Origin of the sequence: Marinactinospora rubrisoli, assembly GCF_042664915.1 — a bacterium.
Lineage (GTDB): Bacteria > Actinomycetota > Actinomycetes > Streptosporangiales > Streptosporangiaceae > Marinitenerispora > Marinitenerispora rubrisoli.
This window is the reverse complement of the sequence record NZ_JBHTBH010000005.1, coordinates 339428-396345: the sequence shown is the minus strand read 5'-3', so window position 1 is coordinate 396345 and position 56918 is coordinate 339428. Positions and strand designations below refer to the sequence as shown.

Here is a 56918-nt window from a genome sequence, read left to right as displayed (position 1 = left end):
GACCGCCCCGGAACGCGCCCGCATCCGCCGGGCCCGGCTGGCGGCGGGACGGGAGGGCAGGGGGCGGACCCCCGGCCGCTGAGCCCGGACCAACGCCCCCGGCTCGCCGGAGCCGCGCCCGGTCCGGGCCTCCCGGACCGGGAAACGGCTCGCGCGGCGCCCGCGCCGCAAGTACCGTGGCGCCATGACGCTCAGCTACGACCGGTACCGCGCCGAGATCGCCGCGCAGACCGGCCTGCTCCGCGAACACGTGGCGGAGGCCGACCTCGCGACGCGGGTGCCGTCCTGCCCGGGCTGGAACCTCGCCGAACTCCTCGGCCACGTCGGCGGCGCGCACCGATGGGCGGAGACGGCCGTACGGACGCGGAGCACCGAACCGGTCCCCGATGACCTGGTCAACGACGTCGCCGGATACGCCGGCACCGACCGCGCCACCCTCGACGCCTGGCTCACCGAAGGCGCCGCCCGGCTCACCGAGGCGCTGCGCGCCACTCCCCCGGACACCCCGGTGTGGACCCCCACCGAGAACCGGACGCCGATGTTCTGGGCGCGCCGCATGACCCACGAGACGCTCATGCACCGGGCCGACGCCGCACTGGCCCTCGGCCTCCCCTTCACCGTCGCCGGGGAGGTCGCCCTCGACGCGCTCGACGAGTGGACGGAGTACGGCACCTACCCCGAGGCCGTCGGCCCGGGCGACGGCACCCCGTCCCTGCTCGGCCCCGGCCGCACTCTGACCCTGCGGGCCACCAACACCGACGCCCACTGGTTCATCGACCTCACCGGCCCGGCCGCCACCCGGCACCGCACCACCACACCACCCCCGGCGGCGGCCACGGCCCGTGGCACGCTGACCGACCTGCTCTTCCTGGTCTACGACCGCCCCCTGCCGGAGGGCCGCGTCGAACGCACCGGCGATTCGGCGCTGCTGGAGGAGTGGCTGACCCGGGCACGGTTCTGGCTCGGCTAGCCGGGTGAGCGGCGGCGCGGACCCGCGTGGCCGCAACCGGTCCGCGGTTCCGCCCCGGTCCGCCATCGGCACGGCGGCCCGATGGCCGGGCCGCCGGTGACCTTCGAGCCCGGGCCGTCAACCGATTGCCAACCGGATCACACCCGCTCGGCCGACGGCTCCCCCAGCGCCTCCCTGTGCCACCATGGGAGGGCACCCGACCCGACGAGGAGGACTGTGTCCCCCGAGGAGCAGGACGGCCCGGCGCGACGCTCGAACGGCAACCGGAAGCCACACGCCACCATCTACGACATCGCCCGGCATCTCGGCGTCAGCCCGTCGACGGTGTCGCGCGCGCTCAATAAGCCGGGGCGGATCAACGCCCGGACCGAGCGGCGGATCCGGGAGGCCGCGGCCGAGCTGAATTACCGGCTCAACCCCATGGCGCGGGCGCTGCCGACCGGGCGGACCGGGACGATGGGGCTGATCCTCTCCGACATCACCAACCCGGTGTACTTCACGCTCGTGCGGGGCGCGGAGCGGGTCACGGCGGCGGAGGGGTACACGCTGGTCCTCGCCGAGTCGCAGGAGTCCGGGGAGCTGGAGGCGCGGACGGCGGAGCGGCTGCTGGCATCCGTCGACGGGCTCGTTCTCGTCTCCTCGCGGCTGGAGGACGGGCACATCGAGACGCTGGCCGGGCAGAAGCCGCTCGTCACCGTCAACCGGCGGGTGGCGGGGGTGCCCGGGGTCGTTCCGGACGTCACGCCCGGCATCCTCGACGCCCTCGACCATCTGGCGGCGCTCGGGCACCGTTCGCTCGCGTTCCTGTCGGGGCCGCGCGGGTCGTGGATGAACCGGCTCCGGTGGGACACGCTGCTCGACGAGGCGCCGAAGCGCGGGATGACGATCGTGGAGATCGGCCCCGGCGCCCCGACCCTCGACGGTGGGCGCGCGGCCGTCCGCCGCGTCCGGGCGTCCGGCGTCACCGCCGTGATCGCCTACAACGACCTGATGGCCATCGGCCTGCTCGACGCCTGCCGGAGCGCCGGCCTGGACGTCCCCGCGGGCCTGAGCATCGTCGGGTTCGATGACATCTTCGGGTCCGACTTCACCTCGCCGCCGATGACGACGATCCGCACGCCTCTCGACCTCGCCGGCGAGGAGGCGGTGCGCCGGCTGATCGCCGCCGTCGATGGGGCGGCGGAGCCGGAGCGCCCACGGGTCGGCACCGAGTTCGTCCTGCGGGCGTCGACGGCCGCCCCCGCGCGCTGACCTCCGCCGCCTCTCCGCCGCCCCTCGGACGGCCGGTCAGAGCGTTTCGCCGGCGTCGGCGAGCAGGGTGCTCCCCGTCATGAACGCCGACAGGTCGCTGGCGCAGAACAGCACCACCCGGGCGATGTCGTCGGGAACCCCCATCCGGCCGATGCGGCTGTTCGTCATGACCGGCATCGTGTCGCCCGCCTCCGCCGTGGTGTCCCCAGCGGCGGCCGCCGCCAGCCGGTTGCCCTCCGTAGGGACGTAGGTCGGGGCGACGCCCAGTACGCGGATGCCCCGCGGGGCGAGTTCCAGGGCCAGCTGCCGGGTCAGGCCACGGACGGCGTGCTTGGAGGCGACATAGGCGGCGAGTCCCGGCCCGCTCGCCCGGAATCCGGCGGTGGAGGCGACGTTCACGATCACGCCGCCGTGGCCGGCGTCCGTCATCCGGCGGGCGGCCTCGCGGGACCCGGCGAGGGCGCCGCGGGCGTTGACGGCGAGCACGCGGTCCCACAGTTCGTCGGTCACTTCGAGGAGGGGCGCCGCCGGGAAGATGCCCGCGTTGTTCACCCACACGTCGACGCCGCCCAGGCTTTCCGCCGCCAGGCCGGCCGCCGCCGTCACGGTCGCGGTGTCCGTCACGTCCATGAACGTCCCGAGGGCCTGGACGGGGTGGCGCGCGCCGAGATCCTTCGCCGCGGCGACGGCCAGCGCCTCGTCGACGTCGCCGATCAGCACGTTCGCGCCCGCCTCCGCGAGGCGCAGCGCGATGGCCTTGCCGAGGCCGCGTCCGCCGCCCGTGACGACGGCGGTCCGCCCGGCGAGTGAGATGAGCTCGCCGAGAGAACGGCCGGAGACGTCGGGAATGGGCATGGTCTTCTCCTTATTCGGATGGGGGGTGGTGCGGGTCAGAACGCGGCCGTCGCGCCGGTGCCGCCGGTAGGCGGGGCGGTGAGCGGGCGGCGGCCGGACAGCGGCCCGGCGCCGCCGCGCAGGACCGTGCCGTCCGGGAACCGGATCTCCGCCGTCGAGCACGCCGGCACGTCGACGGAGATCGCCAGTTCGCCGTCCGCCACGCGCCAGTCGACCGCGATGGTGCCCTGGGGGCCGTCGAACGTGCCCCGCGCCCAGGTGATCGACGGGGTCAGGACGGGGGCGACGACGAACGACTCCCAGGCCACCGACCCCGGCGACTGCCGGAGCCCGAGGGTGTGCGTGTGCAGGAAGCGGACGACCGCCCCCTTGCTGTAATGGTTGAGGGAGGCGGTGGCGGTGCCGTCGGCGTCGACGCCGTCCCAGTCCTCCCAGATCGTCGTCGCGCCCCGGTCGAGCATGCCGAGCCAGGACGGCGACGTCCGCTGGAACAGCAGCGCGTAGGCGACGTCGGCGTGCCCGGTGTCGGCGAGCACGGGCAGCAGGTCCGCGGTGGAGAGGAACCCGGTCCCCAGGTGCCCGCCGGCCTCCTCGATGAGCGCGACCAGGTGGCCGGCCGCACGGGCCCGGAGCCGATCGGGCACCAGGCCGAACGCGAGGGCGCGCACGTAACCGGCCTGGGTGCCGGCGCTGACGCGGCCGTCGGCGTCGAGGAACTCGCGCCGCCACGCGGCCCGCACCCGCTCGGCGAGCGCGGCGTAGCGCTCGGCGTCGGCGGCCCGGCCGAGGACGCGGGCGATCGCGGCGAGGGTGTGCGCCGAACGGAACAGGTAGGCGGTGCCGACCTCGCCCTTGTCGGCCGTGTACCAGGCCATCGGGTCATTCTGCACCGGGTCGATGAGCGTCCCGTCGGCCGCGCGCTTCTTGGGCTCCAGCCACTCGCCCCAGTGGAAGGACCCGTCCCAGATGTACTCCTCGTGCGGCAGCGGCTCCGCCGAGCGCTCGATCCGCGAGGGGTGGCGGGCGGTGCGGGCCGTCGTGAGCGCGAACTCCACCCACCGGGTCATGGCGTCCCAGTTCTCGGCGAGGACCGCGCGGTCGCCGTACGTCCGGTACATCTCCCACGGCACCAGCACGATGGCGTCGCCCCAGCCGGCGGAGCCGGTGATGCCGTTCGACATCGGGTCGTCGTGCGCCTTCAGCCGGTTGTGGTCGGGTGAGACGTTGGCGATCCGGCCGTCGGCGAGCTGGTCGTCGCGCACCGACCGCAGCCACTTCCGGCTGAAGCCGGCCACGTCGTACAGCCGGGCGGCGGTGGGGGCGAAGACCTGGTAGTCGCCGGTCCAGCCGAGCCGTTCGCGGGTCGGGCAGTCGGTGGGGACGTCGACCGCGTTGCCGCGGAAGCTCCAGACCGCCGCGTCATGCAGCCGGTCGAGGTCGGGGTCGGAGCACGTGAAGGTCCCGGTCCGGCGCAGGTCGGTGTGCACCACCCGCATGACGATGCCGGACGGGTCGAGCGGCACGTCGCCGCGGGTGAGCCGGGCGTACCGGAACCCGTGCACGGTGTGCCGCGGCTCGAAGACCTGCCCGGGCTCCCCGGAGGAGATCACCTCGTCGCGCTGGACGAACCGGACCGACGGCCCGTCCGGTCCGCTCCAGCTGTCCAGGTGCGCGGTCGTCAGGTCGCCCCCGGAGTCGAGATGCTCGCCGTGGTCGATCACGGTACGGGTGCCGGCCGGGCCCAGGTCGCGCAGTGCGATCCACCCGGAGGCGTTCTGCCCGAAGTCGACGATGTGCGCGCCGTTCGCCAGCCGGGTCACCGAGATGGGCGCGCGCTGCTCGACCCGCCGGACCGGCGGCGCCGGCGACCAGGTGATCGGCGGTGCCGTGACGGCGTCGAGGCGGACCGGATGTTCGGCCGCGCCTGCGGCGGTGAGGTCGGTGGTCTGGCCGTCCATCAGGTCCGCCCGGGTGATCGAGCCGACGCGGGAGGTCCAGCCGGGCCCGGTGCGCACCACGGCCGTGCTCCCGTCGGTGTAGCGGATGTGCAGTTCGAGCCGGGCGGCGGTCGTCGTCCCCCACTTCGCCGGCTTCCGCCAGGCGCCCGAGCGGCCCCGGTACCATCCGTCCGAGAGCAGGATCTCCACCCGGTTGCCGCCCGGCCGCAGCGCCGCCGTGACATCGGCGGCCTGCGCGTACAGGGTGTCGGAGTACGAGGTGGAACCGGGCGCGAGCTCCGCCGTCCCGGCCCGCTCACCGTTCACGAACGCCTCGTACCCGCCCAGTGCCGTGGAGTACAGCCGCGCCGCCGCCACCTCCGTGCCGACCTCGAAGCGCCCGGCGAGCAGGTAGGCGGGACGGCTTCCCGGCTCCGGGACCTCCTCCTCCCACGGCGAGATCCACGCCGCCGACCAGTCCTCGGCCAGCAGCCCCGCCTCGAAGGCGTGCCACGGCGACCAGCCGGACGTTCCGTCCGCGCCGTGCACCCGGACCCGCCAGTCCACCGCCTCCCCGCTGCGCAGCGGCCGCCACGGCCAGTCCACGAACAGGTGCCGCGCCGACGAAGCGGTCACCGGTGGCCGGCCGGCGCCGTCGATCCGCGCCTGGAGCTCGTATCCCGCCTGGTCGCTCCAGCCGCGCGGCGGTTTCCAGGACAGCAGCAGTCGCGGTCCGCAGACCGGGAACCGGTCGCCGCCGCTGTCGATGCTCAGGTCGTAGGGTGCACACTCCACTGTGACTCCTTCGCGCCGTCTTCTGGTCCGGCCCCGCCCGGGGTCAGCGGACCGACCTGACCCGGGTGAAGACCAGCAGCCCGCCGATGAGGGCGAGCACCGCACCCGTCAGGTAAAGGATCGTGTAGTTCTGCTCGCCGCCGCTGGAGCCGATCCCGATGATGAACGGCGCGACGAGCGGCGCCAGGGCGCTCGGGATCTTCTGGGAGAACTGGACGACCGCCATGTAGCGTCCCGCCTCCGCGCGGTCGGGCAGCACGGCGATGACGATGGCCTGGTCGACCGCGCCGAACGCGGCGATCGCGAGCTGCATCAGCAGAGAGCCGACGACCAGGGTCACGAAGTCGTAGGCGAACGCCTCGATCACCGCGCCCGCCACGAAGAGCAGCGCTCCGATGAGGACGAACAGCCGGCGGCGGCGCAGCCGGTCGGAGAGGAACCCACCGACGATCGCCCCGAGCGTGGCGGCGACCAGGCCGAGGATGCCGATGCTCGCCACCGTCGCCGCCACCTCGCGGACCGGCAGGTCGAGGCGCTGAGCGTAGAAGAACGTGCTGAACGTCGTGTTGAAGTACAGGCCGGTGAAGAAGATGAGCCGACCGAGCCAGTTCCAGGCGAAGTCGGGGTGCCGGCGCGGACTGAACGCGTAGCTGGCGAGGATGGCCCGGACCGAGACGCGCGTGCCGACGGCCAGGTTCCGCGAGTCCGGCTCCTTGCCGACCACCAGGAAGACGGCGAGGAGCAGCACTCCGAGGACGCCGGGGAGCAGGAAGACGAGCGTGGTGCTCTCCGAGACGCCCGAGACGATCAGGACGCCGATGATCGGCGCGGCCTGGCCGGTGAAGCCGGTCAGGCCCGAGATCCGGCCGCGCTGCTCCTCCGGGATCCGGTCCGCCTGCATGGTGAGGATGGCCTGCGACGCGGCGGCCCATCCGAGCATCGCGAGGACCCAGCCCGCTCCGACGAGCAGCAGGTTCGGGGCGACGGCGATCCCGCCCAGCGCGGCGAGGCCGAGGAGGCCCCCGGCGATCAGGAAGGGCCGGCGGCGGCCGAGGCGGGTGCGGGTCCGGTCGCTCCAGACTCCGATCAGGGGACTCAGCGCGATGAAGATGAACTGGGCGGTGCCGGTGACGTACCCCAGTACCTCCTCGCGCCCCGGCGCGAGTTCGTCGATGCGCACCGCGAGCGAGTACGAGATCGGCACGACGTAGGCCATGGCGACGCCGAAGTTCGCGGCCATCATCGAGACGATGTAGCCCGCGCTCGCCTTCTCCAGCGGGGGCGCGGCGGCGTCCGGAACGGGTGTCGGGGCGGCGGGCGAGGTGGTGGTGTCGGTGGGCTCGGCGTCCTGCGTCATGGAAGGACCTCCTGCATAAGTCGCGAGGTCGGTGCACGGCCGCGCGTCACCGTTCGTGGGGAGCCCCGCCGGGCGCTCCCCGTGCGGGGGCGCGTGGCGGGTGGTGCCGGACGCGTGGGTGCTGGGGCGCCGCGCAGAGCGCGGCGGCGGGTGCGGGCGGCGGGCCGGGGCCGGGCCGCCCGGCGGTGGGGTCGGCGGGTTCGGTGGGGGTCGGGCGGCCGGTGACGCCGGCAACGGTTCCGGCGGTGCTCAGCGCGGTTCGCCGCCGGTGGGCTTGTGGTGGCCGATGCGCCGCCAGCGCTCGCGCAGCGCGCGGGCGGCCGCCTTGGGGCGCCGGTCGCGGGTGAAGACGCCCTTGCGGTTGCCGTCCACCCGGTGGATGCCGTTGGACGTCTGGAAGTCGGCGAAATTCCAGACCTGCTCGCCGACGACTTCCGGGACGCGGTCGAAGACGCGGTGGTACATGTCGAGGAAGGACCGCTGGAACTCCTCGGTCCATGGCGAGTCCCAGACCGAGTGCAGGCCCGGCAGCGTGTCGGCGCCGTACTCGGACATGATGATCGGCTTGCCGAACTTCGCGGCCCAGCCGCGCAGGTCGGCTTCGAGCCGGGCCTCGGCGGCCGGGAGGTCGCCGGTGTCGAGGTACCAGCCGTAGTAGCGGTTGAGGCAGATCACGTCGAGCAGGTCGGCGATCCGGTCGTTCTCGCAGGTGGCGAAGATGACGCTCGCGATCGTCACGGGGCGGGTGGGGTCGAGCTCGCGGGTGAGCGCGATGAGCGGCTCGAAGTACTCGCGTGCGCCCTCCTCGGTCGAGGACGGCTCGTTGGCGACGCACCACATCACGACGCTGGGGTGGTTCTTGTCGCGGGCGATCAGCTCGCGCAGGTGCCGCGCGTGCGCCGTCTGTGTCTCGTCGTTGAAGGTCTCGGGGGAGAACGTCGGTGTGGGAGCCTGCCCGGTGAGGCCGCCCGCGACGGCGAGGTTGAGCCCGACCGCCGCGGTCTCGTCGATGACGACGATTCCGTGCCGGTCCGCGAACTCCAGTACCTCCTCGGCGTAGGGGTAGTGCGAGGTGCGGAAGGAGTTGGCACCGACCCAGTCGAGCAACTGGAAGTCGTGCACGAGGTAGGCGTCGTCGTGCCCCTTGCCGCGCACCGGCGTGTCCTCGTGCTTGCCGAAGCCGGTGAAGTAGAACGGCTCGCCGTTGATCAGGAACTCGGCTCCGCGCACCTCGACGGTCCGGATCCCGAACGGCTGCGGGTAGCTGTCGGTGACGGTGTCGCCGTCGCGGATCTCGGCGACGAGGTCGTACAGGTAGGCCGCCCCGGGCCGCCAGAGCACCGCGTTCTCGATGCGCAGGGAACCGGCCGCGCCCTCGCCCCTGGCCACCTCGCCGCCGGTGGCGTCGAGCACGCGGACGGCGACTTCGGCGTCGCCGCTGGCCGTCACCGTGTAGTCCACGACGCCGGTGGTGCCGTCGATGGTCGTGACGACGGTGACGTCCTCGACGCGCAGCGCCGGTGCGCTGTACAGCCACACGGAGCGCGCGAGGCCGGCGTAGTTGTAGAAGTCGTGGAGGTAGGTCTGGCTGCGGCGGCCGTCCCGGGTCACAGTGATCGTCCCGGGGGGCAGCGTGACGTTGGTCAGCCGGTTGTCCACTCCGACGGTCAGCCGGAACGGTGCTCCGGGCGCGACGAGGTCGGTGATGTCGGCCTCGAACGGCGTGTAGCCGCCGGTGTGCTCGGCGACGAGCCGGTCGCCGACGTACACCCGGCCGGCGTGCGTGGCCGCGTCGAAGCGGACGAAGACGCGCTCCCCCGCCCAGCCGCGGGGGACCCACACGTCGCGCTGGTACCAGGCCCAGCCGACGTGGTCGCGGATCGACGGGTCGGTGAACAGGTCGTTGTAGCTGGCGGGGACGGCCGCCTCAAGGGCGCCGGGGAGCGGGCCGCTCCACGGAGCCGCCGTCTCGGGTCCCTCCACGGCGAACCGCCAGATTCCGTCGAGGTTCACGATCTCGCGGGTGGCGGTGGGGCGGGGTTTCAGCATGGGTGTCTCTCCAGGGGTCTGTGCGGGGGCGGCCCGCGCGGGCGGGTCCGGTCATGAGCGGGCGGCAAGCGGTTGCCGCCGCACGTGCCGGGCGTGCTCCCGTCAGAGGCCGCCGCGGCGGGCGACGTCGCCCAGCCACGTGAGGCTCGGCTTGGGGTGCCGCTGGAACGTCTCGCGGTCCACGGCGACGAGCCCGTAGGTCGGCGCCCAGTGGCCCCATTCGTAGTTGTCGAGCGCGCTCCAGTGCAGGTAGCCGCGCACGTCGATCCCCTCGTCCATGGCGGCGAACAGGTGCCGGAGTGCCTCAGAGGTGTAGGCGATCCGCCGCGCGTCGTCGCGGGTGGGGATGCCGTTCTCGGTGACGAGGATGGGGAGGCCACCGGTGGCCTGCCAGGTGTGCCGGACGGCGATGCCAAGGGCGTCCGGCCGGTAGGCGGCGCCGACGATGGTGTTGTCCGGGTGCGGCGGGTACGGTTCGATGCCCTCGCTCGTCACCCACTGGCTGGAGTAGGACTGCACGCCGACGAAGTCGTCGCCGCGCGATCCCTCCAGGTAGAGGTCCTCCCAGATGTACTCCAGCTCGCGCAGCTTCTCCTCGCCGCCGGGTCGCGCGACGAACGCCCGGCTGGCGACAGTCCAGCCCACCGCCGCGTCCGTTCGTTCGCGGACGATGTCGCGCACCGCGTGGTGCGCCTCGACCAGGCGGGCGCCGACTTCGGTGTCGGGCGGGGGCAGCGGCGGCCGCGGGCCGCCGTCCACGGTCGGGCTCTGCCAGCCCCCGGCCTGTCCCGACCGCATGGCCTGTTCCAGGGAGATCATCATGGCGAGCATGTTGGGTTCGTTCATGGTGGCCACCCACGGCACGCCGTCGAGGATGCTCGTCACGGCGGTCACGTAGCCGCGGAAGCGCTCGATCGCCCGCTCGCCCAGCCATCCCCCCTCCTCCATGAACCAGCGGGGCGTGGTGAAGTGGTGCAGCGTGATCACGGGGGTGAGCCCGAGTTCGAGCGCGGTGTCGATCATGCGGCGGTAGTGGGCGAGTTCGGCCTTGGAGATGAGCCCGGGGACCGGCTCGACGCGGGCCCACTCGACGCCGAAGCGGTAGGCGGTGAGCCCGGCGTCGGCCAGCAGCCGCATGTCCTCGGGGTAGCGGTGGTAGCTGTCGATGGCGTCGCCGCTGCGTTCCATGCCGGGCACCATGCCCTCGCGGACCCACCAGTCGCTGTTGACGTTGTTGCCCTCCACCTGGTGCGGCGCCGTGGCGGCTCCCCACAGGAAACCGGGGGGAAGTGCGGTCATCGGTGTGTTCCTTTCTCGGCGCTGTCCGGGTTCGGCGCGTGGTTGCGGACGGGGGTCGCGGGCAGCGTGCGCAGCGCCTCCGCCACCTGCCGCCGGAACCGTTCGTCGGCGGCGAGGTCCGGGCTGAGCGCGGCGAGCAGCGCGGTGTGCGGCGAGGGCGCCGTGCGGGCCCGCGCGACTTCGGGGGGTTCCTGGGAGCCGGAGCCCTGTCCCGCCGTCACCGTGGCGATCCAGGCGGCCACCGGCAGGGCGCAACCGGCGGCGGAGCGGCCCCGGGCGAGTTCGCGCTCGGCGACCGGAACGACGCGCAGCCGGAGTTTGGTCAGCTCGTCGGCGGCGATCTGGGCGAGCGGGTGCTCGATACGGCGGTTTCCGAATCTGGCGAGCAGGGCCCGCCGGTAGCCGGGGATGCCGAGTCCGGCGGGAAGGTGGCGCTCGGCGTCGTCCCACAGCCGCTCGACCCCCGCCCGGCAGACCGGGTCGGCGATCGCCTCCGCGACGGTGCGGTGCCCGCGGAGCCGGCCGAGCGAGGCGAGCAGCGTGTGCGCCGCGTTGAGCGTCCAGAGCTTGCGCGCCTCGTACGGCGCGATGTCGCCGACGAACCGGGCGCCGCGCGTCTCCCAGGCGGGGCGGCCGGCCGGGAAGTCGCCGCAGAGGACCCAGTCGGCGAACGGTTCGGTGATGACCGGTGCCGCGTCGTCCCACCCGGTGGCCTCGGCGATCTCACGGACGTCCTGCTCCCCGATCCGGGGCGTGATCCGGTCGACCGAGGTGGAGACGAACGCGACGTCGCGCTCGACCCAGGCGGCGAGCGCCGGTGCGACCTCCGCGGCGAGCCCGGTGAGGGCGCGGCGCAGGAAGGCCCCGTTGGCGGGGATGTTGTCGCACGGCACGATCGCCACGGGCGGGGCCCCGGCCTGGCGGCGGGCCGCCAGGCCGGGCAGGAGGCGGCCGAGCGCGCTCACCGGCCGGGCCACGGCGAGTCCGGGGCCGGCCGCCGCGGCGCGCAGGCGGTCGATGTCGGCGCGGACGACCGGGTCGGCGAGGTCGGGGCCGCCGTCGGGCCGCACCCGGTAGCCGCTCTCGGTGATCGTCAGGGTGACCACCGCGGTGCCCGGGGCGCTGAGGGCGGCCGTGAGCACGTCGGCGCGGTCTCCGGGGTGGACGGCGACGAGGTTGGGGACGACCTCGTGGCGGTCGCCCGCCGGCCCGCGTTCGACGAGCATGTAGAGCCCGTCCTGCGCGGCGAGCCGGTCGGCCGTCCCGCTGCGGCGTCCGGTGAAGCCGACGATGCCCCAGTGGGCGGCGTCGGCCGCGTGGGCGGTGTACCAGGTCTGGTGCGCCCGGGTGAACGCGCCGACACCGATGTGCACGATCCGCACCGGTGGCCGGGGAACGGCGCGCCCGGCGGCGCGGAGGGCGGCGCGCGTCAGCCGGATGGCCGGAGGGGCGGCGCTCACAGCTTGAACACCCGTCTCGGGATGGCGCCGACCAGGTCGTCGCTGATGAGCTCGGCCCGCGGCAGCGACAGCCGCCCCTCGCGGACCAGCCGGGCAAGGAAGCCGGCGTCGGCGCGGCGCGCGGTGTCGTGGCGGGCGGGGATGGAGAGGAAGGCGCGCGTGTCGTCGATGAATCCCGAGGTGCGGTAGAAGCCGGCCGTCTCGGTCACGGCGGACCGGAAGCGGGCGATCGAGTCGGGCGCGTCGAGGAACCACCAGGGAGCCCCGACGTAGACGGCCGGGTAGAAGCCGGCCAGCGGGGCGAGTTCCCGGGAGAAGGCCGACTCGTCGACCGTGAACAGGACGAGGTGCAGGTCGCGGTGGAGCCCGAACCGGTCCAGGAGGGGGCGCAGGCCCTCGGTGAAGCTGGTGGGGACGGGGATGTCGTGGCCCGTGTCGGGGCCGAAGCGCCGCAGGGTCGGGCGGCTGTGGTTGCGGTGGACGCCGGCATGGACGGTCATCACCAGGCCGTCCTCGACGCTCATCCGCGCCATCTGCAGGAGCATGTGCGCCCGGAAGGCGCGGCGCTGCCGCGGGTCGGCGGTGCCGGCGAGTGCGGCCTGGAACAGCCGTTCCGCCTCGCCGGGCTCCAGGTCGGCGGTGACCGGCTCGACCACTCCGTGGTCGGCCGACACCGCGCCGTGTGCGGCGAAGTACGCCCGGCGGGCTTCGAGGGCGGCGAGGTACCCGGCGAAGGTGGCGGGCGAGGCGGTGGTGGCCAGCAGCCGCTCCACCCGGGACCCGAAGTCCGGCCGCGCCGGATCGAGGTAGGCGTCGGGGCGGAACGTCGGGACGACACGGCCGGGCAGGCCCGAGGCGCGGATCGCGCGGTGGTGCGCGAGGTCGTCGAGGGGGTCGTCGGTGGTGGCGAGGAACTCGATCCCGAAGCGCTCGAACAGCGCGCGCGGCCGGAATCCGGGGTCGGCGAGCCGATCGCGGACCTCGTCGTAGACGCGATCGGCGGTCTTCGGCCCGAACTCGCCCTCGACGCCCAGAACCTCCGACAGCTCCTCTTCGAGCCAGTAGCCGGTCGCCGTCCCGGCGAAGAGGTGCCAGTGCTCGGCGAGCGAGCGCCAGATGGCACGGGCGTCGCCCGGGGCGGCGTCACCGACGCCGAGCGAGCCGAGCTCCTCCCCCGCGGCGTGCAGCAGCCGGGTCACGTAGTGGTCGCGGGAGACGAAGAGTTCGGCCGGGTCGGCGAACGGCTCGTCGAAGTGGAGCAGCGCGGCGTCGACGTGACCGTGCGGCGAGATGATCGGGCGCCCGGCGACCCGCTGGTAGAGGTCCCGCGCGATCGCCCGCGTCTCCGGATCGGCCGGCAGCAGCCGGTCGGGGTCGCGACGTTGTAGATCGGCCATGGCCCCATTGGAGCGGCGTGGGTCACATTTTGTCAACCGATTGCCAAACTCGGCGTCCTCTGCGACGGTAGAGCCGGAGGTGTGCCCGGCGGTGCGCGAGGACCGCACGGGGGCGAGGGGTGGACTCGCCTTCGCGAGCGCGCGCCGTTCGCGGAGACGGCGGCCCGGAGCACCGTCATCGTGCCCGCGCGGTCGCGGCGATCGCCGGGGGCCGCCGCCCTGCGCGGGCCCCTGCTACCGCTCGCCGGCGAGCGGCACCAGGCGCGGGTCGCCGGTGCGGACCCACTCCGCCACGCGCTCACGGGCGATCTTGCCGCTCGGCGTCAGGGGCCACTCGGGGAGGGCGTACCAGCGGCGGGGGATCTTGTGGTGGGCGAGGTGGGCGGCGCAGCGGCGGTGGAGGGACTCGGGTGCCGGGGCGGTGGCGGCGGGGCCGGTCAGGACGGCCACCAGAACGGTGCCGAGGTAGCCGTCCGGGACGCCCACCACCACGGCGTCGTCGACGCCGTCGAGGCGGCGGAGGGCCGACTCCACCTCGCCCGGGTGGACGTTGTGGCCACCGGTGATCACCATGCCGCCGGCGCGGCCGACCAGGTGGAGGGTGCCGGACGCGTCGAGGCTGCCGTGGTCGCCGACGGTGGTCCACTCCCCCGACCTGCTGAAACCGGTGCCGTCGCCCCACACGTAGCCGCCGCAGGCGAGCGGGCTGCGCACGTGGATCGTGCCGACGGTGCCGGGCGGCACCGGACGGCCGGCCGTGTCGCGGACCTCGATCCGGACGCCGGGGAACGGCGTGCCGACGGAGTCGGGGAGGTCGCCGGGGCCGGTGCCCGGCGGCAGGTGGCGGACGGTGACGAAGCCCAGCTCGGAGGCGCCGTAGTAGTCGTGGACGTGCGCGGCGGGGAGCCGCTCGCGGGTGCGGCGCAGCGTATCCGGGTCGAGCGCGGCGCCGCTGCTGACCACGCTCGTGACCCCGGGGAGCCGCACGTCGAGTTCGGCGAGCCGCCGGTTCAGGGCACGCAGCATCGTCGGCACGACCACGAGCCGCGTGACCTGGCCGGCGGCCAGCAGGTCGGCCACCGCCGTGACGTCGAACCCGGGGAGCGTCCCGAACGCCGATCCGGCGTGCAGCGCCTCCGCGAACGCGTACAGCCCCAGGCCGTGCGCGAGCGGACCGGGCGCCAGGGTGCGATCCTGTTCGGTCACGCCGAACACTGCGCGACTGCGGGGCAGACTGGCCCGCCACTCCGCCCGTGCGCGGCGGAAGCCGCGGGGCACACCGGTGGTGCCGGACGTGAAACCGATGAGGAACGTGCTGTCGTCCGCGCCGGGGGCCAGTTCCCGCTCCGGGTCGGCACCGTGGTGCGCGGCGAGCCAGGCCGCATAGCCGGAGCGCCCGCCGTCGGCACCACCGGGGTCCGGCCCACCGGCCACCAGCACCGGCACGCCGCACTCGCGGGCCGCCGCGACGGTACCCGGCCGGGAGGCGTCCGCGACGAGAAGGTCCGGCCGGAGCCGGCGCAGTACCTCGGCGGTCTGCCCGGCCGGCCACGCCGGGTCCAGCACCGCGCAGGCGCCGTCGCCCGCGGTGCCGCCGATGAACAGTTCCGCGAAGCACAGACGGTTGCCGACGTCGACCGCGAGCAGCCGCCCGTGCCCGGGAACGCCCCACCTCGCACCCACCGCGAGGCTCGGCACCGCCCGAAGCCCGGCCGCAACGGCGGCGGCCCGCTCGGCGAGGGCCCGGAAACCGATCCGGTCCGCACCGATCCACACGGCGAGCGCGTCGGGACGGGTCCGGTACCAGTGGGCGATCCGTTCGGCGAGCGGCACGGCGGTCTCCTTCGTTACGCGCCCGGCTGCGGGCCGCTGTCGTGTCGTCCGTCCGCGTACTCGGCTCCGGCGCGGGTGAGCGCCGCGCGGGTCTCCGCCGGGATGGGGACGGTGCGCCGGGTGGCGGGGTCGACGCAGACCCACACCACTTGGCCCTGGACGGCCGGGGGCGCGTCGGGTTGCTCGGCCGGGCGGACGGTGACGTCGAAGGCGAGACTGGTGCGGCCGAGGTGCGCCGGCCGGGCGGTGATGTCAATGACGTCGCCGAACCGCACGGGGCGCTGAAAGACCACCTCGACCTTCTTGACGTGGTAGACGGCGGTCCCCGACCGGGGGTCGAACCGGGCGGTCAGGCCGGTGGCGCGGAGGAAGTCGGTGATGGCGTCCTCCACGTAGGCGACGAGGCGGCTGTTGTGCACGTTGCCGTGCATGTCGACGTCGGAGAACGGAATCCGCACCCGCAACCGCCCGCTCCTCCCGCCGGCCGGGCCGGACCACCCGCGCCCGGGCCGATTCTCGACGGCGCCGCGGCCGATGTCCACCCGCCGTCCCCGCGCCGCCCGCGGCGGGAGCGCGAGCCGCGATTCCGCGACACGGTGTAGGCGCGCCATGACACTGACAACGCGTGAGCGCCGATCTCATCGAAGACGCCGGCGACGACCGTGGTGCACATGGCCATCAAGTTGGGCGTGTTCACGCTCGTCCGCACGTCAGGCACGGTGCCCGAGATCCTGGACGAGTTCGGAGGGCGGCATGATGGACGCGGTCCAGCAGAGCCCGAGGAGGTCGGCATGTATCGCGCGATCGCGAGGTCGTTCGGCCCGGCGGCCGACGTGGTGCGGGTGGAGCCGTACCGCCCGGATCCGCCGGGTCCCGGTCAGGTGTGGGTGCGGATGACGGCCGCCGCCGTGAATCCGTCGGATCTGGTGACGATCTCCGGCGCGTACGCCTCCCGGACGCCGCTGCCGCTGGTCCCCGGATTCGAGGGCGTGGGTGTCGTCGAGCGCGTCGGGCCCGGCGTCCACGGCCTGGCGGTCGGCGACCGGGTGCTGCCCATCGGCAGCGCGGGCGGGTGGCAGCGCGTCAAACGCACGGACGCGCGCTGGTGTTTTCGGGTCAGTCCGGAACTCACCGACGACCAGGCCGCGGTGAGCTACATCAATCCGGTGACCGCGATGCGGATGATCGACGAGCACGTGCGGTCCGGGACCCGGCACGTCGCCGTGAACGCGGCCGGGTCGGCGACGGCGGCGATGCTGGCCCGGATGCTGCACCGGCGAGGCGTTCCCGCCATCGGCCTGGTACGCGGCGACCCGCACGCCACGGGGCTGGCCGATGTGCCGTGGGCGGCGGTCCTCACCACGCGACAGGCCGACTGGCCCGCGGAACTGCGGCGCCGCACGGGCGGCCGCGGCCCGGATGTCGCCTTCGACGCGGTCGGCGGCGCGGACGGGGAACGACTCGCGCTGGCCACCGCGCCGGGAGGCCGGTTCGTGCACTACGGCCTGCTGTCCGGCCGCCCGCTGCCCCCCGACCTCGCCGCCCGCCGCCCGGAGATCGGGATCCACCTGTTCTGGCTGCGTTACTGGGTGCACGCGGCCGATCCCGCGGACGTGGGGCACGCTCTGCGCACGGCGGGCGAGCTGGTCCTCAACGGCGACGCGGCCACCCGCGTCCAGGGGCGGTTCCCGCTGTCGCGGATCGGCCCGGCACTGCGCGCCGCCACCGAGCGCGGGCGCGACGGCAAGGTACTGCTGGAGCCGTGAGGACGTCGGCCAGGAGCGGAGGGGCGGCACCTTGACTGTGGGCGGCCAGATCAAATAGGGCCCCGGGGACCCGACCCGCATAACGGCCGGAGGAATCACCGGCCTGCCGGAAACATCGTGCCCACCCACCGCTACGCCGACATGGCGCGACTCCTCCAAGACGGACCGGGGCATCACCGCGAGGTTCGACCGCGACAGCGGGCAGCCGCTGCACCCGTTCGTGGTACCGGGTAGCAGCAGGGGGCAGCGCCTGGCGGCGGTGGCGTTCGGGCGGCCCGGCGGGTTCGTCCGCTGCCGGCCACGCATCGTCAACCATCCGTGGACGCGCTGTCAACGACATCTCGCCGAATCGCTCCGAATATTGGAAACCGTCAGTCTCGCGCTCGTGCCCTCCCGGAGACCGAACGCGGTCTCCGGCACGAGCGCCGTCCGGCGGTTTCCACCTCCAACCAGTCACTCCGCGCCGCTCCCCCACCGGCAGAGGACCGTCAATGACCCGGTCCTCGAAAGTCCGCAGAGTCGGGGCCAGGCACCTACACCTAAGGACCCGCACTTGTCCACGCTCAAGAAGACGCTCGTGGTGGGCGTCACCACTCTCGCCGCCGTGGGCGGCACCCTCATGACGGCCGCGCCCGCGTCCGCCGCCACCTACGGCGGCCAATGCGGCTCCGGCTACGTCGAGGTGAACCGCGACCACATCGGCAACCTCGGCACCGTCTTCCTCACCTACAACAGCTCCAACGGCAACAACTGCGTCGTCACGATCCGCAACAGTCCGGGCGCGGCGCGGCCGATGATGGCGGCCATCGCCCGGCAGTCCGACCCCGCCTGGTACGAGATCGACGAGGGTAACTACACCACTTACGCCGGGCCCGTGTACCGCTACGCCCGCGGCGAATGCGTCACCTGGGGCGGGGCCATCAACGGCCAGTACGGCGGCGACGAGAACACCAACTGCGGCTGACCCGCACCCCCTCTCTCACGGAGAAACCCTCATGAAGATGATCCAGAAGGCCGCGCTCTTCGGTGCGGCCGCCGCCATGGCCCTCGCCGGTTCGGTCGCCACGGCCGCGCCCGCGTCCGCCGCCACCTACGGCGGGCAGTGCGGCACCGGCTATGGCGTCGTGAACGACTTCGATCTGCCCAACAACCGGGGCACCGTCTTCCTCACGTACAACAGCTCCAACGGCAACAACTGCGTCGTCACGATCCGGACGACGCCTGGCACGGCCACCTTCATGGAGGCGTTCCTGAAGCGCTCCTCCAGTTCGACCTGGGTCCGCGACGACGGCAACTACACGACCTACGCGGGCCCTGTCTACGTGGCCGCCCGTGGCGAGTGCGTCGACTGGGGCGGGACCATCGGCACCGCCACCGACGACCGCGAACGCACCAACTGCGGCTGACTCCGGCCGGCGAACACGCGAGGAGAACGGACATGACCCTCATCAAGAAGGCCATCGCGGTGGCAGCCGTCGCCGCTGCCTCCCTCACCGGCCTGGTCGCCGGGGCATCGCCCGCGGCCGCGGCCACCTACGGCGGGGAGTGCGGTAGCGGATACAGCGTCGTGAACTCCGCGCCGATCGGCAGTGTGGGAACGGTGTTCCTCACCTACAACTCGTCCAACGGCTATAACTGCGTGGTGGCGAAGCGGAACAGCGTCGGATCCGCGGTGCTGATCGAGGCAGGGCTCGCGGTCAGTCCGGTGGGCGGCCACTGGACCGAGTTCGACGGCGGCTACTTCACCAGTTACGCGGGACCGATCCGCCTCCATGCGGCGGGCCGGTGCGTGGACTGGATGGGCCGTATCAATGGCGTGGAGGGCGGCAAGCGCGGCACCAACTGCGGCTGACGATTTCCGGGGAGGCCGTCCGTGCCGGGGCGGCCTCCCCAGCGAGGACACGTGGTCCGACCGCACGCGTTGCCGGAATTCGAGGTCACCCGGCGGGTCGGCCGTCGCCTCGCACGGCCGCCGCCAGCCGGGCGATGTCGGCCGGTCCCACCCGGCAGCAGCCGCCGACCAGCCGGGCGCCGGCCGCGATCCACGCGGCGGAGTCACCCTCGTCGAACTCCGAGCGTCCCCGCCAGGTGCCGGTGGCGCCGTCCCAGGACTCGCCGCTGTTGGGGTAGCAGACGAGCGGTTTGCCGGTCACCCGGGCGGCCGTCCGCAGCGCCGGGGTGACGTCGGACGGCGTGCAGCAGTTGACGCCGACGGCGATCACCGAGTCGGCTCCGGCGGCCAGCGCGAACGCCTCCTCCAGGGGCTGACCGGCGCGGGTGGCGCCGCCCGCCACGGTGTAGGAGAGCCACGCGGGGACGCCGAGCCCCTCGGCCGCCCGCAGCAGCGCCTCGGCCTCGCGGATGTCCGGCACCGTCTCCAGCGCCAGCACGTCCGGGCCGGCGTCGGCCAGGGCGGCCAGCCGTGGCCGGTGGAACCGCTCCAGATCCCGCACGCTGATCCCGTAGCGCCCGCGGTACTCCGAGCCGTCCGCGAGCATGGCGCCGTAGGGGCCCACCGAGGCCGCCACCCACAGCGGCCGGGACACCCCGGCGGCGGCCGCGCGGCCGGCGGCCTCCCGCGCGAGCGTGACGCTGCGCCGCAGCAGGTCCACCGCACCGGCGCGGTCCACCCCGCGGCGGGCCAGCGCCTCGAAGGTCACCTGGTAGCTCGCGGTGGTCGCCACGCTCGCGCCCGCGAGGTAGTAGTCGCAGTGCGCGCGGAGCACCTGCTCCGGGTCTTCGCGCAGTACCCGGCCCGTCCATAGGCCGCCGGACAGCTCGGCGCCGCCGGCGGCCAGCCGGTTGGACAGACCGCCGTCGAGGACCACGGGCCCCCGTGACAGTGCCACGGCGAGCGCCGGCTGCTCGGTCATGACGGCCTCCCGGGGCGTCGCGGGCTGGGACGCTGGTCGCCCCGGAGCCTACCCGCGGCGGCCCCGGTGGACGCGCGGCCGGGGTTTCGCGGAACGGATGGCATCCTGGGATGCGTGGAAGAGAGGACGCTGCGCCTGCATTTCGCCGCCGAGCTGCGGTTCTTCCTGCACCCGCGGAACCGCGGCGCCCAGGTCCGGGCGCCGCACGACGGAACGTCCTCTCTGGGACACGTGGTGGAGTCGCTGGGCGTCCCGCTCACCGAGGTCGGGGCCCTGCGCGTCGACGGCGAGGCGGTGCCGCCGTCGCACCGGCCGGGCGCCGCGGCGTCCGTCGAGGTGCTCGGGGTACGCCGGCCGCAGCCGGTGCCGTGGTCGCCGCCGCGCTTCGTGCTGGACGTCCATCTCGGGGCGCTGGCTCGGCGCATGCGGCTGGTCGGTGTGGACACCGCCTACCGCAATGACGCCGACGACGACGCGCTGATCGCGCAGGCCAACGCCGAGCAGCGGGTGCTGCTCACCCAGGACCGGGGGCTGCTGCGCCGCCGCCGGCTGCGCGCCGGCGGCTTCGTGCGCGGCGCGCACCCCGACGAGCAACTGGCCGACGTCCTCGACCGGTTCGCACCGCCGCTGGCTCCGTGGACCCGGTGTACGGCGTGCAATGGCCTGCTGGCGGAGGTCCGCAAGGCCGAGGTCGAGCCGGAACTGCTGCCGGGCACCCGCGCCACCTACGACTCGTTCGCCCGATGCCTGGCGTGCGGGCGGGTGTACTGGCCCGGTGCGCACCACCGGCGGCTGTCGGCGATCGTGGCCGCCGCCGAGCGCCGCACCGGGTGAGCGTGCGCCGTGGCGCCCCACCGACCAGCCGGCGCGTTTCGGACGTCCGGAAAGCGGCGGTGGGTCGACCTGCAGGGTTGGCCGATCACGGTGCGGGAAGACTGCGTCACGCCACGTAGTCGATCAGCATGGAGCGCCGGAATGACCCAGGTCGCCTTCGACCACACGACCACCTCTTACGGGCTGCCGCACGCGCACTGCCTGGCGCAGGCGGCCGCGCTGGCGTACAAGGAGCCGGACGAGGTCGTCGCGCGCGCGGCCGAGTGGGGGTTCCCGGAGGCCAGCTCGTTCGAGGTGGCGCACCGGCCGCCGTTCCCGCTGCAGGACACGGAGGCGTTCGTCGCCGCGAGCGACCGGATGATCGTCGTCGCGTTCCGGGGCACCGAACCGACCGAGCTGCGGGACTGGCTGTCCGACGCGAACGCCCCCATGGTGCCGCACTCCTCGGGCCGGGGCATGGTGCACTTCGGGTTCGCGGAGGCTCTGGACGCCATCTACCCGCAGGTGCTGGACGCGGTCACCGCGGCGCGCACCTCCGGGCAGACGCTGTGGTTCACCGGCCACAGCCTCGGCGGCGCGCTCGCCATGCTCGCGGCGGCCCGGATGCACTTCGACGATCCGGGTCTGCTGGCCGACGGCGTCTACACCTTCGGGCAGCCGCGGACCGGCGACGGCGAGTTGTCCGCGGCCTACGACGAGGCGTTCCGCGGCCGGATGTTCCGGTTCGTCAACAACAACGATGTCGTCCCGCAGCTGCCGCCCCCGCCGGTGTACCGGCACGTCGCGAAGGAGATGTACATCGACTCCGCCGGGAAGCTGGGCGACAAGAAGCCGTCACTCATCGGCCGCGCCACCGACAGCCTGCGCGGCCACACCGCCGACCTGTTCGCGCCGGGCTCCGACGGAATCCGGGACCACTTCATCAAGAGCTACCTGACGGTACTGGGCAGGCTCGCGGGCTGAGGTCGGGGGCGCAAAGCCGGATTGCGGATTGGTCCCGCACTTCGCCAAGCGAGGGTGGCGGATGGGGTCCACGGTCAGGGATACGGGTGGTATGACCACGCAGCCAGGGCGCGCGGCGGGAATCCGCCGCGCGCCTGCCATGTGTCCGGCCGACTCGTCCAGCGTCAGGGTGCGACGGGCCGCGCCTCGGCCACACGGACCTCGGAGAAGGGGAGACCGCAGATGAGCGAGTTCGGTGGGCAGCAGGGTGTGCGCAGTGTCGATCCGCTGTACTGGAGCCGGCACGAGGGTGCGCGGTGGGAGGAGATCGGTCAGATCCCCGGGATCCGAAGCGGGTCTCAGGGCCTGTTCGGCATCGACCAGTACAACGCGGGCCTCTATGTCATCTCCTCCGCAGGGGACGCACAAGGTGTCCTCACCTGGTTGAGGTATGACCTGGAGACGCAGGAGTGGACGACGCCGCAGACCGTACCCGGCCTGGTGTCCCGAGGACGACCGTCCCCCGCCGCGTACCACGGCCTGCTGTACCTCATCTGCCAGGAGAACGTGGTACTACAGGCGCGACAGTTGAAGTGGTGCACCTTCGACTCGGAGACCAACACCTGGTCCCGAGTCCGCACGGTTCCAAATGCCAAGGCGTACAACGGCCCGCACACGACTGCGCTGAACAAACTGCTCTATGTGACGTTCGTCGACGAAGACTGGAACCTGTCGTGGCTCGCCTACGACTCGAAGACCGAGAAATGGACCGAGCCGCAGGCAGTTCCGCAGGTGACCTCCCCCTCCTGGTGGAACGTCGCCGCCGCTGGTGGCAAGCTGTTCGCCGTGTACGCCGCCTTGGAGGCTCCCCTCCGGTGGGTGAGCTACGACCCCGAGGCAGGCGAGTGGTCACCTCCGCAGGAGATCGCGGGTACGGAGAACGCCTGGACGGTAGCACTCTCCCCTGACAAGGGACTGCTGCGTGCCGTTTACCAAACAGCGCCTTTCGATGGCGACTGGTGGTGGGTGTCATACGACATTGAAAACCAGAAATGGGGGGACGCCGACCTGATTCCCGACGTGAAATGGTCCGGTCGTGTGGCCATCGCCCCGTTCGGCGGCCCGCTCTACGCCGTCTATAAGAAGCGAGACTAGAGCGGGGGCGCTCCCGATTCTGGCAGCGTGAGGTCGGCGTCCCGTGGCGGAATGGCGCCCCGGTGCGCGACCGTGCGGCTCGCCACCCGGTTGGCCGCACGGGCCGCGTCGGCGGCGCCGCCGCCGCGTAGCAGCGCCACCAGGAACGCGGCGTTCCACGCGTCCCCGGCGCCCGAGGTGTCGACCACCCGCTCCGGCGGCACGGCCGGGACGTGCTCCGTGCCGCCGGCCGGACCGACGTACACCCCGGCCGCGCCGTCCTTCACCGCCACCGTCGGGGCGAGGCCGGCCAGCAGCGCGTGCGCCGCCGCGCCGGTCGTCGCGCGGTCCGGCGCGTCGACCGGCAGCGCCACCAGGTCGGACGGCACGCTGGGGAGCAGGACGTCCACCCACGGCAGCACCTCGGCGGCGGCCGCGCGGGCGGCCTCCGGGCCGCCGCGTACCGCCCACAGTGCCGGGCGGTGGTTCGGGTCGTAGGCGACCAGGCAGCCGGCCTCGCGCGCGACCCGGGCGGCGTAGGCGGTGGCCTGCTGCGCGCTCGCCGAGATGGCCTGGGTGATGCCCGAGAGCAGGACCGCGCGGCTGCCCGCCAGGTAACCGGGGTCGACGTCCTCGGGCGCGAGCGTGCTCGCGGCGCTCCCGGCGCGGCGGTAGGTGAACTCGCGCTCGCCGTTCCCGTCCACGCTGATGAAGTAGACGCCGTTCACCCCGTCGACGAGGGGCGCGTGCGTGAGGTCCACTCCCTCTGCCAGCCAGGCGGCGCGCATCCGCTCGGCGAACGGGTCGCGTCCCACCCGGGTGACGAAGCCGGTACGCGCGCCGAGCCGCGCGGCCACGGTCAGCGTGTTGAGGACGTCGCCGGCGTAGCGGACGGTGAGCGAGGAAGCCGTGGACAGCGGTTCCACCGAGCTCAGTTCCACCATGCACTCACCGAGCGCCACGAGGTCCCGGTCAGCCACGGCGGCCTCCGTTCGTGGGGCCGTCGGGCGCGGGGGCGGATTCGGGCGGCGGCACTGCTCTTCGACGTGGCACTCGGCGGTCCTCCCGGCATCGTGTCCAGGGCAGGCCATCCCGATATGTGGGATGGGTCCCGCGAATCGGGATGCGCTTCACTATAGGACCACCGGCGAGCGGGCCCGCCACCGCCCCTGCGCGGCCGGACGGCGCGGCGACCATGTGGCGCGACGGCCCGGGCACGCTCCGCCGTGCCCGCCGGCCACGGATTCCGGCGTCGACCAGCCGGTCCTGTTCCGGAGTGACGGGACCGCCAGGGTCGTGTCCCATGACGAACGCGGTGGGGTCCCCACCAGCGGCCACTGCGACGCTTGGTGACGATGACCGGCTACCGAGGGTGCATCGCCCCAACGGCCGCTTCGGAGCGTCTCGGGGCGGCCTCTTCGCCGACGCTCGCATACTTGTCCTGCGCCGTCGCCGTCCAGGAGCCGCCCGCCGACCAGCCATCACCCTCGCCGCCACCGCGCGGACCGGCCCAGCATGCTCGACGCGCTCACCCCGTGTGCTGCCACATGACCGGATGGCTCCCCGGCAACCGGCCGCCTGCGGGGAATCCCCACTGCCCACCAACGGCCGACATCACGCCCGGGGAGGAGGACGCGGTGCAGAATCCGGGGTGGACGGAAGCGGGAACCAGCGCGGAGACGGCCTGCCCGGGCCGCCGAACGACCGCGCGCCGCGTCCGCGCGGTCTATGGACGCCGACCTGCGGGGGCGCCGCGTCGGCCGCCGCAATCCGGCAGGCACCCGCCGAACATTCACCGGGCGGGTCGAGGGGTACCCCGGCCCCATGAGCGCAAGACCGAGCGGCTGCGTGCGGCGCCGACCCCGACGCCGGTCCTGCCTCGGACCGGGAGACGGCCGCCGCGGCCACCTGGATGGGCGAGCGCCCCCGATCGAGGTCGCGTGGCCGGGGCGGGCCACATTCGTCGCCGAGACTGCCTGCCAAGGGCCCCAAGCGTGCAGGTGGTCGATCGATGGCCTCTGTGGCACGGCCCCGGCCAGCCAGGGAGCGCCGCGTACCGGCGGACCACACGTGTCCGGCGCCGCCTGCCGCACCCCGCACCAGGGCGGGCGCGGCGACGGCCGGACCGGAGCGGAATCCGGCCGCACTCCGGCGCGCCGGCAGCCGCTTCGCCGACCGGATCCACGAGAACCCGGCCGTCCAGGAGCCGCGCGCCAAGGGCCACGGCCACCGCTCGATCCGGCGCCACCTCTGCATGGCCCTCTCTCCCACCCCGGTGCTGGAACGGACGGTACGGCTCGCCTACGATGTCCCGGAAAGTGACCACCCATCCCTGTATGTGGGACCCCGCGCGCCGCCCTGTCCGGCGCCCGTCCCCGGCCCCGGCTCCCCGGGAGCCGGCCCGTCCCCGTCCCACGGTGGGACACAGCCACGGAGGAACCCGATGACCGCTCCCACGCCGCCGTCCGCCGCACCGGACACCGTCCTCGCGGCGATCGCCGAGGCCGTGCTGCTGCCCGTGCTGCGTACGCCGGGTACTGACGCGACGCTGGACGCCGTGCAGCGGCTGGCCGATGCGGGGCTCGGGGTGGTGGAGCTGACCACGAGCATCCCTGACTGGCCCGCCGCCGTCCGCGCCGTGCGGGAGCGGTTCCCCGAGTCGACGATCGGGGTGGGCACCGTGACCAGCGCGGACGACGCCCGGCGGGCACTCGGTGAGGGCGCCGCCTTCCTGGTCAGCCCGTACGCCGCGCCGGAGGTGCGCGAGATCGCCGGAGGCGGAACGCTCTTCCTGGAAGGCGGTTTCACTCCCGGCGAGGTCGCGGCGGCACTGCGCGCCGGTGGAGCCGCCAAGCTGTTCCCCGCCCACGTCGGCGGTCCCCGGTACCTGCGCGGGCTGCTCGACGTCCTGCCGGGCGCGCGCATCGTGCCGACGGGCGGGATCTCGGTGGCCGAGGCGGGCGAGTGGCTGGCCGCCGGGGCGCTCGCGGTGGGGGTCGGACGCGCGCTCCTGGACGACCCGGACCTGCCGTCCCGGCTCGCGGACCTGCGCGCGAGCCGCGCCGGCTGACCCGCTCAGCGCCAGGTGAGCGCGGAACCGCCGCCGAGCCGCCGCCCGAGGAGCGCCCCGGCCCGCGCGACGACGTCACCGAGCTCGGTGACGCGCTCGGCCGTCAGGTGCACCGTCGGCACGGTGATGGAGATCGCGGCGACCGCCGGGATGCCGGGGGTCGCGATGGGCGCGGCGACGCAGGAGATTCCCAGCTCGTTCTCCTCCCGGTCCAGCGCGTACCCGTCGTCCCGTGCCCGCCGGACGGCCGCGCCGAACTCGGTGGCGGATGCCGGTGACCGCGGGGTGGCCCGGGCGGCCGGATCGTAGGCGGCCAGGGCTTCGGCGTCGGAGCGGGTGGCGAGGACGGCCTTGCCGAGCGCGGTGTTCTGGGCCCGGATCCGGCCGCCCACGCGGGAGGCGATCTCGATGCCGCGGCGGGACCGTGCCTTGTCGATGTAGACGACGTCCGCGCCATCGAGCACCGCGACGTGCACGGCCTCGCCGGTGCGCCCGGCGACGTCGAGCACCGTCTCGTGCACGATCCGGGGGATGTCGAGTTCGGCCTCGGCCTTGGCTCCGAGTTCGATCAGCTTCGCGGACAGCCGGTACCCGTCCTCGTCGACCCGGAGGAACCCGGCCGCGACGAGCGCGCTGGCCAGCCGGTGGGTGGTGGATCTGCTGGTCCCCACCTCCGCGGCCAGGTCGGCGAGCCGGCGGCGGCCGCGGCCCACGGCTTCCAGTACCGCGAGTCCGCGCAGCAGTGTCCTGGCTCCGGCCGTGCCGGTGTTCTCGGTGTCCACGGCGCCCATTCTGGCCTGCTCGCCACGGTGGGGGCGAGCGGGGACGCCGGCCGGCGGGAACGCTCGTCGGACGTGCCGCCTCGTGGGCGTTTCGCCGGGTCCACCGCCAGATGGCGTGGTCTCCCGCTGCCGGGCGGGTTCCCCTCGCGGGGCAGGAGTCCGGCGCACGTCACGGGCCCTGCGCCGGGCGCCGTACGGCTGTCGCGACACGGGGCCACCGCGCGGGCACGTCTCTGGCGGGCAGCCATCACCTGAACATAGGCGTACCGGTGTGCACGGCCCGCCGCGCCACACTGGACGGCCGGGCCCGATGGCGCGGCCCGACGCCCTCCCCGGCCTGTTCCGCCACTGCGCACCGCGGGAGCCCGCCGCTGCCGCCCCGGATAGTGGAGCCGGAAACTGCCGGTCCGATCGACACCGCCGCACAGGGGTGGCTGCACCTGCCGCACGGTCAGCCCGGCGGTGCGGCGTCCTCCCCCGCAGATCACCCAGGCGCTGCGCACGGCCTGCCCCTGGAGACGCACAGGACGCACGAGACGGTCTACCCCCGCTACGTCCAGGGACGCGGCGAACTCCGCCGCGGACTCGCCAAGGCGCTGCGCACCGGACGCGCGATGCGACGCCCCCGCCGCCGGCCCCGGCAGCCGCGCATGGCCCGCCCGATGGTCGTGAGCAGCGAGTGTCCGGCCGAGGCCGCCGACCGGGCCGTTCCCGGACATCGGGTAGGCGATCCGATCACCGGCAAGAACAAGTCGGCCATCGGCATCCTGGCCGAGCCCGCTACCCGGCTCGTGCCCCTGCCGCGCCCGCCCAAGGGGCGCACGCCGGTCCTGCTCCGCGACGCGCTGAGCGAGGCGACCGCGGACCTGGCCACGTACCCGAGGTGTGCGCCGGTCTGGGATCAGGGCTCGGAGACGCATCCGCACCGCGGGTTCACCATGGCCACTGACATCCCGGTCCACTTCCGCGACCCGGCCAGGGGGCGAGGCCGTCCACGCCATCCGGCAGGGGCCACGCGACCGCCGGCCCGGTGGGGGCCGGCCGGACCGGCGGCCGCGTGGACCCGGGATCAGCCGGCGAGCGCGTCGCGCAGCGCCCGGGCGCTCTGCGGCCCGTACACGCCGTCCACGGTGAGATCGAAGCGGCGCTGCAGGGCCCGCACCGCGGACTCCGTCGCCGGGCCGAAGTCGCCGTCGGCGCCGCTCGGGCCGACCGAGTGCCCGGCCTTGGTCAGGGCCTGCTGGAGTCGCCGGACGCGTGCCCCGGTGGAGCCGCGGCTCAGCAGCGGCGACCCGGAGGGCGCGGTCACCTCGCCGCCGCTCCCGCCGGAGAACGTCCCGTCCTGGACCATCGCGTACAGCTTGTCGCCCGGGCAGTCGGTGGAGACGAAGTCGCGGTGGCCGCGCACCGTCCCGGCGACGCCACGGTCCATCAGGTAGGCGCGCAGGTCGCGGACCGCCTGGATCTGGTCGCCGGTGGCGTCCTCGTCGCCGCCGAGCATCAGCGTCACCGAGTACCAGTCGGCGTTGCCGGCGGTGGTGCCCTGCGCCGCCTGGTAGTGGTTCAGCCCCCGGCCTTCGAACACCTCACCGTGCCGGCACGCCCCGAAGGAGTAGCCGATGTCCGCCCACCCGTTGGTGTTGACGTGGAAGTCGCGGGTGGACTTCCAGTAGGAGACACAGGTGTCGTGGCCGGTCAGGTTCGACGCCGGCCCGTTGTAATGGACCACCAGACCGTGCGTGGGGTCGGCCGGGTCGGCGGTGGTGGCGCCCCAGCCGAAGTAGGAGCGGTTGCGGAGGATCATGACTGCCTTTCGGGGGTAGCGGGGACCGTCCGAACGGATGCCGCCGCCGACTCACCGGCGGCGACCGCCGGGCGCCGCCCGAATCGGACGGGCGGAGCGGCGGCCGTGGCGCTATCCAGGTCGCACGACCGGCTCCGGCTTCGGATTCGGCGGCGTGGCTTGCCTGTTGCCGCGTTCCAGAGTCGCCCCTCGCCCCCGCCTCCACAAGGACGGGCGGGCCGGCCCCGGTTCGCGTCCGCCAACGGAACCGCATCTGGCCAGGGGCTCTCCGCCCGTTTCGGTGATCTGGCCGGATCTGGTCACGGTGTGCTCTCGCGGCATCACCCGGAGCCAGGGATCATAACCCCACCCGCATCGAATACTGGCCGATTCACGGCGCCCGCTCCCTTTCGGGACGTTCTTCCAGATAGCATGCAGACGTTTATGCTGCCGCCTCGACCCGCTTTTCCACGGCGGATTCCGCGGGTCGACCTCGTATGGAACGGAACGCACAGCACCCATGGACGTGGACGCGACCCAGGTACTGACCAGGACGGGGGAATTCCCGGTCTCCGGCGACCTCCCGCAGCAGTGGGAGGCGGAGGCGCGGAACCGCGTGGCTCAGGCGGTGGAGCGCTTCTCCGGGCCGCTCAAGGACCTGCTCGACCGGGACGCGAACGAGGGCGACACCCGAATGCTCGTCACGGACTTCCTCAGTGAGGGTCTGGATTACCAGAAATACGACCACCTCACGACCGAATACCGGACGCAGGGCGAATCCGCCGATTACGGAATCCGCATCGACGACCGGCTGTTCGCCCTGACCGAGGTCAAGCGGTGCGGCCAGGACCTGGACGCCCGCAATCTGCGCCAGGTCCGGACCGTCGCGGCCGGCGAGGACGTCGAGTGGCTGGTGCTCACCAACGGCCGCGTCTGGCAGGTGTACCACCTGACCGACGGCTCCGTGGTGGAGCGGGTGCTCGAAGTCGACCTGCTCGACGAGGAGAACCGCACGGCCACCATCGACGCGCTGTTCCACCTGAGCCGATCGGCGGTCCAGCACGAACGGCTGGCGAAGCTGCGCGAGTGGCGGGTCGCGCTGGAGCGCGCCCCGCTGGCGGAGGCGCTGCAGGCTCCGGCGGTCATCGACGCGATCCGCCGCGAGGTGCGCCAGCGCACCGGGCACACCGGGCACGTCGGCGACACCGAGGACGTGCTGCAGGCCGTGCGCGACGTGATCCCGTCCGGCCTACTGGAGGACTGACGGCCCGGGCCGGCACACTAGGACGGCTCTTCCCGCTCCGCAGCCGCTCCGCCCGGCCGAACGCGGCCGGGCGGAGCGGCGGGAGCCGCCGCCCTCCGGCGCTAACCTGAGGGGTCGAGATCCCTCCGGCCGGAGAAGAGCCCGATGAACCGTTTCGCCATGACCGCCGCGGCCGGCGCACTCGGCGCCGTCCTCCTCGCGGCGACCGCCTGCCAGTCCGGCACCACGGCCGCGCCCCCTGAGGGCGGCACGCCTCCGGACGGCGGCGACTCGGCGATCACGACCGTCACCGGAGCGACGCTGCACACCAGCGCCGGCGACATCGAGGTGACGCTGTTCCCGGAGCAGGCACCCGAGACCGTGGCCAACTTCGTGCTGCTCGCGGAGGGCGACCGGGTCGCCAACCCCGTCACCGGCAAGGACGAGTTCTACGACGGGACGCTCTTCCACCGTGTCATCCCGGACTTCATGATCCAGGGCGGCGACCCACAGGGCACCGGGACGGGCGGTCCCGGGTACACGTTCGGCGACGAGATCGTCCCCGAGCTGACGTTCGACGAGCCGGGCCGTCTCGCGATGGCCAACGCCGGACCGGGCACCAACGGGTCGCAGTTCTTCATCACCTCGGCGCCCACGCCGTGGCTGGACGGCAAGCACACCATCTTCGGCCAGGTCGCCGACGACGCCGGAAACGACGTGGTCGCGGACATCTCGGCGGTGGAGACCGACGCGAGCGACCGCCCGGTGGAGGACGTCGTGCTGGAATCGGTCACGGTCCACCGCCTCAAGGACTGACGGCGGCGATGGCGGATGGACTCGCCCGGCACTCCCCCGCTGATGCCCGGTCCCCGGGCCGCCGACCGCTGGCGCCCAGTACTCAGGCGCCCACCTCACCGCCGGCGGACCCGCACACCGTGACCGTGCCCAGCACGACGGCGGAAGGCATCAGGCCACCCGCTCCGCCGCCGCGCGCAGAGCGGCAGCCGCGCCGCCGACCACGGGCTCACCGTGTCCGAAGCACACGACGTCCACATCGAGCTCGGCCAGGCGGCGCAGCGAGCGGATCGCACGGGCGCGGTCGGTGTTGAACACGCCGAGGATGACCTCGTCTCCGTTGGCGGCGACCGCATCGCCAGTGAACAGCACGCGTGGGCCGGGGAGGTGGATCGCGATGCTGCCGTCCGTGTGCCCGGGAGCGCCGACCACGGTGGCGCCGCCCCCGAAGTCGATCACGTCGCCGTCCGCCAGCTCCCGGTGCACCGGGCACGGCGGGGCGGGCGGCAGGGACGGCAGAGAGGCATACAGCTCGCGCTCCCATGCCGGGGCACCGGTGAAGACGGGCGGCGCCGCCAGCCGCTCCCCGCGCACGACCGGCGCGTCGTCGCGGTGCGCCAGCACGTCCGCGCCCCAGGCGGCGAGCTCCGACGCCGATCCGGCATGGTCCTGGTGGTGGTGCGTCAGCACCACGTTTCGCACAGCGCCCGGCGGCAGGCCGAGACGGCGCAGCGCTTCGGCGATCACCGGCGCACTGCCGGCCACGCCGGTGTCGATCGCCGTCACCGTGTCAGCGTCCCGGTAGAAGTACACGTGCCCGAACGGGAAGGGCAGCAAGTACAGGTTCGGCAGGAGCTCGGCCATGTCCATGCCGGCGACTGTAGACGGGCGGGGGCCGTCCGTGGCGCCGCCTCGCTATCGGCGAACGGTTTCCGTCCGGAGCGGGTGGGATTGGTCCCGGAGGGGTTGCTTCCGCACCCGGCCACCACCCCGCCACGCGGACGCGCCGCAGGCGGCACCCTGCCCCGGCTCGGCGCGCGACCGCGGAGGGTCACGCGGTACGGTGGCGGCATGCGCTGACCCGCCTCCCCCGCCCGGGGCCCGCCCGTCTTCTTCGTGCCGCCGTCATCCCGTAACGACGCCCATGAGGTAACGAAGGAGCCCCAGCATGCGCACCTTGACCGTCGCCCTTCTCCAGCTCGCCGCTCCCGGCCCGGATCTCGATGCCGGCCTCGCCGCCGGTGTGGCCGCCTGCCGCCGGGCCCGGCTTTTCGGCGCCGATATCGCGCTGTTCCCGGAGATGTGGAGCAATGGCTACCGCACGGTCCTGCCGGAGCAGGCCGTCGAGGTGGATCTCTACCGGCATCCCGACGTCTGGGACGCCCCCGGCCGCGACGACGCGGCCACATGGCCGGCGGCCGGTCCCGTGTGGGCCGGCGAACCGGTCGGCCCCGACTCCCCGTTCGTCTCCCGGTTTCGCGCGCTCGCCGCGGAGCTGGACATGGCGATCGCCCTCACGTACCTGGAACGCTGGGCCGGCGCACCGCGCAACACGGTGTCGGTGATCGACCGGCACGGCCGTATCGCGCTCACCTACGCCAAGGTGCACACCTGCGCGTTCGGCCTGCCGGAGGCGGCGCTCACCCCGGGCGACCGCTTCGAGGTCGCGGCCCTGGACACCGCCGTCGGCGAGGTGATGGTGGGGGCGATGATCTGCTACGACCGTGAGTTCCCCGAGAGCGCCCGCACCCTCATGCTGGAGGGCGCGGAGATCGTCCTCACCCCGAACGCCTGCGACTTGGACGCCAACCGGCTCGCCCAGTTCAGGTCCCGCGCGGCGGAGAACATGATGGGCGTGGCCATGGCCAACTACGCGGGGGCCGGATGGGGCCACTCGGCCGCCTTCGATGGCATCGCCTACGCCGACGGGCGTTCACGGGACATGCTCGTGGTGGAGGCGGGCGAGGCTCCCGGCGTGTTTCCGGCGGTCTTCGACCTGGACGCCCTGCGCGAGCACCGGCGCCGCGAGGCGTGGGGCGACGCCTTCCGGCGTCCCGCCGCTTACGGCCCGCTCACCGGGCGGGCGGCGGCGCGCGGGCCGTTCGCCCGGGTCGACCGGGAGGGCCGACCGGTGCCGCGCTGATCCGGGGGCCGTCTCGGCCCGCGCGGCGCCGGCCGTCGGCGTCCCTCGCGGCCGTGGCCCTTCCGCACGGGCGCGGGAAACGCCGCCGCCTTCCGGCCCGCGCCCGCTCCCCCGTCCGGTCCCGCAGTGGTGAGCCGCCCCTGGCGCGCCAGGGCCACCGCCACCGCCACGGTGAGCGCGAACGCGGTCACCGTCGGGGGCGGGCCGGCCGGTCGTAATGGCGCACGGCCTGCTGGGAAGGTGGCCGGAGACGCTGAGCGCGGCGGTGGTCGCCCTGCCGGGGTGGCACGGTCCCGGCGCACGGGGTCGGTCCGCTCGACCGCCCGTGCTGCTGCCCCGCTCCGGCGGGACGGCCGCGACGCCGGGAGGACGGCGGCCCCGGGGACGCCTACGGCGCGTTGCCGGAACGCCGGCGGGGACGGAGCGCCCGAGCGCGGGGACGAACGACGTCGCGTCCCGCCCCAGTGACCGCGATGCCGAGCGCGGGTGCGGCCGGCCGCCGTGCGGGACCGGCGGCACCCGGATCCGCGGGCCCCGGCCCACGGTCCCCGGGTTCTCGTGGTCGTTGCAGCACCCCTCTTGAAGGGGTGGGATGGACGACTTCGAGATCCGGGACCGCGGGGAGCCCCAAGGCCCGAGGAAGCCGACCCGCGAGGACTTGGAGGCGGTGGCCGCCGAGCTCAACGCACGGCCGCGAAAGGCGCTCGGCCGGGATACCCCGGCCGAGCGCCTCGCTGAGCTTCTAGCAGCGCACGGCAACCAGCAGCGGTGGTGCATCGACCCCTCGAATTCGCCCGGGTCGGGGCCTTCTCGAAGCGGTGCCGACCCGCGCGCCCGGTCCGCGCCGCGAGTGTGCCCCCGGCCGGCGACGGGTAGTCGCACCGCCATGCGGGTGCTCATCACCGGGTGGTTCTCCTTCCTGCACGGCGAGGCGACCGCCGGGGACGTGGGGAGCGCGGCGGCCGTCGAGACGGCCCTGCACGGGGCCGGTGTCGCCTGCGACATCGCGTGGAGCCCGGCCTTCCGGCCGGACGGCCTCCGGCTGGAGGACGCGGCCCCCGAACGGTACAGCCACCTGCTGTTCGTGTGCGGTCCCGCCCACGGCCCTCAGGTGCGCACGCTGCACAGGCGCTACGCGCGCTGCCGGCGGATCGCCGCCGGGGTGTCGATCGTGGATCCGGACGATCCGGCGGTCCGCGGGTTCCACCGGGTCATCGCGCGCGACCGGCCGGGAGCGCCCGCCCGGCCGGACCTGGCGTACGGGGCGCCACGCGATGCCACGCCTCCCGTGGTCGGCGTCGCGGCGGCGCCGGAACAGCCGGAGTACGGGGGCCGGTCCGGTCACGGGGTTGTCCATCGGCGGATCGCCGCCTGGCTCACCGCGCGGGACTGCGCGCGCGTGCCGCTGGACACCCGGCTGGACCGGGCGGACTGGCGGCACTGCGCGACGGTGCCGCAGTTCGAGGCGCTGGTGCGGCGGCTGGACATGGTGGTGACGACCCGGCTGCACGGCCTGGTGTTCGCGCTCCGCAACGGGGTCCCGGCCCTTGCCGTCGACCCGGTCGCGGGCGGGGCGAAGGTCGGCGCCCAGGCCCGGGTCTGGGACTGGCCGGTGGCCATCGCGGCGCGTTCCGGAGAACCGCCACGCGCGAGCCGATTGGACGAGCTGTGGCGGTGGTGCCGGTCGCCCGACGCCCGAGAGCGGCTCGCCGGACTCGCCCGGCCGCTGGAGGGCGGCGGGCCGGTCGTGACCGAGGTACTGCGCGTCCTCGGCCGCTAGTGTCCTGAGTCTTCGATCCGGCGGCACCAGGAACGAGGGGGCCGGGGTCCCCTTCGGCCGTCGGGTGCCACCCGAACGGACGGGGCTCCTCGTTCCACGCCTGGATCCAGGAACGGAGGTCCGGCGCCTGAACCGATGTGTGCGGCCCCACGGCGACCGCGTCCTCGTGAGTTCGGCGAACCACCGCTCGGCCGGGTTCGGCCGGGAAGCGCCGGCCGAGTGCCCGGGCACGGAGACGGGACGTCCGCCGGGGCCGGGTGCGCCGCGCGGAGCGGGCGAGCCGGTGCCCGGCCGGGTCGCCTTGGCGGCGCGGCGGCGGGATCTGCCGTCCGTCGGGGTATCCGGCAGGAGCACGGCGCCGGCGGTCTTTCGGCGCCGAGCCCGGCAGCGCGCCGTCGGCGTGTCGGCGGATCGGCGTTGACGGCCTGGCCGGACCGCGGACCTCGGCCAAGGGCCATTCGGTGATCGAGATGCCATCCTCAGCGCGTCCGGGCCCGGTCCCGCCCCTCGGGCGCTGCTGATCGCGCCCCACGGAGACGGAGCGCGGCGGGGAGGTCGCCGGTGGCCCGGGAGGCCGGACCAGGTGCGCTTCCAGATCCGCGAGTACCTCGCGGCCGAGCGTGTTCCGGAACTTCCTGACCTCATCGGCCCGGTGGCGGCGGCGCACGGGGCCGATCACCGTGCCACCGGCCACCGGCCGTGTCCAGGGCGGCGGACCCGGCGGTGGTGTGCGCCGGTACGTGGTCGCGGGCGGCCCGCTCGGGTACCCCGGGCGTCGTCGGCGGCACCGGCCGGGAGCGGTCCGGCACCGGATCCGCGAGGTCTCGTGCACGCACGGCACGGGGGCGCGGTCGGGAGGGTCCAGGAACCCGCCCGGCCACCTCGCGCACTTTGTCCGGAATGGGCCTGGCGATTCGCGGGGCCAGCGAGCCGGACCGGCCCGCGGCACGCCCGGACCGGTACGGCCGGCGAGCTCGCGGAAGCGGGTCGCGATCGCGGAACCGCTTGAGCCGGGCGGAACACCGGTCGATGAGGCCGCGGCGCCGGTGCGGTCTGTCCGGTTCACCGTCGAAGCGCGGTGGCCGTCCTGGGCTGCCCTTGCGCCCGTGGCCGACCGCCGCAGGTGGCCGCGGGCCTGCCCGGAGCCCGCTCGCCGCCCCGCAGCACCTCCGGCCGGGTGCGCGGGCGTCCGCCACCGGGTGGTGCGGGCGCGCCGCCCCCGGCGGCCACGGGCCCGCCACCACCGGACGCGTCCACCGCGTCTCACCACGACGGTCGGTCAACCGGACCGCGGCGGGCCGCAAGACCGCTTCCGCCGGACGGGCCCACGCGGGGGCGGCCAGGTCGGGCGACTCCGCGGCCGGCCGCCGGACACAGCCCCCGGGGCGCGCGGGCCGGAGCCGGTCAGCGGCGCAGCGGGATGAGCTCGCGCAGTTTCGTGCGGGCGCCCTTGGTCGCGACCCCCACGCGGTCGGGGTCGCCGAGGGCCAGCGCCTTGGCGGTGTCCTTGATCTGGTCGAACTCGGCGTGCGGCGGGATCGGGGGGATGTCCGGGTCGCAGTGGACGTCGAGCACGACCGGGCGGTCGGCGTTCAGCGCCCGGGTCCAGGCGGGCGCGAGCCGCTCGGGGTCATCGATCTCGATCCCGGTGAGCCCGATGGCGGTGGCGAACGCCGCGTACCCGACGTCGGGCAGGTCCTGGGAGAACGGCGTCTTGGGGACGCCGGTCATGGCCCGTTCCTCCCACGTCACCTGGTTGAGGTCGTTGTTGTGCAGCACGCAGACGACCAGCCGCGGGTCCTCCCAACGCGGGTAGTAGCGCGCGATGGTGATGAGCTCCGCGAGCCCGTTCATCTGCATGGCGCCGTCTCCCACCAGTGCGACCGCGGGCCGGTCCGGGTGGGCGAACTTGGCGCCGATGGCGTAGGGCACCCCGCAGCCCATCGTGGCGAGCGTGCCGGAGAGCGAGCCGCGCATCTCCCCTCGCATCCGGATGAATCTGGCGTACCAGTTGGCCGCGGAGCCGGAGTCGGAGGTGATCATCGCGTTCGACGGCACCTGCGACGCCAGCTCGCTGCAGATCCGCATGGGGTTCACCGGGTCGGCGTCCATGGCGGCCTGCCGATCCATCGTGTCCCACCAGCGCCGCACGTTGCGCTCGATGCTCTCGCGCCACCGGCGCCGGGCCCGGTCGCGCGTGCGCCGGGCGAGGAGCGGCAGCAGCATGCGCAGTGAGCAGGCGGCGTCCCCGATCAGGTTGACCTCGGTCGGGTAGCGCATCCCGATGACCCGCGGGTCGATGTCGATCTGCACGGCGCGCTTGCCGAACTCGGGCAGGAACTGGGAGTAGGGCAGGTTGGAGCCGACGATCACCAGCGTGTCGCAGTCGCGCATCATCTCCCACGAGGGCCGGGTGCCGAGCAGCCCGATCGCCCCCGTGACGTACCCGGGATCGTCGTCGAATACGTCTTTGCCCAGCAGCGCCTTGGCCACCCCGCCGCGGGTGATCTCGGCGAGTTCGCGCACCTCCGCGCGCGCGTTGCGCGCCCCCTGGCCGACGAGGATGGCGACGCGGTCCCCGGCGTTGATGACGTCCGCGGCCCGCTGGACCTCCTCGGCCGCCGGGGTGACCGTCGGCGCGGCCAGCCCGGGGCGGCTGGACGGCACGTTCTTGAACGCGTGGGCGGGCGGCTGGTAGTCCTCCTCCTGCAGGTCCGACGGCACGATGACGACGGTCGGCCGCCGGTCGGCCACGGCCGTGCGCATCGCGCGGTCGAGCACGTTGGGGAGCTGTTCGGGCACCATGACGGTCCAGGCGTAGCCTCCGGCGACGTCCTGCATGAGCGTGTGCAGGTCGATCTCCTGCTGGTAGGCGCCGCCGATCGCCGACCGGGCCGTCTGCCCGACGATGGCGACCACCGGTACGCGGTCCAGCTTGGCGTCGTAGAGGCCGTTCAACAGGTGGACGGCCCCCGGCCCGCTGGTGGCCAGGCAGACGCCGGGCGCCTCGCCGAACTTGGCCTGGCCGACGGCTTCGAACGCCGCCATCTCCTCGTGCCGGCTCTGGATGAACTCCAGGGTCTCCCCCGGGCGGCCCAGCGCGGCGATGATGCCGTTGATGCCGTCGCCGGGGTAGCCGTAGACGCGGCGCACCCCCCAGTGGCGAAGCCGCTGGACGAGGTGCTCTGCGACGGTCTGCGTCATGGTGCTCTCCGTTCACCAGGTTGGTGCCGTGTGACGGTGGCGGATGGCCGGGTGGTACGGCGGCGTCACGCCGGCGCGCGGCCGTGTTCCGGCCGGTGCGGATGGTCGCGGTCGAAGGTCGGGCGTTCGGTGCGGATGCGCGGCAGCGAGCGGAAGTTGTGCCGCGGCGGCGGGCACGAGGTGGCCCATTCCAGCGAGTTGCCGTACCCCCACGGGTCGTCCACCTCCACGGGCGTGCCGCGCCGCGCGGTGTGCCAGACGTTGTACATGAACACGAGGGTGGAGGCGCCCAGGACGAACGACGAGACGCTGGACACCACGTTCAGCGGGGTGAAGCCGTCGCTGTGCAGGTAGTCGGCGTAGCGCCGGGGCATCCCCATCGCGCCCAGCCAGTGCTGGACGAGGAACGTGCCCTGGAAGCTGGCGAACAGCAGCCAGAAGTGCAGCTTGCCGAGCCCTTCGTGCAGCATGCGGCCGGTGAACTTCGGCCACCAGAAGTAGAAGCCCGCGAACATCGCGAACACCACGGTGCCGAACACCACGTAGTGGAAGTGCGCCACCACGAAGTAACTGTCGGTGACGTGGAAGTCGATCGGCGGGGAGGCCAGCAGCACCCCGGTCAGGCCGCCGAGCAGGAAGGTGACCAGGAATCCGATCGCGAACAGCATGGGGCTGGGGAAGGTCAGCTGCCCCCGCCACATGGTGCCGACCCAGTTGAAGAACTTGATGCCGGTGGGCACCGCGATGAGGAAGGACATGAACGAGAAGAACGGCAGCAGCACGGCGTTCGTCGCGAACATGTGGTGCGCCCAGACCGTCATCGACAGCCCCGTGATGGCGATCGTGGCCGCCACCATGCCCTTGTAGCCGAAGAGCGGCTTGCGGCTGAACACCGGGATGACCTCGGTGATGATGCCGAAGAACGGCAGCGCGATGATGTAGACCTCGGGGTGGCCGAAGAACCAGAAGAGGTGCTGCCAGAGGATGGCGCCGCCGTGCTCGGCGTCGTAGACGTGCGCGCCGAGGAGGCGGTCCGCGCCGAGGGCGGCCAGGGCGCCGGTGAGCACCGGGAAGGCGAGCAGCACCAGGACGGTGGTGAACACCACGTTCCAGGTGAAGATCGGCATGCGGAACGGCGTCATGCCGGGTGCGCGCATGGCGAACACCGTAGTGGCGAAGTTGACGTTGGCGAGGATGGTGCCCAGGCCGGACACCATGAGGCCGAGTACCCAGAGGTTGCCACCGGCGCCGGGCGAGCGGACGGCGTCGTTGAGCGGCGCGTAGGCGAACCAGCCGAAGCTGGCGGCTCCGCCGGCGGTCAGGAAGCTGCCGGCGACCATCAGCCCGCCGAACAGGAACAGCCAGTAGCCGAACATGTTCAGCCGGGGGAACGCGACGTCGGGCGCGCCGATCTGCAGCGGCACGATGACGTTGGCGAACCCCACGAACAGCGGGGTGGCGAACAGCAGCAGCATGATGGTGCCGTGCAGCGTGAACATCTGGTTGTACTGCTCGTTGTTCAGCACCTGCAGGCCGGGGTAGAGCAGTTCGGCGCGGATGAGCATCGCCAGGACGCCGGCGAACAGGAAGAAGCCGAACGCCGTGATGATGTACAGGTAGCCGATCACCTTGTGGTCGGTGCTGGTGATCCACGAGACGATGATCCGGCCGAGGCCGGTCTCGGGGCGGGCGCTCGTCTCGGTGCCGCCGGCCGTTCGGCCCGCCTCCGTCATGCCGCCCCACTCTCTTGAGCGCCGGGGTCGCGCGGGCCCGTGCTCTCACGGGGCACGGGTTTGCCGAGCGGCGGAACGGTGCGCACCGTCTTGGGTTCCGGGATGGGGGACCGTTCCGGCGCGGTCGTGGTGTGCGGCGCGGGATCCGGTGCGGTGCCCGGTGTTTCGGCCGGTCGCGCGCCGAGCGAGGTGGCCAGCACGAGCAGGACGCTGGCCAGGGCGATGGCCGCGCACACCAGCACGAGCGGCCAGCGGGAGACGGGCTCGGTCTCCGGCTCCCACAGGTCGGCCCCGCCCCGGGCCAGCCGGTCGGCCAGCTCGGGGTCCTCGGCCGTGAGCCTGGCCTCGATCTCCCGGAGCCGGTCGTGGTCGTAACGCGACAGCGGCATGGCCGGCCACCCCCTCTCCTGTCGTGCGGGTGCCCGCTCCACGGCTGTGCGCGCACCGGGCGCCCCGCTACCCGGGCGGGGACCGCGCTAACGTTCCGCGCCCGCATTTCCGGAGTGCCGGACATTCAGCGTTTCGCGGGACTCGCCGGGTTTCGCGGCCGGTGCACGCGGTAGAGGGCCGCGAGGATCACCGGCCGGGCCGCCGGCAACGGCGCCGGCGGGCCCATTGGCGGAGCGTGGAGGGAGAAGCCGACATGGCGAACAAGGTCCGCGACATCATGAGCTCTGACCTGGCGACGATCCCGCCGCAGGCGTCGCTGAGCGACGCGGCGAAGGTCATGCGGGACCGCGACATCGGCGACGTGATCATCACGGACGGCGACCGGATCAAGGGAATGGTGACCGACCGCGACATCGTGGTCCGCTGCGTGGCAGCCGGCAAGGATCTGGCGCACGAGCGGGTCGCCGACGCGTGCAGTTCGGAACTCGCCACCATCGGCCCGGACGCCGAGCAGGAGGAGGCGGTCCGGCTGATGCGCGACAAGCACGTGCGCCGGCTTCCCGTCGTGGAGAACGACCGTGTGGTGGGCATCGTCTCGATCGGCGACCTCGCGCGCCAGCGGGACCCGCACTCCGCCCTCGCCGACATCAGCGGTGCGCGCCCCAACAAGTGAGGCGTCGCGGTGGACGGACGCGTGACCGCGTCCCAGGACACAGGAAGCGAAGGTGACGGCGATGGCCCAGGCGGAGTTCATCCGGGTGCAGAAGGCGTTGTCCGGGGTCAACTATCCGGCGACGAGAGAGCAGCTGGCGGAGCGCGCGGAGTCCAATAAAGCCGACAAGGAGATCCTCGACGCGCTCAACCGCATTCCGGACCAGCGCTACGGCGGCCCGGACGAGGTCAGCAAGGCGGTGGCCAAGGCCACCGGGGAATCCCGAGGCTGAGCCGTCCCGGGCGGCACGGCACACCGGACAGGCGAACCGGGGCGGACGGGCGGCCGTCCGCCCCGGTCGCGACGTGTCCGCCGCGGTGGCATCCGCGGCGTGCCGGAGCCCGTAGCAGGGCCGTCCGGCGGCGCGCGGCACCGGCACACCCGTGTGACCTGCGCCGGAACGCGGTTTGAAACCGGCCCGGCAAGGTAGCGGAAGCGCCATGCGACGATCGACGACGGGCAAGGCGGCCCGGCCGCCGGCCCCGCGAACGGACGGCTCGCCGGCCGACCGCGAGGCTCCCACGGTGCTGGTGCTGCGCGCCCTGGGGCTGGGCGACTTCCTGACGGCCGTGCCGGCGCTGCGCGCACTGCACCGGGCGCGCCCGGGGAACGGTTTCCGGCTCGCGGCGCCCGCCCGGCACGCCGAACTTCTGGCCCTGGCGGGTCTGCCGCCGCACGTGGCACCGACCGAGGGGCCGCGCACGCCCGAGTGGCCGGGGCCGCCGCCGGAGCTCGCCGTCAATCTGCACGGCCGCGGCCCGCAGAGCGTCCTCGCGCTGCGCGCTCTGCGGCCACGCGAGCTGTGGACCTACGCTCACCCCGACGTCCCCGACGTTACCGGGCCGCGGTGGATCCCGGGCGAGCACGAGGTCGACGTGTGGTGCCGCCTCGTTCGCGAGTACGGCCTGCAGCCCGACCCGGCCGACCTGCGGCTGGCCGCACCGCCCGAACCCAGCCGCCGCCCCGGCGCGGCGGTGGTCCACCCGGGTGCCGCGTTCCCGGCCCGCCGCTGGCCCGAACTGCGCTTCGCCGAGGTCGCCCGGTGGCTCGCCGGGCGCGGCTACCAGGTGGTGGTGACCGGTTCCCCGGCGGAGCGCGCGCTGGCCACCCGGGTGGCGAGGGTCGCCGGCCTGCCCCGGGACGCGGTGGCGGCCGGCCACACCACGCTGACCCGCCTCGCCGCCCTGGTGGCGGAGGCGTCCGTCGTCGTGTGCGGCGACACCGGCGTGGGTCACCTGGCGACCGCCTACGCGACGCCGTCGGTGCGGTTGTTCGGCCCGGTCTCTCCCGCGCGCTGGGGGCCGCGCGTCGACGGGCTGCGCCATGTCTGCCTGTGGGCGGAGAGCCGAGGCGACCCGTGGGGCTCGCGGCCGGATCCGGGGCTGCTGCGGATCACCACCCGCGACGTCCTGCTCGCCCTGGAGGATCTGCTCTCCAGGCGGTCGCTCGTCCCGCCGCCACGTCCGGGAGCGATCGCCCCGCACCGGCCCGCCACGCCCACGGCGGCGCACCGGATCGACTGAACCGCACCGGCCCGGCCGCCCCCGCCACCCCAACCGGGAGGGCGGCACCGGACCCGCCCGCAATTAGCCGGACTCGGTGGTCGCTCCGTGCCCTCGTCCCGCCGAGTTCCCGCTCCTTCCGCGCGCGCCGGCCGCGTGCCGGTGAGCGCGGGCGATCGAGGAATCAGCCGAGTATCCACTCGACGTTGCCGATCGCGTCCTCCCTGACCTGGATCGCTGCCAGCGGATCGGTCCAGATGCCGTTCTCGTCCCAGCGTCCGTACCGCTCGTAACAGGTCTGCCAGGGGCCGTGCCGTTCGGGGACGTCACGCCAGGACGCGCCGCCACCGCCACCGGGCGTCACCTGGCGGTGATCTCGCCGGGGCCGCCACGGCCATCGGCCTTTGGCGGCCGGCTCGATTGCAAGGACGCGGCCGACCACAGCCGCCGCATCTCCGGACAGGTCTCCAGCAGCTCCGCAAGCGATCCACGGCCGGCCACCCGGCCACGGTCCAGAACGACGACCTGGTCCGCCCGCGCCAAGACGGCCGGGCGGTGGGAGGCGACCAGCAGGGTGGCCGTGCCGATCACCCGGTCCCACAGCCGCTGCTCGGTCTCCGCGTCCAGCGCCGAGGACAGGTCGTCCACGACGAGCAGATCGGGCGAGCGGAGCAGGGCCCGGGCGACGGTCACCCGCTGGATCTGGCCGCCGGACAGCCGCACACCCCCGGGGCCGACGGGGGTGTCGAGCCCGTCGGGCAGTGCGGCCAGATCGCGCTCGAACGCCGCCAGTTCCACCGCACGCCCGATCCCGGCGGCGGGCCAGCCGAGCAGCAGGTTCTCGCGCAGGGTCGCCGAGAACAGCCGGGGCACCTGCCCGACGTAGGCGGCCCGCCGGGGCACCAGGGTCCCGCCGGGGTCGGCGACCGGCGCGCCGTTCCAATGGATGGCGCCGGCCGTCAGCGGCTCCAGTCCGAGCAGGGCGCGCAGCAGCGTCGTCTTGCCCGAGCCCACGGCGCCGGTCACCACGGTGAGCGTCCCGCGCCGGATCTCCAGGTCGACCCCGTGCAGGCCGTGCCGGGTGGCGAGCCCGCGTGCCCGCAGTTCCCGCAGGGGGTCGGAATGGGCGGCCGGAAGCGGCACGGGACGGTCCCGGTGGAACCAGACGCCGGAGTCGCGGGCCAGGTCGCCCTCGTCCGGGCCCATCATCCGGGCGAGCCGCCCGGCGGAGACCTCGGCCTGCGGCAGGCGGGCGAGGACGCTCCCGACGGTGCGGGGCAGCGCGGTGAGCCAGCCCAGGTAGACGGTGAACAGCGCGAGGTCGCCGACGGTGAACGTCCCCTCGCGCATGGCCGGTGCGGCGACCAGCAGGACCAGGCCGATGCCGACGTCCACGCTGGCGCCGGTGGCGGTGTCCAGGAGGCCGGTCGCGAGCCGGTCCCGCACGGCCGCGTCGCGGCGCCGCCGGTTGAGTCCGCGCAGCCGGTCCAGGGCCGCGCCCTCGGCTCCGGCGGTGCGGATCGCGACCACGCCGGTGAGGATCTCACCGAGGTGGCCGGTCACGGCCGCGCCCAGCCGGGCCGCCTGCCGGTGCAGCCGGGCGATCAGCCGGTGCAGCAGCCGGCTGATCGCTCCGGCGGCGATGACGGGGATCAGGAGGGCCAGCGTCGCGGCCGGGTGGATGGACGCCATCACCGCGAGCGCGGCGGCGCTGAACAGCACGGCGCCGGCCAGCGGGACGGACTCGTCGACGAACTCCACGAGGCCGGCGGCGTCGTCGCGCAGCCGGGCCAGCCCTTCGCCGGGTGAGTGCGGTACCCGTCCCCGGCCGGTCAGGACCGACCGGAGCACGTTGGCCCGCAGCAGGGCCGCCGCCGCGCTCCACCAGTAATCGCCGTAGACCCAGGCGATCACGGTGGTCGCGCCACGGACGACTTCGACACCTACGAACGCCAGGCACAGCGCCAGCGGGACGTGGCCGGCGGAGAGGTCGTCGAACATCCGCTGCAGGAGCAGTCCGCCTGCCAGCGGCAGGGCGCTGTACGGCATCCACAGCAGCCCGCCGACGAGGTAGCGGCGCAGGTCGAAGCGGACCAGGGTGGCGGTCACCGCCGCCAGGCGGCTCACCGGCGCACCGCCGCGGACATCCGCGCGAAGCGGCTGCCGGGGTCGGCGAGGAGGTCCCGCCGCCGGCCGTACTCGACGATCCGGCCGTCAGCGACGACCGCGATCCTGTCCACCCGCTCCAGCGTCGCCAGCCGGTGCGCGACGATCACGCCGGTCCGGCCGGCCAGCAACCGGGCCGTACTGCGGCGGACGCGGCGCTCGGTGGCCGGATCGAGCCGGCTGGAGATCTCGTCGAGCACCACCAGCCCGGGGTCGGCGAGCAGCGCGCGGGCGAACGCCAGGAGCTGCGCCTCACCGGCGGAGACCGGACCGAGCGGGGCGTCCAGGTCCCGTCGGTCGAGCCCGACCTCGACCAGCACCTCCCGCAGCCGGTCGTCGCCGGGAGCCGCGCGGAACAGGGTGAGGTTGTCGCGGAGGCTCGCGTCGAACAGCCGCACGTCCTGGCCGACCACGGCGACCCGGCCGCGCAGCGACGCGGAGGCGACCTGACGCAGGTCCTGCCCGCCGACGCGGACCGTGCCCGACGCCGGATCGTACAGCCGCGCTATCAGGCGGGCGATGGTGGTCTTGCCGCTGCCGGTGCGGCCGACCAGGCCGAGCGTCTCGCCCGGCGCGAGGGAGAAGGTGATGCCGTGCAGCACGGGCCGGTCGTCATAGCCGAAGTCGACGTCGGCGAGTTCCAGGCCGAGCGGCCCGGCCGCGGGCAGTTCGCGGGCGGCGGCGGGGACGGTGAGCGTGCGGCGTTCGGCCAGCAGCCCGCGGACGCGGGCCACTCCGGCGAGGGCGGCCTGGTAGTGGCGCAGCTGGTCGATGAGCCGTTCGAACGGGGTGCGGACCATGAGCGTGTACTGGAACAGCAGGACCGCGGTGCCGACGCTCAGCGTGCCCGACAGGGCCGTCATCAGTGCGGTACCGGCCGCGAACGCCACACCGGTGCCGGCCAGGACGGAGCTGCCAACGGCGCTGGCGTGCCGCCCGGTGCGCCACTCAGCGGCGCTGACCTGGTGGAAGCGGCGGAGGGTGTGCTCGCCGGCACCGTTGGCGCGCAGGTCCTCGGCCCCTGCCAGCCGTTCCTCGACGAAACCGGACAACGCGGCATGGGCCGCCCGGCTGCGCGCGGCCGACGGGACGGCGAGCCGCTGCGCGACGACCATGCCGGCGCCGACGAGCGCGCAGTAGACCAGCAGCACCGCGCCCACGCGCGGGTCGACGGCGGACACGACGACGATCACGCCGCACAGCAGCAGCAGTCCCGCCACGACGTCCAGCAGGAACGCCACGACGAAGTCGGCGATGGCGGTCACGTCGCCGTCGGCGCGCTCGATCAGCTCGCCGGGGGTGTGCCGCGCGTGGAAGGCCGGGTCCAGGCCGAGAACGTGTTCGGCCAGGCCATGCCGCAGCCGGTTGGCCCCGTCCCAGGCGGCGCGGGACGCGAGCCCGGCGGTCGCCAGCCGGGCCGCCTGCCCGGCGACGGCGAGGGCGAGGTAGCCGAGAGCGATCAGCGTGAGAGATCCGGTCCCGGCGCCGGCCAGCGCGCCGTCGACGAACCGGCGGGTGAGCTGGGGCGCCGCGAGCGGCAGCAGGGTGGCGGCGGTGATGGCCACGGCCAGCAGGGCGGTGAGGCCGGGGCCGGGCAGGAGGGAGCGGACCAGGCGGCTACCGGAGTCGGCGCTCCGGGAGCGAACGATGGAGGGAACGGGCACGTCGCATGTCCTTCACGCGGTGGGTCGGAGTCAGGTGGCCGGACATGAACGTGCGCCGCATCGGTCCTCCTCGGGTCAACCGGTCCGTCGATCGAGTACAGCGGGCGATCCGACCGCTGGCAAGCGATTTACCGCGGCGGTCGCGCCGGCAGCGACGCTCCGGGAAGTGGGTCGACGTCCGGCCACCGGACGGCCGCGTGCTGAGGATGAGCGGTGTTCGCCCGGTTCGCCGCGCCGAAAGCCGTTCCAGCACCGGCCGCCCTCCTGCAAGGCGCCTCGCCTCGACCGTGGCCGAACGCCCGGCCACGCTCCGCGCGTCCTCGGACCTGCGTCGCCGCGGACGGCGCTGACCAGGCGAACATCACCCGGTCCGTCGTCGTGAGGGTGACGCCGGACCGTCCGGCCGCCTCGCACTGGAGAACACCCAGCGGGGAAGCGCGCTCACCACCCGGCCCACCTGGCCGGAGGCCACTCCGGCACCGCCCCTGACGGATTCCCCGAAAGCCGGGCACGACAACGACCAGGTCTTCTCAGTCCGCAGCGGCTCCAACGACGCATCGGCGCCGCCCACGAAAACGCGGCCCGCGTCGCGCGGAGAGCGGCCAGATGTCCGGCCGCTGACCGGACGTCCCCGGACTCCCGTCGCCCGCACGGCAAAACCGGTAATGCGAACGTGGTCCCGCTCTGCTCACAGCCCGAGCCACCGCCATTAGGGTCACGGCAGACCGTCCCGCCGTCTCGCACCGGAACACCCGAGAAGAATGGCGATCGCCACCCCGTCTTCACCTGGCCGAAGGCCGCTCTGTCACTGCCCTTGACGGATTCCGTCGCGGGCCGGACACCAAAACGACCAGGGTTTCTCCGTCCGCGACGGCCCCAACGACACAGGGGCGCCCGCACACGAAAACGCGGCCGGCATCGGAACACCACCCGATGCCGGCCCGCCGAACGGTCGCCTCGCGCGAAGGACTGCTCCGCCCGACCCCAGACATCTCTGGACTCCCATCGCGCGCACGGCAACAACCACGGATCCGAGCGTGATCCCGGTCCGCTCACCGTCCCGAAGGACCGTCGACGGGGTGACACCGGACCGCCCGGCCGCCTTGTGTCAGGAGAACATCCGGAAGAGAAGTGCGCTCACCACCCGGCTCACCTGGCCGGAGGCCGCTCCGGCACCGGCCGCCACCGGGGCGATCGCGTCCGGACACGATAACGACCAGGACTTCGCCGTCCGAGATGCCGCGAACGGCACGGTGGCGCGCTTGGCCGGTGTCTCGCGCGGAGACCGGCCGGGCGTTCGGCCCGAACCCCGGCATCCCGGGACTCCCCTCGTCCGCATGGCGACGATGGGTAACGCGAACGTGGTCCCGGTCCGCTCGCAGCCCCCAGCGACCGTCGACGGGGTGACACCGGACCGCCCGGCCGCCTCGCGGTGGCGGAACGTCCGGAGGCGAATGGCGGTCGCCACCCCACCTGGCCGAAGGCCGCTCCACCCCTGCCGGATTCCGCCGCAAGCCGGACACGACAGCGACGAGGACTTCGCCGATCCGCGACGGTCCCGGCACTGGGACGCCCGCACACGAAAACGCGGCCCGCGTCGGACCACCACGCGGACCCGAGCGGCGCGCACGGCGCGGCCGGTGGTCGGAACCTGGCCCCTGACTCCGGCCCAGCCGCTGCGGGGAGCGGACGCGGGCGGCCGGGGCAGGCGGTTCGACCGGGACGGCTCTGCCGGCCGGGTCGGCCGCTGGTTCGCCGTCGTGCCTCGCAGCGTTCGGCGGCCGTGGACCGGGCGGGCGACGGCCCCGAGGGGCGCCGGCCGGCGCCTGTTCTCTCCGGTGCGGTGGCGACGCGTCCCGCTACCCGGCCTCCACCGGGAACAGGTCGCGCAGGTTCTCGGGCAGGACGTCGTGGGTCTTCTCCCGCAGCGGCCGGTTCACGGCCTGGCTGGTGACGGCGCACACCGCGTGCGCCAGGCGGCTGCCCTTGGCCCGGTCCGTTCCGGCGCGTTCGGCGACGCGCTCGAAGAACTCCCGTGGTTCCAGGCGCTCGGCCTCGGTCGGCTCGTCCGATGCCACCGCCGACTCCAGATGGTCGCGGATCTCGATGGGCAGCTGCCCGGCGAGATTGTGCGCGAGGCCGGAGGGCAGGCGTTCGGCGAGCGTCTGCAGCGTCGCCCGGGTGGCGCGCTCGGCCTCGCCCCGGCCGGCGAGCCGTGCGCGGTCCTGGACCCGTCCGATGAATTCGTCGTGCTGCACGGGGCACTCCTCGACTCTCGGCTGTTCTCGGGCTGTCCGGTGCTCAGCGCGGGGCCGGCACGGCTCAGGATTTCCGTGCCTGCCGGGTCCGGCTGCGGCTCTCCTTGCGGAGCGCGTCGACGAGCTGCTGCTTGGACATGGAGGAGCGCCCCCGCACGCCGAGCTGGCGCGCCCGCTCATAAAGGTGCTGCTTGCTGGCGTTGGCGTCCACCCCGCCCGCGGTCGGTTCGTCGCCGCCGCGTTGCTTGGGTGCCCGGGGGTTGCTGGCCTGCTTGTCCGACGGCCCCTTCCGTCCCTTCGGCGCCCAGTGGTCGCCGACCTTCTCGAACTCGTGCTTCAGCGCCGCGTAGGCGACGCGGTGCGCCCGCTCGCCCTCCCCGTAGGTGTCGACGGCGGAGTCGTGCGCCTTGACCCAGGTGTCCTGGGCCTTCTTCGGCGACCGCCGCAGGGTGCTGGGCATCTTCTCACGCGCTGGCATCGTTCGCCCTCCTTCCTGTGGACTCGGCCGGACGCGGTCACACGTCCGGCCGGCGTGCTGCCGGCGCCTTCGGGATGGACGCCAGGAGCTGACGGCAGGCGTCCTCACAGAGCCGGCAGGTGTCGGCGCACAGCCGGCAGTGTTCGTGGGAGTCGGCGTGCCGCTCGCACTCGGCCGCGCAGATGCCGCAGAAGCGCACGCAGGTCTCCAGCAGGGAGCGGTCGAGTTCCGGGTTGGCGGCGGTGCGGCGGGTGAGGACCTGCTCGGCGGCGACGCAGACGTCGGCGCAGTCCATGTTGCGCCGGATGCAGTCGACGAGGTCGGCGGCGTCGACCTCGCCCAGGCAGGCATCGGCGCAGGCGGTACACGACTGGGCGCACGCGGCCAGCCGTTCGACGCAGCGGGTGATCAGCTCCACGTCGCCCTCCACGCTCCGGGGGTGGGTGCGCAGGAAGATCTCGGTCTGGGTGGCCATGACTGCCTCCGTGTCGTCTCGGCGTGGCTGCCGTCCGCTCCCACATTCACGCCGCTACCTCGGCCCCCGTGCGGTAAACATGACGGGTTTGGGGGGCTCGCGGTTCGGTAGCGGATTACGGGGACTCGTGTGACGGGGAGGCCGTGTGCCGCGAAACGGTCAGCTGGATCCGGCCACCGAGGAGTTGTGGCAGGAGTTCCACCGGCTGGTGAACGTGCGGGGCGAGGGATTGCGCACCTGGCTGGTGACCGACGCGTCCGGCCAGGACGTGCTCGGCCCCGACCCGGACCAGGACCTCGCCTGGCACGGCCGGAGCGTGGTGCGGCTGCTGACCCGGCGGCGTGCGGACCTCACCCAGCGCGACGTGCGGGACATGCGCCGGGTCGTGGCGGCGATGCGGGAGCTGCTGGCCCGGCCACGGCCGGGCGACGCGGAGTGGCGCCGTGCGTTGCTGCGGCTGGGACACGACCCGCAGCTGCCGCACGCGCCCCTGCCGGACGAGCCTCCGGGGTGACGCAGGCCGGGCGCGCACCCGGCGGGAGGGGCGGTCATGTCGCACGGGGAGCAGAGCGGCACGTTCGATCCGACGCTGCAGCGCGCGATGACGCGATTGTCGCTGCTTGCGGAGGTGAGCACGACACTGAGCAGCAGCCTGCACACCGAGGAGGTCCTGCAGCGGCTCGCCCGGCTGCTGGTGCCCCGGCTCGCCGACTGGTGCGTGGTGGACCTGGTCGAGGACGAGGTGTGGCACGCGGCGTTCGCGCACCGCGATCCCAAGGCGACCATGCCGACGGGTTCGGAGGGGCTCATCCCGCCGCCGGACCCGTTCTCCGACACGCCGCTGGAGCGCGCGCTGGCCGGCGCCGGTCCGCTGCTGATCGAGTCGTTCCCGCAGGGGCAGGCGGACACTCCGCTGGGCCGCATGCAGCGGGACGCGCAGCGGCGGTTCGGCGCGGACACCGCGATCGTCGCCCCGCTGCTCGCCCGGCACCGGGTGCTCGGGGTGCTCAGCCTGGTGCGGGCCGACCCCGAGCATCCGCTCACCGCCGAAGACCTCGACCTGGTCGAGGACCTCGCCTGGCGGGCCGCGCTGGCGGTGGACAACGCGCGGCTGTACGCGGCGCAGCGCGACACGGCCAAGGACTTCCAGCTCTCGCTGCTGCCCGAACTCCCCGACGTCGCCGGCCTGGAGATGCAGGCCCGCTACCGGGCGGCGGAGGCCGCGGCTGAGGTGGGCGGCGACTGGTACGACGCGTTCCTGCTGCCGGACGGCGCCACCGCCGTGGTGGTCGGTGACGTTGCCGGGCACGACCGGACGGCGGCCATGCAGATGGGGCACCTGAGCAGCATGCTCCGCGCCCTCGCGTGGGACCGCCGGGAGCCGCCCAGCGAGATCATGCGGCGGCTGGACACCATGCTGCACTACCTCAGCAAGGCGCAGACGGCCACGGCGATCTTCGGCAGGCTGGACTGCGCCCCCTCCGGGCGCTGGGGCCTGTGCTGGACGAACGCCGGGCACCCGCCGCCGCTGCTCACCGCGGCCGACAGCGAGACGCGGTTCCTGGTGGCCGGCCACGACCTGCTGCTCGGGATGACGGAACTCGACAGCCGGCCGGACGCCTGGACGGAGCTCCCCGAGAACTCGACCTTGCTGCTGTACAGCGACGGTCTGGTGGAACGGCGCGGCGAGGCGCTGGACCGCGGCATGCTCCGGCTGCGGCAGCAGGCCGCGCTGCTGGCGCGCGAGCCGCTCGCCCGGTTCTGCGACGAACTGCTGAACGGGGTACCCGCCGGCGCGCCCGGCGACGACGTGGTGCTGCTGGCGGTCCGGCCTTCGGAGTGCGATGCGCCCGGGAAGGGGTGAGGGACGCGGCCGGCCGTGCCGCCGGGCCGGTACCGGCCGCTCAGACCGTCACCGGGTCGGGCACGGCCTCCAGCCGATACACGGCGTACGGCCGGCGCAGCACCGGCAGCGCGACGTTGCGGACCCGCACCCCGCCCGGTGTCAGGCCGCACTCGACGCCCGCGTGCGCGTGGCCGTGCACGGCCAGCCCGGCCTTGGCGCCGTCCACCGCCTCGGCCAGCAGGTAGCTGCCGAGAAACGGATAGATCTCCGGCGGCTCCCCGGTGAGGGTGTCCTTGACCGGGGCGTAGTGGGTGAGCCCCACGCGCAGGTCGGCGTCGAGGTCGCGCAGCGCCGCGGCGAACCTGCCCGCGACGTCGCGGCCGTGCCGGACGAACTCCTTGATCTCGGGTTCGCCGAACTCCGACGCGCACTTCCCGGCGAACCCGCCGCCGAACCCCTTCGTCCCGGCGATTCCGAGCCGGCCGCCCGGGCAGTCCAGCGTCACGCCGTCGCCCTCAAGCACGGTGACGCCCGCGGCGCGCATGATCTCGGCGATGGCGTCCTGGGCGTCGCAGTGGTAGTCGTGGTTGCCGAGCACGGCGACGACCGGCAGGCCGAGCCCGCGGAACTCATCCGCGACGGCCTTCCCCTCCTCCAGGGTGCCGTGCTTGGTGAGATCCCCGGCGAGCAGCAGCACGTCGGCGTGCTCGGCGACGCCGTCGAGGTGGCTGCGGTAGTGGCCGCGCATCTCTTCGTCGAGGTGGACGTCGCCGACCGCGGCGATTCTGATCATGCGAGCCGTTCCTCCTTGGTTTCGCCCTCCATGCCGGATACGGCCAGGTCGTCGTGGACGGCGTAGTCCGGGACCAGTTCCCGGGCCACCGCGAGCACCGCGCGGCGTCGTTCGGTGCTGGGCAGTTCGCCGGACAGGTGCACGTCGGTGCCGTGCACCCGGACCCGGATGCCCAGGGCTCCGGTGCGCGGATCCTCGGCCAGCGCCTGCTGGAGGTGACCGGCGAGGTACTGCGGTTCTTCTCCTGCCATGAGGTTCTCCTCCTTCGGGCCGATCACCGTGAGGTGGCGCAGCAGCACCAGGAAGGCGTGCGCGTACGGGGAGTCGGCGGTCTCGCCGCGTACCCGGTCCCAGTCGACCTGCTCGCGCAGCGCCCGAGAGACCTCAAGCGGGGTGGAGTAGTCGCAGTGGTGCTCGGTGAACGCGCGCAGCATCATGACGAGCAGATCGGTCGCGTCCATCACGGGGACGTGGATCGAGTGGACCTTCATCGGCGTGGCGCGGCGGAGCAGCGGCGCGGTGATCGCGTGTTCGCTGGGCCGGTAGATCAGGTCCACCTGGCTCGTTCCATCGAACACCTTGACCAGCCAGTCCTCGGCGACCATGACGCGCCGCAGCCCGGCGCCGGCCAGCGCGGCGGCGGCACGGTCGACGTCCTCGGGCAGCAGCACGAAATCGACGTCGTGGTCCGGGGCGGTCGCCCCGCGGGCGTACGCGGCGAAACTGCCGCTGAGGGCGAACGGCACGTCCGCGGCCTTGAGGGTGATCGCCACCCGCTTCAGCGTCGTCAGCAGGGCCTCGGTCTCCGGCCCCTCCCTCATCCGATCACCTCGCGTAACCGCCGACGCGCCGCTCCTGCCGGCCGCCGGACGGGATTGGACACCGTCCCGCTACCGCCGCACCCGCTGTTCAAACGCGTTGACCGGCCGTTGCGGCGTCCTGCCGCTCGGCGCGCGCGCCGGAATACGCGTGGCCGGAAGCGTCGGTTCCGCGGCGTACCGGGTAGAGGAGATGGGCGCGGGAGGCCGCCCCGGTCACGGGAGCGGCTGGGGCGTGCTGCCGCCCGGGCGTACCGCCCGGGCGCCGATCCGGCGGGGTGTGCGGTGCCGACCGGTGTGGACCGGCGGACCGGGCCCCGCGCGTACCGGGGCGTTCCTCGCGTGGACGCCATCGGGCCACCTGTGACAGGGCCGGCCGTGGCCGGCGGGAGGGAGCGGCGTATGGATGTGATGCCGATGGAGGTGCGCGTCGGCGACGTGGCGTTGGCCAGCGACCTGGCGTTACCGCCGCAGGCGCGCGGGATCGTGGTGTTCGCGGAGAGCGACGACAGCCCGCGGCGCAGCCGGCGGGAGCGCTCGGTCGCCGCGGCCATGGTGAACGCGGGGCTGGGAACGCTGCTCGTCGACCTGCTGACGCGGGAGGAGGAGACCCGGGACCGGGGCGGCGAGTCGGCGATCGCGCCGCGGTTCGACGTTCCGCTGCTCACCCGCCGGGTGATCGCGGTCGTGGACGAACTCGCCGCCACCGAGCACACCGCCCGGCTGCGGGTGGGGCTGTTCGGCACCGGGACGGCGGCGGCCGGGGCGCTCGGCGCGGCGGCGGCGCGGCCGGCCCGGGTCAGCGCCGTGGTCTGCCGCAACGGCCGCCCGGACCTGGCGATGGAGCGGCTGCCCGGTGTGCGCGCGCCGGTGCTGCTGATCGTGGGCGGCGGTGACGAGCACCTGGTGCGGACCAGTCACGCCGCGGTGGAGTCGCTGCACAGCCCGCACCGGGTCCAGGTGGTGCGCGGGGCATCGCACGACTTCACCGAGCCGGGAATGCTGGAGCACGCTACGGGGGCGGCGCTGGCCTGGTTCCGCACCTACCTGCCCGAGAAGACGGAGCCCCGCTCGGCCGCCCGGCACGCGGCCGAGCGCGGGAGCCCTCTGGCGGGCGGGGCGGGACGGGACGTTCCACGGCCCGCGCAGGACGGGTGAGCGGGCGGCGCCGCAAGGGCGCCGCCTCCCGCCGAGGACGGATGGCACGGTACCCGCCGCGGGGGGATCGGTGACCGGTGGGCTCCGGCCGTTCGCGGGCCGGGTGGTCGGGGAGCGTGAAACGGGGGGCGGAAACGGTCCGCCGAGCCGGGCCCGCACCCGGCCGGCGGACGGCGAGGGGCGGGGCGGCCTGGACCGCACGCGAACCGGCACCGTCGGCGGCACCCGCGCCCGCGAGGGCGGCGATCGCGGGATCGGCACCCGAGGGCTGCTGCGCGGAGGCCGCTCCGTCGCCGACCCCGCCCCTCGGCATCGTCATCGCGCCGCGCGGCCTCTCCGCCGAACGGCTCGCCCCGCCGCTGGACGGTTTCCGCGTCCGCGCCCCTGGGAGCGGACGGCGGCGACGTCACCGCGTCGGCGCGTGCACCGGCGGCGTCGTGGCCACGCGCACGGGCGGCCTGGCGGGAGGAGAGCGGATGGGGCTTCCTCGCCGGAACGTGCCCGGCGGTGCGGCGCACGGGCTGTCGCTGTCGTGTTCACATGGCCGGCGCCGAGGACGGATCGGCCGTGCCGCCCCTGCCGGGAGCCCGTTGCAGGCCGGAGCGTGCGACGGGGCGCGCTGATGCCCGGGGGCGGGGACCCGGTTCCGGACGCTCCCGTGCGGTGCCGGAACAGCACCGGCCCTTCCCGGAGGGACGGGCGGATCGCGACCCACCGGGCCCGCCGGTCCGCCCCCGCCCCCGATCCTCGGCCGATACATCATCATGGCGAGCCCGGCCCGTGGCGGGAGCGGCGGAATTCCCGGTCGTCCGGTGCGGCCTGGGCGGCAGCCGTGGCACCGGGCGCCGGCCCTCCCGGGTCAGCGCGGGCGCAGGCGTTCGTACTCGGCGCGACGGCGCCGCTCGAAGGCCGCCGCCAGGTCGGCGAGCCCGGCCGGACCGGCCGTGGACCGGAGGTCGGGCAGCACGATGTCCTCCTCTTCGGCGAGGTGGGCGCGCAGTTCGGCGGTGAGCCGGTGCAGCAGGACGTCGAAGTGGCGGCCGGTGGTCTCGACGGCCTTGAGGCGGGAGAGCAGCCGCTCGATGCGGCGCCGCTCGCCGTTACGGCGGTGCGCGATGCCGGGCTCGCCGGCCTGCTCGGCCAGCGCGTGGTCGAACTCGGACTCGGCGGCGCAGGCGTGCGCGACCACGCGAGCCGCTAGGTCGTCGAGCAGCGCGGGCCGGTCGGCGCGGTCCCGGCCGAGCCGGGAGAGCGCCGCGATGATCTCGCGGTTCTCGTCGCGGACGAGGGCGAGCGCGTCTTCGGCCATGACCGCCCTCCGATCGGATCGCAGGAGTACCGCGCTCCGACGCTGCCCACGCGCGCCGGTTTCATGCCCGCGAGCGGGCCGGCGTGGTGCCCGGTCCGGCCGCGGCGGGTCAGCGGACGCGGGGGCGGGGGCGCTGCGGCGCCGGGTTCCGCGATCCGCCGCCGAGCCCGGGGACGCGGATGGGGAACCAGCCGTTGTCCTGGTCCGTGCACTCCTCCTCGCCGGTCCGGTCGTCGTCGCACTTCTTCGCGCAGCCGCTCACACCGACGGCGACACCGGTGGCCGCGCCAATGGCGCCGAGCATGAGGGTCCGGCGGCGCACTCTCGACGCGTCCGGTTCGGTGGTTTCGGTCATCTGCTCTCCGTTCGGGTGGGGCGGCCGCCAACGCTGCTGCCGCGGTGGCCCGTTCGGGCCGGCCGTCGTCATGCCGAGCGTGCCGAGCGCGTCCCTGCGGGCCTGGCGCGGTGCCGCGCCGCATCGGTGGGGGCAGGGGCGCCCTGGACTCGCGGGCGGACCGGGGGGGTTCGGCGTGCCGGGGCTGTCGGCTTGTTCGCGGCCGCTCGTGGCGGCGGTCGCGGTGGCGACGCTCAGCGCAGCGCCGATCCCGCCCGCGCAGCAGGGGGCGGCGCCGGAGTCGGACTCGCTCGGGTCCGACCGTGGCTGCCACGGGGGTGCTCCTGTCCTCGTGGGTGGCGGGATCCGGGTTACGCATCCACGCAACGCGCCAACCTTACGCCTTTTCGTACGAACATTCCACGCTTCACCCAAAATCACCGCCATTTTGGAGTGCGTGCCACCGTCAGGCCGGCACCGCCACGTGCCGCACCCGGATCCGGGTGTACTCCAGCAGTCCCCAGTGCCCGTACTCCACCCCCAGCCCGGAGTCGCGTGCGCCGCCGAACGGCACGTCGTGCCGCAGGTCGCCGTGGGTGTTGATCCACGCGGTCCCGCAGTCCAGCCGTGCGGCGATCCCGCGCGCCTTCTCAGGCGGCCCCCACACCGAGGCACCGAGGGCGAAGCGGGTGGCGTTGGCCCGGTCGACGGCCTCGTCGACGGTGGTGTATCCGATGACCGGGATCACCGGCCCGAACTGTTCCTCCTCTTCCAATGCCGTACCGGCCGGCAGATCCGTGACGACGGTCGGCGGGTAGAAGTGCCCCGGCAGGTCCAGGGGCGCGCCGCCGCACACCACCCGGGCCCCGGCCGCGACCGCGTCGGCCACCAGCGCGGCCACCCGCTCCAGCTGGCGACCGCTCACCAGGGGGCCGAGGTCGGTGGCCGGATCCATTCCGTCGCCGACGCGGGTGTTCCCGGCCCGCTCCCGGAGCCGGTCCACGAGCTCCGCGCGCCGCCGTTCGGGGACGTAGACCCGCTTCACGGCGGCGCAGAACTGGCCGCTGTTGCGCATGGCGCGGTCGAACAGCTCACCGGCGACCCGGCCGAGATCGGCGTCGCCCAGCACGATCGCGGGATCGTTGCCGCCGAGCTCCAGCACGGTGCGGACGAACCGCGGCGCGGCCTGCCGCGCGATGGCACGGCCCGTCTCCACCGACCCGGTGAAGGAGATCAGCCGGACCGCCGGGTGCTCGGTGAGCGCGCGGCTGATCGCGGTATCGCCCGAGATGACGTTGAGCACCCCGGGCGGCAGGACGTCCCGCAGAATCTCGCCCATCCGCAGGGTGGCGAGCGGGGTGACCGGAGAGGGGGTGAGCACCACCGTGTTGCCGGCCAGCAGCGCGGGAGCCACCTTGCACACGGCCAGGAGGACGGGGAAGTTGGACGGCGCGATGGCCGCGACGACGCCGTACGGCACCCGCTCCACGGCGACCCGCGCGCCGTGGTCGGCCAGTTCCTCCGCGGCGAGGGCGAGATCGGCCGTCCGCGCGAACCAGTCGGCGGCCGAGCGCGTCTCGGCCGCCGCCGCGCGCAACGGCTTGCCCTGCTCGCGGGTGAGGATCTCGGCGACCTGCTCGGCTCGCGCGGCCAGCGCCGTGCCGCAGCGCAGCAGGTATTCGCGGCGGCGGGCGAGCGGCAGCGCGGCCCACGCCACGCCGGCCACGGCG

At 74.1% G+C, this 56918-nt stretch carries 49 protein-coding genes (2 of these 49 running past the window's edge); 21 read left to right on the top strand and 28 right to left on the bottom strand.

Annotated elements, in window-relative coordinates; translation table 11 throughout:
- The 3 genes from ACFQRF_RS13120 to ACFQRF_RS13110 all read left to right on the top strand — a co-directional run.
- Positions 1–82: the 3' portion of a hypothetical protein gene (locus tag ACFQRF_RS13120; RefSeq protein ID WP_379871333.1), read on the top strand. 1616 nt of this gene lie to the left of the window's left edge; the window shows 82 of its 1698 coding nt (coding positions 1617–1698); its start codon lies off the left edge, out of view; the stop codon is at positions 80–82.
- Positions 83–184: 102 nt separating this feature from the next.
- Positions 185–970: a maleylpyruvate isomerase family mycothiol-dependent enzyme gene (locus tag ACFQRF_RS13115; protein WP_379871332.1), complete on the top strand. Its 786-nt coding sequence runs from the start codon at positions 185–187 to the stop codon at positions 968–970.
- Positions 971–1186: 216 nt separating this feature from the next.
- Complete coding sequence (locus tag ACFQRF_RS13110; RefSeq protein ID WP_379871331.1) at positions 1187–2221, top strand: LacI family DNA-binding transcriptional regulator; 1035 nt, start codon at positions 1187–1189, stop codon at positions 2219–2221.
- A 36-nt stretch (positions 2222–2257) separates the two neighbouring features.
- Here ACFQRF_RS13110 and ACFQRF_RS13105 read toward each other — a convergent pair whose 3' ends face one another.
- The 9 genes from ACFQRF_RS13105 to ACFQRF_RS13065 all read right to left on the bottom strand — a co-directional run bounded on the left by ACFQRF_RS13105 (position 2258) and on the right by ACFQRF_RS13065 (position 15661).
- Positions 2258–3076 carry an SDR family NAD(P)-dependent oxidoreductase gene (locus ACFQRF_RS13105; protein WP_379871330.1) on the bottom strand — a complete coding sequence of 273 codons (819 nt, stop codon included), beginning with the start codon at positions 3074–3076 and terminating at the stop codon, positions 2258–2260.
- Between the two features lie 35 nt (positions 3077–3111).
- The gene (locus ACFQRF_RS13100; protein ID WP_379871329.1) at positions 3112–5808 is read right to left on the bottom strand and encodes a family 78 glycoside hydrolase catalytic domain; all 2697 of its coding nucleotides are present in this window, start codon (positions 5806–5808) and stop codon (positions 3112–3114) included.
- Positions 5809–5851: 43 nt separating this feature from the next.
- Complete coding sequence (locus ACFQRF_RS13095) at positions 5852–7165, bottom strand: MFS transporter (protein WP_379871328.1); 1314 nt, start codon at positions 7163–7165, stop codon at positions 5852–5854.
- 249 nt (positions 7166–7414) lie between these two features.
- Positions 7415–9214 carry a beta-glucuronidase gene (gene uidA, locus ACFQRF_RS13090; protein ID WP_379871327.1) on the bottom strand — a complete coding sequence of 600 codons (1800 nt, stop codon included), beginning with the start codon at positions 9212–9214 and terminating at the stop codon, positions 7415–7417.
- Between the two features lie 102 nt (positions 9215–9316).
- Positions 9317–10513 carry a family 1 glycosylhydrolase gene (locus ACFQRF_RS13085; RefSeq protein WP_379871326.1) on the bottom strand — a complete coding sequence of 399 codons (1197 nt, stop codon included), beginning with the start codon at positions 10511–10513 and terminating at the stop codon, positions 9317–9319.
- On the bottom strand, positions 10510–11973 hold the full coding sequence (locus tag ACFQRF_RS13080) for a mannitol dehydrogenase family protein (RefSeq protein ID WP_379871325.1): 1464 nt from the start codon (positions 11971–11973) through the stop codon (positions 10510–10512). Before ACFQRF_RS13080 ends, ACFQRF_RS13085 begins: the two co-directional genes overlap by 4 nt.
- The gene (uxaC, locus tag ACFQRF_RS13075) at positions 11970–13370 is read right to left on the bottom strand and encodes a glucuronate isomerase (protein WP_379871324.1); all 1401 of its coding nucleotides are present in this window, start codon (positions 13368–13370) and stop codon (positions 11970–11972) included. Before uxaC ends, ACFQRF_RS13080 begins: the two co-directional genes overlap by 4 nt.
- Before the next feature lie 234 nt (positions 13371–13604).
- Positions 13605–15203: an AMP-binding protein gene (locus ACFQRF_RS13070; protein ID WP_379871323.1), complete on the bottom strand. Its 1599-nt coding sequence runs from the start codon at positions 15201–15203 to the stop codon at positions 13605–13607.
- A gap of 14 nt (positions 15204–15217) precedes the next feature.
- Positions 15218–15661, bottom strand: a complete 444-nt coding sequence (locus tag ACFQRF_RS13065) for an acyl-CoA thioesterase (protein ID WP_379871400.1) — start codon at positions 15659–15661, stop codon at positions 15218–15220.
- A 213-nt stretch (positions 15662–15874) separates the two neighbouring features.
- On the opposite strand from ACFQRF_RS13065, the gene ACFQRF_RS13060 reads away from it, so the two are divergent.
- The 4 genes from ACFQRF_RS13060 to ACFQRF_RS13045 all read left to right on the top strand — a co-directional run bounded on the left by ACFQRF_RS13060 (position 15875) and on the right by ACFQRF_RS13045 (position 18821).
- On the top strand, positions 15875–16969 hold the full coding sequence (locus ACFQRF_RS13060) for a zinc-dependent alcohol dehydrogenase family protein (protein ID WP_379871322.1): 1095 nt from the start codon (positions 15875–15877) through the stop codon (positions 16967–16969).
- 553 nt (positions 16970–17522) lie between these two features.
- Positions 17523–17933 carry a spore-associated protein A gene (locus ACFQRF_RS13055; protein WP_379871321.1) on the top strand — a complete coding sequence of 137 codons (411 nt, stop codon included), beginning with the start codon at positions 17523–17525 and terminating at the stop codon, positions 17931–17933.
- A gap of 31 nt (positions 17934–17964) precedes the next feature.
- Positions 17965–18375: a spore-associated protein A gene (locus tag ACFQRF_RS13050; RefSeq protein ID WP_379871320.1), complete on the top strand. Its 411-nt coding sequence runs from the start codon at positions 17965–17967 to the stop codon at positions 18373–18375.
- A gap of 32 nt (positions 18376–18407) precedes the next feature.
- Positions 18408–18821, top strand: coding sequence for a spore-associated protein A (locus ACFQRF_RS13045; protein WP_379871319.1), 414 nt, complete (start codon positions 18408–18410; stop codon positions 18819–18821).
- 85 nt (positions 18822–18906) lie between these two features.
- Here the strand turns inward: ACFQRF_RS13045 and mmuM are convergent, their stop codons facing one another.
- On the bottom strand, positions 18907–19842 hold the full coding sequence (gene mmuM / locus ACFQRF_RS13040) for a homocysteine S-methyltransferase (RefSeq protein WP_379871318.1): 936 nt from the start codon (positions 19840–19842) through the stop codon (positions 18907–18909).
- Between the two features lie 114 nt (positions 19843–19956).
- Here mmuM and ACFQRF_RS13035 point away from each other — a divergent pair, with 114 nt between their 5' ends.
- The 3 genes from ACFQRF_RS13035 (at position 19957) to ACFQRF_RS13025 (ending at position 22773) form a co-directional block, all read left to right on the top strand.
- The gene (locus ACFQRF_RS13035; RefSeq protein WP_379871317.1) at positions 19957–20676 is read left to right on the top strand and encodes a Mut7-C RNAse domain-containing protein; all 720 of its coding nucleotides are present in this window, start codon (positions 19957–19959) and stop codon (positions 20674–20676) included.
- A gap of 141 nt (positions 20677–20817) precedes the next feature.
- Positions 20818–21639 (top strand): lipase family protein, encoded by an 822-nt coding sequence (locus ACFQRF_RS13030; RefSeq protein WP_379871316.1) that lies wholly within the window; start codon positions 20818–20820, stop codon positions 21637–21639.
- Positions 21640–21861: 222 nt separating this feature from the next.
- Positions 21862–22773 carry a Kelch repeat-containing protein gene (locus tag ACFQRF_RS13025; RefSeq protein ID WP_379871315.1) on the top strand — a complete coding sequence of 304 codons (912 nt, stop codon included), beginning with the start codon at positions 21862–21864 and terminating at the stop codon, positions 22771–22773.
- On the opposite strand, the gene ACFQRF_RS13020 is transcribed toward ACFQRF_RS13025, so the two are convergent.
- Positions 22770–23732 (bottom strand): sugar kinase, encoded by a 963-nt coding sequence (locus ACFQRF_RS13020; protein ID WP_379871314.1) that lies wholly within the window; start codon positions 23730–23732, stop codon positions 22770–22772. The two genes, ACFQRF_RS13025 and ACFQRF_RS13020, sit on opposite strands and share 4 nt — an antisense overlap.
- A gap of 1463 nt (positions 23733–25195) precedes the next feature.
- Here ACFQRF_RS13020 and ACFQRF_RS13015 point away from each other — a divergent pair.
- Positions 25196–25822: a bifunctional 4-hydroxy-2-oxoglutarate aldolase/2-dehydro-3-deoxy-phosphogluconate aldolase gene (locus ACFQRF_RS13015; protein ID WP_379871313.1), complete on the top strand. Its 627-nt coding sequence runs from the start codon at positions 25196–25198 to the stop codon at positions 25820–25822.
- Between the two features lie 5 nt (positions 25823–25827).
- Here ACFQRF_RS13015 and ACFQRF_RS13010 read toward each other — a convergent pair whose 3' ends face one another.
- Together ACFQRF_RS13010 and ACFQRF_RS13005 are read right to left on the bottom strand one after the other, a co-directional pair.
- A complete protein-coding gene (locus tag ACFQRF_RS13010; protein WP_379871312.1) occupies positions 25828–26604 on the bottom strand; it encodes an IclR family transcriptional regulator in 777 nt (258 codons plus the stop codon).
- 1069 nt (positions 26605–27673) lie between these two features.
- The gene (locus ACFQRF_RS13005) at positions 27674–28408 is read right to left on the bottom strand and encodes a peptidoglycan recognition protein family protein (RefSeq protein ID WP_379871311.1); all 735 of its coding nucleotides are present in this window, start codon (positions 28406–28408) and stop codon (positions 27674–27676) included.
- A 499-nt stretch (positions 28409–28907) separates the two neighbouring features.
- Here ACFQRF_RS13005 and ACFQRF_RS13000 point away from each other — a divergent pair, with 499 nt between their 5' ends.
- Together ACFQRF_RS13000 and ACFQRF_RS12995 are read left to right on the top strand one after the other, a co-directional pair.
- On the top strand, positions 28908–29651 hold the full coding sequence (locus tag ACFQRF_RS13000) for a hypothetical protein (RefSeq protein WP_379871310.1): 744 nt from the start codon (positions 28908–28910) through the stop codon (positions 29649–29651).
- A gap of 144 nt (positions 29652–29795) precedes the next feature.
- Positions 29796–30446: a peptidylprolyl isomerase gene (locus tag ACFQRF_RS12995; protein WP_379871309.1), complete on the top strand. Its 651-nt coding sequence runs from the start codon at positions 29796–29798 to the stop codon at positions 30444–30446.
- Positions 30447–30596: 150 nt separating this feature from the next.
- On the opposite strand, the gene ACFQRF_RS12990 is transcribed toward ACFQRF_RS12995, so the two are convergent.
- A complete protein-coding gene (locus ACFQRF_RS12990; protein ID WP_379871308.1) occupies positions 30597–31295 on the bottom strand; it encodes an MBL fold metallo-hydrolase in 699 nt (232 codons plus the stop codon).
- 298 nt (positions 31296–31593) lie between these two features.
- Here ACFQRF_RS12990 and ACFQRF_RS12985 point away from each other — a divergent pair, with 298 nt between their 5' ends.
- Together ACFQRF_RS12985 and ACFQRF_RS12980 are read left to right on the top strand one after the other, a co-directional pair.
- Positions 31594–32568: a carbon-nitrogen hydrolase family protein gene (locus ACFQRF_RS12985; RefSeq protein WP_379871307.1), complete on the top strand. Its 975-nt coding sequence runs from the start codon at positions 31594–31596 to the stop codon at positions 32566–32568.
- A gap of 886 nt (positions 32569–33454) precedes the next feature.
- Positions 33455–34348 carry a polysaccharide pyruvyl transferase family protein gene (locus ACFQRF_RS12980; RefSeq protein WP_379871306.1) on the top strand — a complete coding sequence of 298 codons (894 nt, stop codon included), beginning with the start codon at positions 33455–33457 and terminating at the stop codon, positions 34346–34348.
- Between the two features lie 1404 nt (positions 34349–35752).
- Here ACFQRF_RS12980 and ACFQRF_RS12975 read toward each other — a convergent pair.
- The 3 genes from ACFQRF_RS12975 to ACFQRF_RS12965 form a co-directional block, all read right to left on the bottom strand.
- Positions 35753–37552, bottom strand: a complete 1800-nt coding sequence (locus tag ACFQRF_RS12975; protein WP_379871305.1) for a thiamine pyrophosphate-requiring protein — start codon at positions 37550–37552, stop codon at positions 35753–35755.
- A gap of 65 nt (positions 37553–37617) precedes the next feature.
- Positions 37618–39285, bottom strand: a complete 1668-nt coding sequence (gene ctaD, locus ACFQRF_RS12970; protein WP_379871304.1) for an aa3-type cytochrome oxidase subunit I — start codon at positions 39283–39285, stop codon at positions 37618–37620.
- The gene (locus ACFQRF_RS12965) at positions 39282–39674 is read right to left on the bottom strand and encodes a DUF3040 domain-containing protein (protein WP_379871303.1); all 393 of its coding nucleotides are present in this window, start codon (positions 39672–39674) and stop codon (positions 39282–39284) included. Before ACFQRF_RS12965 ends, ctaD begins: the two co-directional genes overlap by 4 nt.
- A gap of 254 nt (positions 39675–39928) precedes the next feature.
- Between ACFQRF_RS12965 and ACFQRF_RS12960 the strand changes: the two genes are divergently transcribed.
- From ACFQRF_RS12960 to ACFQRF_RS12950, 3 genes are all read left to right on the top strand, one after another.
- Positions 39929–40348: a CBS domain-containing protein gene (locus tag ACFQRF_RS12960; protein WP_379871302.1), complete on the top strand. Its 420-nt coding sequence runs from the start codon at positions 39929–39931 to the stop codon at positions 40346–40348.
- Positions 40349–40409: 61 nt separating this feature from the next.
- On the top strand, positions 40410–40619 hold the full coding sequence (locus ACFQRF_RS12955) for a DUF2795 domain-containing protein (RefSeq protein WP_379871399.1): 210 nt from the start codon (positions 40410–40412) through the stop codon (positions 40617–40619).
- A 208-nt stretch (positions 40620–40827) separates the two neighbouring features.
- Complete coding sequence (locus tag ACFQRF_RS12950; protein WP_379871301.1) at positions 40828–41910, top strand: glycosyltransferase family 9 protein; 1083 nt, start codon at positions 40828–40830, stop codon at positions 41908–41910.
- A 163-nt stretch (positions 41911–42073) separates the two neighbouring features.
- Here ACFQRF_RS12950 and ACFQRF_RS12945 read toward each other — a convergent pair whose 3' ends face one another.
- The 6 genes from ACFQRF_RS12945 to ACFQRF_RS12920 all read right to left on the bottom strand — a co-directional run bounded on the left by ACFQRF_RS12945 (position 42074) and on the right by ACFQRF_RS12920 (position 48930).
- Positions 42074–42253 carry a transposase gene (locus ACFQRF_RS12945; RefSeq protein WP_379871300.1) on the bottom strand — a complete coding sequence of 60 codons (180 nt, stop codon included), beginning with the start codon at positions 42251–42253 and terminating at the stop codon, positions 42074–42076.
- On the bottom strand, positions 42250–44016 hold the full coding sequence (locus ACFQRF_RS12940; protein WP_379871299.1) for an ABC transporter ATP-binding protein: 1767 nt from the start codon (positions 44014–44016) through the stop codon (positions 42250–42252). Before ACFQRF_RS12940 ends, ACFQRF_RS12945 begins: the two co-directional genes overlap by 4 nt.
- Complete coding sequence (locus tag ACFQRF_RS12935) at positions 44013–45719, bottom strand: ABC transporter ATP-binding protein (RefSeq protein ID WP_379871298.1); 1707 nt, start codon at positions 45717–45719, stop codon at positions 44013–44015. Before ACFQRF_RS12935 ends, ACFQRF_RS12940 begins: the two co-directional genes overlap by 4 nt.
- Positions 45720–47578: 1859 nt before the next feature.
- Complete coding sequence (locus ACFQRF_RS12930) at positions 47579–47977, bottom strand: DUF2267 domain-containing protein (RefSeq protein ID WP_379871297.1); 399 nt, start codon at positions 47975–47977, stop codon at positions 47579–47581.
- A gap of 64 nt (positions 47978–48041) precedes the next feature.
- On the bottom strand, positions 48042–48455 hold the full coding sequence (locus tag ACFQRF_RS12925; RefSeq protein ID WP_379871296.1) for a ChaB family protein: 414 nt from the start codon (positions 48453–48455) through the stop codon (positions 48042–48044).
- Positions 48456–48492: 37 nt separating this feature from the next.
- Positions 48493–48930 carry a four-helix bundle copper-binding protein gene (locus tag ACFQRF_RS12920; protein WP_379871295.1) on the bottom strand — a complete coding sequence of 146 codons (438 nt, stop codon included), beginning with the start codon at positions 48928–48930 and terminating at the stop codon, positions 48493–48495.
- Between the two features lie 145 nt (positions 48931–49075).
- On the opposite strand from ACFQRF_RS12920, the gene ACFQRF_RS12915 reads away from it, so the two are divergent.
- Positions 49076–49444, top strand: coding sequence for a DUF3140 domain-containing protein (locus ACFQRF_RS12915; protein WP_379871294.1), 369 nt, complete (start codon positions 49076–49078; stop codon positions 49442–49444).
- A gap of 36 nt (positions 49445–49480) precedes the next feature.
- Positions 49481–50794, top strand: a complete 1314-nt coding sequence (locus ACFQRF_RS12910; RefSeq protein WP_379871293.1) for a PP2C family protein-serine/threonine phosphatase — start codon at positions 49481–49483, stop codon at positions 50792–50794.
- Between the two features lie 40 nt (positions 50795–50834).
- On the opposite strand, the gene ACFQRF_RS12905 is transcribed toward ACFQRF_RS12910, so the two are convergent.
- Complete coding sequence (locus tag ACFQRF_RS12905; RefSeq protein WP_379871292.1) at positions 50835–51569, bottom strand: metallophosphoesterase family protein; 735 nt, start codon at positions 51567–51569, stop codon at positions 50835–50837.
- Positions 51566–52390 carry a BON domain-containing protein gene (locus ACFQRF_RS12900; RefSeq protein WP_379871291.1) on the bottom strand — a complete coding sequence of 275 codons (825 nt, stop codon included), beginning with the start codon at positions 52388–52390 and terminating at the stop codon, positions 51566–51568. The genes ACFQRF_RS12905 and ACFQRF_RS12900 overlap by 4 nt, the downstream gene beginning before the upstream one ends.
- Positions 52391–52789: 399 nt before the next feature.
- Here ACFQRF_RS12900 and ACFQRF_RS12895 point away from each other — a divergent pair, with 399 nt between their 5' ends.
- Positions 52790–53545, top strand: a complete 756-nt coding sequence (locus ACFQRF_RS12895) for a dienelactone hydrolase family protein (protein ID WP_379871290.1) — start codon at positions 52790–52792, stop codon at positions 53543–53545.
- A gap of 859 nt (positions 53546–54404) precedes the next feature.
- On the opposite strand, the gene ACFQRF_RS12890 is transcribed toward ACFQRF_RS12895, so the two are convergent.
- The 3 genes from ACFQRF_RS12890 to ACFQRF_RS12880 form a co-directional block, all read right to left on the bottom strand.
- Positions 54405–54854, bottom strand: a complete 450-nt coding sequence (locus ACFQRF_RS12890) for a hemerythrin domain-containing protein (protein ID WP_379871289.1) — start codon at positions 54852–54854, stop codon at positions 54405–54407.
- Positions 54855–54963: 109 nt separating this feature from the next.
- On the bottom strand, positions 54964–55209 hold the full coding sequence (locus tag ACFQRF_RS12885) for a hypothetical protein (protein ID WP_379871288.1): 246 nt from the start codon (positions 55207–55209) through the stop codon (positions 54964–54966).
- Between the two features lie 445 nt (positions 55210–55654).
- On the bottom strand, positions 55655–56918 hold the 3' portion of the coding sequence (locus ACFQRF_RS12880; protein WP_379871287.1) for an aldehyde dehydrogenase family protein. The gene runs 194 nt beyond the window's last position; only the last 1264 of its 1458 coding nucleotides appear in the window; its start codon lies off the right edge, out of view; its stop codon occupies positions 55655–55657.

Coding starts and splice junctions, on each gene's coding strand:
- ACFQRF_RS12950 (WP_379871301.1), top strand. CDS start 40,828: ATGCGACGATCGACGACGGGCAAGGCGGCCCGGCCGCCGGCCCCGCGA.
- ACFQRF_RS13030 (WP_379871316.1), top strand. CDS start 20,818: ATGACCCAGGTCGCCTTCGACCACACGACCACCTCTTACGGGCTGCCG.
- ACFQRF_RS13050 (WP_379871320.1), top strand. CDS start 17,965: ATGAAGATGATCCAGAAGGCCGCGCTCTTCGGTGCGGCCGCCGCCATG.
- ACFQRF_RS12885 (WP_379871288.1), bottom strand. CDS start 55,209: ATGACCGAAACCACCGAACCGGACGCGTCGAGAGTGCGCCGCCGGACC.
- ACFQRF_RS12925 (WP_379871296.1), bottom strand. CDS start 48,455: ATGCCAGCGCGTGAGAAGATGCCCAGCACCCTGCGGCGGTCGCCGAAG.
- ACFQRF_RS13005 (WP_379871311.1), bottom strand. CDS start 28,408: ATGATCCTCCGCAACCGCTCCTACTTCGGCTGGGGCGCCACCACCGCC.
- ACFQRF_RS12890 (WP_379871289.1), bottom strand. CDS start 54,854: ATGGCCGAAGACGCGCTCGCCCTCGTCCGCGACGAGAACCGCGAGATC.
- ACFQRF_RS12990 (WP_379871308.1), bottom strand. CDS start 31,295: ATGGACATGGCCGAGCTCCTGCCGAACCTGTACTTGCTGCCCTTCCCG.
- ACFQRF_RS13045 (WP_379871319.1), top strand. CDS start 18,408: ATGACCCTCATCAAGAAGGCCATCGCGGTGGCAGCCGTCGCCGCTGCC.
- ACFQRF_RS12955 (WP_379871399.1), top strand. CDS start 40,410: ATGGCCCAGGCGGAGTTCATCCGGGTGCAGAAGGCGTTGTCCGGGGTC.
- ACFQRF_RS12900 (WP_379871291.1), bottom strand. CDS start 52,390: ATGAGGGAGGGGCCGGAGACCGAGGCCCTGCTGACGACGCTGAAGCGG.
- ACFQRF_RS12975 (WP_379871305.1), bottom strand. CDS start 37,552: ATGACGCAGACCGTCGCAGAGCACCTCGTCCAGCGGCTTCGCCACTGG.
- ACFQRF_RS12910 (WP_379871293.1), top strand. CDS start 49,481: ATGTCGCACGGGGAGCAGAGCGGCACGTTCGATCCGACGCTGCAGCGC.
- uidA (WP_379871327.1), bottom strand. CDS start 9,214: ATGCTGAAACCCCGCCCCACCGCCACCCGCGAGATCGTGAACCTCGAC.
- ACFQRF_RS13085 (WP_379871326.1), bottom strand. CDS start 10,513: ATGACCGCACTTCCCCCCGGTTTCCTGTGGGGAGCCGCCACGGCGCCG.
- ACFQRF_RS13105 (WP_379871330.1), bottom strand. CDS start 3,076: ATGCCCATTCCCGACGTCTCCGGCCGTTCTCTCGGCGAGCTCATCTCA.
- ACFQRF_RS12995 (WP_379871309.1), top strand. CDS start 29,796: ATGAACCGTTTCGCCATGACCGCCGCGGCCGGCGCACTCGGCGCCGTC.
- ACFQRF_RS12960 (WP_379871302.1), top strand. CDS start 39,929: ATGGCGAACAAGGTCCGCGACATCATGAGCTCTGACCTGGCGACGATC.
- uxaC (WP_379871324.1), bottom strand. CDS start 13,370: ATGGCCGATCTACAACGTCGCGACCCCGACCGGCTGCTGCCGGCCGAT.
- ACFQRF_RS12905 (WP_379871292.1), bottom strand. CDS start 51,569: ATGATCAGAATCGCCGCGGTCGGCGACGTCCACCTCGACGAAGAGATG.
- ACFQRF_RS13095 (WP_379871328.1), bottom strand. CDS start 7,165: ATGACGCAGGACGCCGAGCCCACCGACACCACCACCTCGCCCGCCGCC.
- ACFQRF_RS13025 (WP_379871315.1), top strand. CDS start 21,862: ATGAGCGAGTTCGGTGGGCAGCAGGGTGTGCGCAGTGTCGATCCGCTG.
- ACFQRF_RS13000 (WP_379871310.1), top strand. CDS start 28,908: ATGGACGTGGACGCGACCCAGGTACTGACCAGGACGGGGGAATTCCCG.
- ACFQRF_RS12985 (WP_379871307.1), top strand. CDS start 31,594: ATGCGCACCTTGACCGTCGCCCTTCTCCAGCTCGCCGCTCCCGGCCCG.
- ACFQRF_RS12980 (WP_379871306.1), top strand. CDS start 33,455: ATGCGGGTGCTCATCACCGGGTGGTTCTCCTTCCTGCACGGCGAGGCG.
- ACFQRF_RS13060 (WP_379871322.1), top strand. CDS start 15,875: ATGGCCATCAAGTTGGGCGTGTTCACGCTCGTCCGCACGTCAGGCACG.
- ctaD (WP_379871304.1), bottom strand. CDS start 39,285: ATGACGGAGGCGGGCCGAACGGCCGGCGGCACCGAGACGAGCGCCCGC.
- ACFQRF_RS12920 (WP_379871295.1), bottom strand. CDS start 48,930: ATGGCCACCCAGACCGAGATCTTCCTGCGCACCCACCCCCGGAGCGTG.
- ACFQRF_RS12965 (WP_379871303.1), bottom strand. CDS start 39,674: ATGCCGCTGTCGCGTTACGACCACGACCGGCTCCGGGAGATCGAGGCC.
- ACFQRF_RS13115 (WP_379871332.1), top strand. CDS start 185: ATGACGCTCAGCTACGACCGGTACCGCGCCGAGATCGCCGCGCAGACC.
- mmuM (WP_379871318.1), bottom strand. CDS start 19,842: ATGACCGAGCAGCCGGCGCTCGCCGTGGCACTGTCACGGGGGCCCGTG.
- ACFQRF_RS12895 (WP_379871290.1), top strand. CDS start 52,790: ATGGATGTGATGCCGATGGAGGTGCGCGTCGGCGACGTGGCGTTGGCC.
- ACFQRF_RS13015 (WP_379871313.1), top strand. CDS start 25,196: ATGACCGCTCCCACGCCGCCGTCCGCCGCACCGGACACCGTCCTCGCG.